Origin of the sequence: Amycolatopsis sp. NPDC004169, from assembly GCF_040610315.1 — a bacterium.
In the GTDB taxonomy this organism is placed as follows: Bacteria; Actinomycetota; Actinomycetes; order Mycobacteriales; family Pseudonocardiaceae; genus Amycolatopsis.
The window spans coordinates 1-45,312 of record NZ_JBEXMD010000061.1 but is presented as its reverse complement, the minus strand read 5'-3'; the positions used below and the strand labels follow the sequence as shown (position 1 = coordinate 45,312).

The following is a 45,312-nucleotide window of genomic DNA, read 5'->3' as shown; positions in this document are numbered from 1 at the left end:
CGGCGGCGGCCGCGGACCGGCGCGGCGCCGGCACCAGGGTGCGCAGCACCGAGGGCACCGGGCCCTGGCCCCGCGCGGTGCCGGCGGGCAGCGCCACCAGCAGTGGCTCGATGGTGGCGACGGCCGCGTCGAACAGCGCCAGGCCCTGTTCGGGGTCGAGCATCGAGGCGGCGCCGGCCGCGGCCCGCCTGCGGTCGGCGGCGCTCAGCGTGCCGGTCATGCCGCTGGAGGCCCACGGTCCCCAGGCGATCGAGGTCGCCAGGAGGCCCTGCTGCCGGCGGTAGGCGGCCAGGGCGTCGAGGAAGGTGTTGGCGGCCGCGTAGTTGCTCTGGCCGCTGCCGCCGAGGATCCCGGCGATCGAGGAGTAGAGCACGAACGCGGCCAGCGGCTGGTCTTCGGTCGCCCGGTGCAGGTTCCACGCGGCATCGGCCTTGGGCGCGAGCACGGTGCCGAGCCGCTTGGGGGTCATCGACTCCAGCACCCCGTCGTCGAGGATGCCCGCGGCGTGCACGACGGCCGTCAGCCGCACTCCGGACACCAGTTCGCGGACGGCTTCGAAGTCACTGACGTCGCACGCGGCGAACGACACCGCCTCACCCAGCTCCGCACGCAGCTCCCCCGCCCCCGGTGCCGCCTCACCACGTCGGCCCACCAGCAGCACGTGCCGCTGCCCCTGAGCCACCAGGTGCCGGGCCAGGTGCGCGGCCAGGCCGCCGGTGCCACCGGTGACCAGCACCGTCGCCTCCCGGTCCCAGACCGGCGGCAGGGTGAACACGGCGTAGTCGTGCCGGGCGAGGGCCGCCGGCGCCTGCCGGAGGTCGAAGAGGGGCGCGCCCACGCGCAGGGCGCCGGCGTCGGTGACGCCCGGCGCCACCGGGGCCAGCGCCGAGGCGGCCACCACCAGGGGTGCGGTGCCGATCTCGCCGGAGACGGTGGTCGTGACCCGGTCGCCGACGGCCACCCCGGAGACCCCGGTCCCGGCTTCGGTCACCACGCCGGCGACCTGGACCGGGCCGGACCGGCCCAGCGCGGCCGCGGTGAGCCGCAGCCGGACGTCCTGCTCCCCCGTCGGCTCCTCGGCCGGGCCGGGCACGGCCCGCAGTTCGCCGTCGGCCCGTTCGACCACCCACGGTCCGGCCGGCGGCACCAGGGACGGCGCCTCGGCGAGCCGGGCCAGGCGGGCCACCCTGGCCACGCCGCCGCGCACCGCCACCTGCGGCTCGTCCGCGAGGAGGCCACCCAGGCCGGGCAGCGCGGCGAGCGACTCGGGCCGGTCGTCGACGTCGAGCAGCACGAACCGGTCCGGGTGCTCGGACTGCGCGGTGCGGACCAGCCCCCAGGCCGCCGAGGCAGCCAGGTCGGCGACCGTCGAGCCGGGCACGGCGACCGCGCCGCGCGTGACCACGACCAGCCGCGTCCCGGCCAGGTCCGGTCGCGAAACCCAGTCCTGGAGGACTTCGAGCACCTGCGCGGTCACCTCGTGCACGGCGGCCGCCCCGCCGCCGCCGACCTGGAACACCGCCCAGTCGGGCCGGGAGACGGCCAGCAGGGCGGCCGTGTCGGCCGTCGGCGCCCCGAGCGCGGCGGCCAGGCCGAAGACGTCACGGCGGAGCACCGACCAGCGCTGCCCGGTGGCCGCCGGAACCGGCTGCTCCGGCCAGCCGAGGTGCAGCAGGCCGTCGCGGGCGCCGGTGGCCGCCGGTGCGGTGGCGGAGCGCAGCAGGAGCGAGCGCACCGAGAGCACCGGGTTCCCTGCCACGTCGGTGGCGGCCAGGGTGACGGTCTCGCCGTCCTGGTGCCAGTGCGCCCGCAGCTGCCGCGCGCCGCTCGCGTGCAGCGTCACGCCGTTCCACGAGAACGGCAGCCGGCCGCCGCTGCGTTCCGGCGACACGTTCGCCTGCAGCGCCGCGTCCAGCAGGGCCGGGTGGATCCCGAACCCCCCGTCCGCGGCGGCGTCCACGGGCAGCTCCACGTCGGCGTAGAGGTCGTCGCCGGCGCGCCAGACCGAGCGCAGGCCCTGGAAGGCCGGGCCGTAGACCAGACCGGTGGCGGCCATCCGGGCGTAGAAGTCGGTGAAGTCGACCGGTTCGGCACCGGCCGGCGGCCACGCCGTGGCCGCCGGGCCGGCGGGCACCGGTTCCGGGGCGAGCACCCCGCCGGCGTGCTCGGTCCACGCCCGGGTGGCGTCCCCGGCCGGGCGGGAGTAGATCCGCACGTCCCGGTGTCCGGCGGTGTCCGCGCGGCCCACCACGACCTGCAGCGACACCGTCTCCGTGCGGCCGAGCACCAGCGGCACGGACAGCGTCAGTTCCTCGACCCGCGCGCAGCCGACCTGGTCGGCGGCCCGGATCGCCAGCTCGAGGAAGCCGGTGCCGGGGAACAGCACGGTGCCGCCGACCTGGTGATCGGCCAGCCACGGGTGGGTGGCCGTCGAGACGCTGCCGGTCAGCAGCACGCCGTGGTCATCGGCCAGGCCGACCGACGCGCTCAGCAGCGGGTGCCCGGCGCCGATCAGCCCCCAGTCGGTCGCGTCGCCGGTGCGGGCGGACGGCGTCGGCCAGAACCGCCGGTGCTGGAACGGGTAGGTCGGCACCGGCACGGTGCGCCCGCCGAGGTCGGCGTAGCACCGGTACAGAGCCACTTCGGCGCCGGCCGCCCAGACCTGGCCCAGCGCGGTGACCGCGGCGGCCTCCTCCGGCGCCTCGCGCAGTGCGGGCACGACGTTGGCCGTGCGGCCGGTGTCGGCCAGGGTCTGGCTCATCATCGACGTCAGCGCGTGCCCGGGGCCGATCTCCAGCAGGGTGCCCACCCCGGCGTCGAGCAGGGCCAGGACGCCGTCGGCGAAGCGCACCGGCTCGCGCACGTGCCGCACCCAGTACTCGACGTCGCGCACCTCGCCGGTCACCGGACGGCCGGTCAGGGTGGAGACGAGGGAGAGGGACGGCTCGTGCAGGTCGATCCCGGCCAGCGCGGACCGGAACTCCGCGAGCATCGGCTCCATCAGCGGCGAGTGGAAGGCGTGGGACACGGCCAGCCGCTTGGTCCGGCGGCCCCACGCCTCGACCTGGCCGGCCACGGCGGTGACGGCCGGCTCGGTCCCGGCGACGACCACCGCGCCCGGTGCGTTCAGCGCCGCGATCGCCACCTGCTCGCCGTGGGCCTCGAGCAGGGGCGCGACCTCGGCCTCGGTGGCCGGCAACGCCACCATCGCCCCGCCGGCGGGCAGCGCCTGCATCAGGCGCGCCCGGGCGGCCACCACCCGGGCGGCGTCGGCCAGGGACAGCACGCCGGCCACGTGCGCGGCCGCGATCTCGCCGATGCTGTGCCCGGCCACCGCGGCCGGTTTCAGGCCCCAGGACTCCCACAGCCGGAACAGGGCGACTTCGACGGCGAACAGCGCCGGTTGCGCCCAGCCGGTCTCGTTCAGCGCGGCCTCGTCCTCGCCCCACAGCACGTCTTCGAGCGAGCCCGGCAGCAGCGGGTCGAGGTGGCCGCAGATCTCGTCCAGGGCTTCGGCGAAGACCGGGAAGGCGGCGGCGAGCTCCCGGCCCATGCCCGGCCGCTGGGCGCCCTGCCCGGAGAACACCACGCCCACGCCCGGGTTCCCGGCCACGCCGGCGGCGACCTCGGGCCGGTCGGTGGTGTCCGGGCTGGCCAGCAGCACGGCCCGGTGGTCCAGCGCGGAGCGGCCGGTCAGCGAGCGGCCGACGTCCACCGGCGAGCCGTCGCACGCCCGCACCCGCTCGATCTGGGCCCGCAGCGCGGCTTCGGACTTGGCCGACACCGGCCAGGGCAGTGCCGTCGCGGTGCGCCGCGGGGCGGCGGGTGCCGCGGCCGGCTCGTCCGCCTGTTCCAGGATGACGTGCGCGTTGGTGCCGCTGACGCCGAAGGAGGACACCCCGGCCCGGCGCGGCCGGCCGGTGTCCGGCCAGCCGACCGCTTCGGTGAGGATTTCGGCCCGGCCGGCGGACCAGTCCACGTGCGAGGACGGCTTGTCCACGTTGAGGGTCTTGGGGGCGATGCCGTGGCGCATGGCCAGCACCATCTTGATCACGCCGGCCGCGCCCGCGGCGGCCTGGGTGTGCCCCAGGTTGGACTTGACCGAGCCCAGCAGCACCGGGGTTTCCCGGTCCCGGCCGTAGGTGGCCAGCAGGGCCTGGGCCTCGATCGGGTCGCCGAGAGTCGTGCCGGTGCCGTGCGCCTCGACCACGTCGACGTCCGATGTGGACAGTCCGGCACTGGCCAGCGCCTGCGTGATGACCCGCTGCTGGGACGGCCCGTTGGGGGCGGTGAAGCCGTTGGACGCGCCGTCGGAGTTGACCGCGGAGCCGCGCAGCACGGCCAGGACGTGGTGCCCGTTGCGCCGCGCGTCGGACAGCTTTTCCAGCACCAGCAGGCCGATGCCCTCGGACCAGCCGGTGCCGTCGGCGGCGTCGGCGAAGGCCTTGCAGCGGCCGTCGGCGGCCAGTGCGCCCTGCCGGGTGAAGCCGGCGAACCTCAGCGCGGTGGACATCACGGTGACGCCACCGGCCAGGGCCAGCGTGCACTCCCCGGACCGCAGCGCCTGCGCGGCCAGGTGCATCGCCACGAGCGCCGAAGAGCAGGCGGTGTCCACGGTGACGGCCGGGCCCTCCAGGCCCAGGGTGTAGTTGACGCGGCCGGCCAGCGCGCTGGCGGCCAGGCCGGTGCCGGCGTGCCCGTCCACGTCCTCGGCCGAGCGCAGCACGAGGTTGCCGTAGTCCTGGCCGTCGGTCCCGGCGAACACCCCGGTCCGGCTGCCCCGCAGGGCCAGCGGGTCGATCCCGGCCCGCTCGAACGCCTCCCACGACAGCTCCAGCAGCAGCCGCTGCTGCGGGTCCATGGCGACGGCCTCGCGCGGGGACACCCCGAAGAACGCGGCGTCGAACCCGCCGACGTCGTGCAGGAACCCGCCCTCCAGGGTGGCGCTCGCCCCGCGGCCCTCGCCGGCCAGCGCGGCCACGTCCCAGCCGCGGTCCTCCGGGAACGGGCCGATCGCGTCCTGCCCGGCCTCGACCAGCCGCCACAGGTCCTCGGGGCTGTCGATGCCGCCGGGGAACCGGCAGGCCAGGCCGACGATGGCGACGGGCTCGTGGCGGCCGGCTTCGGCTTCCTCCAGCCGCCGCCGGGTCTCGTGCAGATCCGCGGTGACCCACTTGAGGTAGTCGACGAGCTTCTTGTCGTCCGGCATCGGGCGTCCTTTCTGCTGCGCGTGCGGTGGGTCAGCGGTTCTTCAGCCGGCCGAGTTCGTTGTCGATGAAGGCGAAGACGTCGTCGGTGCTGGCGGACTCGATGAGTTCGGCCACCCCGTCCCCGGCTCCGGTGTCGTGGTCGCTCGTGCCCCACTGCGCCAGCAGCGCGCGCAGCCGGCCGGCGACGCCGGTGCGGGTCACCTCGTCCGGTGCGCCGGCCGCCATCGCGGCTTCGAGCCGGTCCAGTTCGGCCAGCACCGACGGCCCGCTGTCGAGGCCGGTGCCCTCGGCCAGTTCGGCCAGCAGGTGCGCGGCCAGCGCCCGCGGCGTGGCGTAGTCGAAGACCAGCGTCGCGGACATCCGCAGCCCGGTGGCGGCGGTCAGCCGGTTGCGCAGCTCGACGGCGGTCAGCGAGTTGACGCCGAGTTCCTGGAACTCCCGGTCGGCCTTCACCTCGCCGGGTGACGGCAGGGCCAGCACCGCGGCGGCCTCACCGCGCACGAGGTCGAGCAGCAGGGTGAGCCGGTCGTCCTCGGGCAGCGCGGTCAGCTTCTCCACCAGCCCGGCCTGCGAAGCGGCCGCGCCGGCGGCCGTCCGCCGGGCCGCCCGGACCAGGTTGCGCAGCAGCGGCGGCACGTCGGCCGGCGCCGCGGCCCCGGCCGGGTTCGTCGCGGTGGCGACGATCAGCGGCTCGTCCGCGCCGATGGCGGCGTCGAACATGGCCAGGCCCGGCCCCGCTTCGATTTCGGCCACCCCGCCGGCCTTCGTGCGGTGGCGATCGGCCTCGCTGAGCGTGCTGGTCATGCCGCTGGAGGCCGCCCACGGGCCCCAGGCGATCGAGGTCGCCGGGAGGCCTTGCTGCCGGCGGTAGGCGGCCAAGGCGTCCAGCGTGGTGTTGGCCGCCGCGTAGTTGCCCTGCCCACCGGCCCCGAACACGCCGGCCACCGAGGAGTAGAGCACGAACCCGGCCAGCGGCTGGTCTTCGGTCGCCCGGTGCAGGTTCCACGCGGCATCGGTCTTCGGCGCGAGCACGGTGTCGAGCCGCTTGGGGGTCATCGACTCCAGCACGCCGTCGTCGAGCACCCCGGCGGCGTGCACCACGGCCGTCAGCCGGAGGTCCGAGACCAGGTCACGCACGGCTGCGAAGTCGCTGACGTCGCACGCGGCGAACGACACCGCCCCGCCCAGCTCCGCACGCAGCTCCCCCGCCCCCGGTGCCGCCTCACCACGTCGGCCCACCAGCAGCACGTGCCGCTGCCCCTGGGCCACCAGGTGCCGGGCCAGGTGCGCAGCCAGCCCGCCGGTACCGCCGGTGACCAGCACCGTCGCGTCGCGGTCCCAGACCGGCGGCATGGTCAGCACCAGCTTGCCGATGTGCTTGGCCTGCTGCATGTGGCGGAACGCGCTGCGGGCGCGGCGCACGTCCCAGGCGCGGACCGGCAGCGGCTGGATCGCGTCCTTGGCGAACAGCCGGAGCAGCTCGGCCAGCATTTCGCCCATCCGGTCCGGGCCGGCCTCGGACAGGTCGAACGCCCGGTACCGCACGCCCGGCGGGTTCTCCCGGACGTCGGTCTTGCCCATCTCCAGGAAGCGCCCGCCCGGCTTGAGCAGGCGCAGGGAAGCGTCGATGAATTCACCGGTCAGCGAGTTCAGCACCACGTCCAGGCCGTCGCCGGTCAGCGGCGCGAACGCCGCCTCGAAGTCGGTCGTGCGCGAGGAAGCGATGTGGTCGTCGGGAATTCCCATGGCCCGCAGGGTTTCCTGCTTGGCCGGGCTCGCGGTGGCGAACACCTCCGCACCCAGGTGCTTCGCCAGCTGGACGGCGGCCATGCCGACACCGCCGGTTCCCGCGTGCACCAGCACTTTCTGCCCGGCTCGCAGGTCGGCCAGGTCGGTGAAGGCGTAATAGGCGGTGAGGAACACCAGCGGCACCGAGGCCGCGGTCTCGTCGGTCCAGTCGTCCGGCACGCGGGTGAGGATGCGCTCGTCGAGGGTGAGCGGCGCGGTGCGGATGCTGCCGGGCACGATGCCCATGGCCCGGTCGCCGACGGCCAGCCCGGTCACGTCCGGGCCGACCTCGGTGACCACGCCGACGCCCTCGGCGCCGAGCGGGCCCGCCTGGCCCGGGTACAGGCCCAGTGCGTTGAGCACGTCCCGGAAGTTCATGCCCGCCGCGGTGATCCGCAGCCGGACCTCCCGGCCCCGCAGCGGCCGCGCGGGCTCGTCGACCGGAGCGAGGTACAGGTCGTCCAGGCTGCCGGAGTGCTTGCTGTCCAAGCACCACTCCGTCGACGGCGGTACCAGCGAGGGCGATGTGGCCAGCCGGGCCAGCCGGGCCACCCGCACCACGCCGTCGCGCACCGCGATCTGCGGCTCCTCCCGCAGGAGGGAGGCCGCGAGCCCGGGCAGCACGCCGGCGCTCCCGGCGTCGAGGTCGAGCAGCACGAACCGGTCCGGGTGCTCGGACTGGGCCGTGCGCACCAGCCCCCACACCGCCGCCGCCGCCGGATCGGTCACCTCGTCCACCGCACCCCGCGTCACCACGACCAGCCTGGACTCCGCCAACTCGGGCCGGGACAACCAGTCCTGCAACACACCCAGCACCCGAGCCGCAGCCACGTGCGCCGCGGACGGCCCGGCCGCGACGCCGCCGCCGTCGATTTCGAGCACCGCCCAGTCCGGCACCGAGCCGGACTCGGCCAGCTCGCCGGGGGAACCCGCCGTGGTGGCCGACAGCGCCGAAGCCAGTTCGAAGGGGTCGCCGCCGAGGACCGCCCAACGCTGTCCGGCCGCCGAGCCGGTGGGCTCCACGGTCTCCCACTCCAGGCGCAGCAGGAAATCCCGCACGTCGGCGGCCGGTGCGGCGGCCGCGGCGGTGGTGGCCGAGCGCAGCAGCAGCGACTCGACCGAGATCACCGGGTGGCCGGCCGGGTCGGTGGCGGCCAGCGACACGGCGTCGCCGTCGCGCCGCCAGCGCACCCGCAGCACCGTGGCGCCGTCGGCGTGCAGGCTGACACCGCTCCACGAGAAGGGCAGCAGGCCCTGTCCCGAGCCGGCGTCGAACAGTTCGCCGCTGACCTGGAGGGCGGCGTCCAGCAGGGCCGGGTGCAGGCCGAACCCGGCCGCGCCGGAGACCGCCGGTTCGGGCAGCGCCACTTCGGCGTACAGGTCTTCACCGTCGCGCCAGGCACCACGCAGGCCCTGGAAGACCGGGCCGTACACCAGACCGGATCCGGCCAGGTCGGTGTAGAAGGTGTCGAGGCCGACCGGCTCGGCCCCGGCCGGCGGCCACTGCGCGGGAACCCAGTCCGTGCGGGTCTCCTCGGGGGCGAGCACGCCGGTGGCGTGGTGGGTCCACGTGCCGTCCGAGGCGGCGGGCCGGGAGTGGATGCGCAGGTCGCGGCGGCCGGTTTCGTCTGGGGCCCCGGCCGTCACCCGCACGGCGACGGCCTCGCTCCGGGTCAGCACCATCGGCACGGCCAGGGTCAGCTCCTGCACCTGCCGGCACTCCACGTGGTCCCCCGCCCGCACGGCGAGTTCGAGGAACCCGGTGCCGGGGAACAGGATCGCGGTGCCGACCTGGTGGTCGGCCAGCCACGGGTGGGTGGTGGTGGACAGCCGGCCGGTGAGCACGACGCCTTCGTCGTCGGGCAGGCCGACCGCCGCGCCGAGCAGCGGGTGCCGCGCGGAGACCAGGCCCCAGTCGGCGGCGCTGCCGGTGCGGCCGGTGGCCGTGGGCCAGAACCGCGTCTCCTGGAACGGGTACGTCGGCAGGTCGATCCGGCGGCCGCCCAGCCCGGCGAAGAACCCGGGCCAGTCGACGTCGACGCCGGCGACGAAGGCCGCGCCCAGCGCCGTCACCGCCGAGCGCTCTTCGGGCGCCTCGCGCAGCGCCGGGATCACCACCACCGCGGGGTCGTCGGCGATCTCGTGGACCATCGAGGACAGGCTCGTGCCGGGGCCCAGCTCCACGAACACCGACACGCCGGTGTCCCGCATGGCCGCGACGCCGTCGGCGAACCGCACCGGCTCCCGCACGTGCCGCACCCAGTACTCCGGGTCGCACACCTCGTCGCTCACCAAGGCGCCGGTGAGATTCGAAACCAGGGGAATCCGCGGCTCGGCGAACGTCAGACCCGCCACCACCGACCGGAACTCCGCCAGCATCGGGTCCATCAACGGCGAATGGAACGCATGCGACACCGACAGCCGCTTGACCCGATGTCCCCGCTCCCGCAACACCTCCGCGATCTCCAGCACCACCGGCTCGACCCCGGCCAGCACCACTGACCGCGGCCCGTTCACCGCCGCGATCGACACCTCACCCGCACGACCGGCCAGCAACGGCGACACCACGTCCTCGGCCGCCCCCACCGCCACCATCGCGCCACCGGACGGCAACCCCTGCATCAACCGTGCCCGCGCCGACACCAACGCCGCCGCATCCGGCAACGACAACACCCCGGCCACGTGCGCCGCCGCGATCTCACCCACCGAGTGGCCCGCGACCGAGCCGAACCGCACTCCCCACGACTCCCACAGCCGGAACAGCGCGACCTCGACGGCGAACAACGCGGGCTGCGTGAACCGGGTCTGCTCGAGGTTCTCACCGGACCACATCACCTCGCGCAACCCGGGAATGTCCAGAGTGGACAAAATCTCGGCGAAAGCTTCGGCGAACACCGGGAACCGGGCCGCCAGCTCACGCCCCATCCCGGCCTGTTGCGCGCCCTGGCCGGAGAACACCGCCCCGGCCGAAACTTCACGGGCCTCGCCGGAAGCCACCTGGACACCGGCCAGCAGCACCGCCCGGTGCTCGAACACCGACCGCGTCGTCGCCAGCGAGAACCCGACGTCCACCGGATCGCCGGCGCAGTCCCGCACCCGCGCGACCTGCTCCGCCAACGCCGCTTCGCTCTTGGCCGAAACCACCCACGGCACCACACCGGCCTCGACCGGCCTGGCCTCGGCGACCACCGGCTCGGCCGGCGCCTGCTCCAGGATCACGTGCGCGTTCGTGCCACTGACCCCGAAGGCCGACACGCCGGCCCGACGCGGCCGGTCCACCGACGGCCACGCGGCCGGCTCGGTGAGCAGGGAGACGGCACCGGACTCCCAGTCCACGTGCGTCGAGGGCGCGTCGACGTTGAGGGTCCGCGGGGCGAGGCCGTGGTCGAGCGCCTGCACCATCTTGATCACCCCGGCCACCCCGGCCGCGGCCTGGGTGTGCCCGAGGTTGGACTTGACCGACCCCAGCAGCAGCGGGGTTTCGCGCTCCCGGCCGTAGGTGGCCAGCAGGGCTTGGGCCTCGATCGGGTCGCCCAGCCGCGTGCCCGTGCCGTGTCCTTCGACGACGTCGACGTCCGAGGTGGACAGCCCAGCGGACGCCAGCGCCTGGCGGATCACCCGCTGCTGCGACGGCCCGTTGGGCGCGGTGAAGCCGTTGGACGCGCCGTCGGAGTTGACCGCCGAACCGGCGACGACGGCCAGCACGCGGTGGCCGCGGCGGCGGGCGTCGGACAGCCGCTCCAGCACCAGCACGCCGGCGCCCTCGGACCAGCCGGTGCCGTCCGCGCTGTCGGCGTAGGCCTTGCACCGGCCGTCCTGGGCGAGGCCGCCCTGGCGGCCGAACTCGGCGAAGGGCACCGGGGACGACATCACGGTCACCCCGCCGGCCAGTGCCAGCGAGCAGTCGCCGTTGCGCAGCGCCTGCGCCGCCAGGTGCAGGGCGACCAGGGACGAGGAGCAGGCGGTGTCGATCGACACCGACGGGCCCTCCAGGCCGAAGGTGTAGGACAGCCGGCCGGAGATCACACTGACCGTGGTGCCGGTCATCACGAACCCTTCGGCCGCCGGGTCGCCGAACAGCAGGCCGGCGTAGTCGGCGTCGGAGGCGCCGATGTAGACGCCGGTGGGCGTGCCGGCCAGCGACAGCGGGTCGATGCCGGCCCGCTCGATCGCCTCCCACGCGGTCTTCAGCAGCACCCGCTGCTGCGGGTCCATGGCGATGGCCTCACGCGGCGAGATGCCGAAGAACGCCGGGTCGAACTGGGCGGCGTCGGTGAGGAACCCGCCGACCGGGGACAGCGACACGGTGTTGCCCTCCGGGGTGTACCGGCTCGCGTCCTCCCAGCCGCGGTCGCCGGGGAAGCCGGAGATCACGTCCCGGCCGTCCACGACGAGCTGCCACAGGTCTTCCGGGGTGCGGATCCCGCCCGGGTAGTGGCAGCTCATGCCGACGACGGCGATCCGGTCGTCGTCCGGCGCCGGGCCGGTGGTCACCGCGGGTACGCCGGCGGCGGGGGCGGCCTCGCCAAGAACCTCGGTGAGCAGGAACGTGGCCAGCCGGACCGGGGTCGGGTAGTCGAACACCAGGGTCGCGGGCAGCCGCTGCCCGGTCGCCCCGGCCAGCCGGTTGCGCAGCTCGACCGAGCTGAGCGAGTCGAACCCGAGTTCCCGGAACTCCTGTTTCGCGCCGACGAGGTCCATCGAGGGGTGGCCGAGCACGGCGGCCGCCTCGGCGCGGATGATGCCCAGCAGGTGCTGGTGCCGGTCCGCCTCCCGCATCCCGGCCAGTTCCGCGGCCAGGCCGCCCGGGGCGAGCGGGCCGGCCGCGGCGGCGGTGCGGCGGGCGCCGCGGACCAGGTCGCGCAGGATGGGCGGGACCGCGCCCCCGGCCGCGGCCGGGCCGCCCGCGGTGGCCATCAGCACCGGCTCGCCGGTGCTGATCGCCGTGTCGAACATGGCCAGGCCCGGCCCGGCTTCGATCCCGGTCAGGCCCGCGGCCGCGGTCCGGCGGCGGTCGGTCTCGGAGAGGTCGGCGGTCATGCCGCTGGAGGCGGCCCACGGTCCCCAGGCCACCGAGGTGGCCGGCAGGCCGAGCCGGTGCCGGTAGCCGGCCAGCGCGTCCATGGCCACGTTGGCGGCGGCGTAGCTGCCCTGGCCGGGGCTGCCGACCAGGCCGGCGGCCGAGGAGTACAGCACGAACGCGGCCAGCGGCTGGTCGAGGGTGGCCTGGTGCAGGTGCCAGGCGGCGTCCACCTTGGGCGCCAGCACGGTGTCCAGGCGTTCCGGGGTGATGGATTCGAGCACACCGTCGGCCACCACACCGGCCGCGTGCACGACCGCCGTGATGGTCCGGCCGTCGACCAGCGCCCGCACGGCGACCGGGTCGCTGACGTCGCAGGCCGCGAACGACACCGCGGCACCGAGCTCGGCTCGCAGTTCCGCGGCACCCGGGGCGGTGTCGCCACGGCGGCCCACCAGCAGCACGTGCCGCTGCCCCTGAGCCACCAGGTGCCGGGCCAGGTGCGCGGCCAGGCCGCCGGTGCCACCGGTGACCAGCACCGTCGCCTCCCGGTCCCAGACCGGCGGCAGGGTCAGCACGAGCTTGCCGATGTGCTTGGCCTGCGCCATGAAGCGGAAGGCGTCCCGGCAGCGGCGGATGTCCCAGGCGGTGATCGGCAGCGGTGCCAGCACGCCGCGCGCGAACAGGCCCAGCAGCGCGGTCAGCATTCCGCCGATCCGGTCCGGGCCGGCTTCGCCGAGGTCGAAGGAGCGGTACCGGACGCCCGGCGGGTTCTCCCGGAGATCGGTCTTGCCCATTTCGAGGAAGTGCCCGCCCGGTTTGAGCAGGCGCAGGGAAGCGTCGATGAACTCACCGGTCAGCGAATTCAGCACCACGTCCAGGCCGTCACCGGTCAGCGGCGCGAACGCCGCCTCGAAGTCCGTCGTGCGCGAGGAAGCGATGTGGTCGTCGGGGATGCCCAGCCCGCGCAACGTGTCCTGCTTGGCCGGGCTCGCGGTGGCGAACACCTCCGCACCCAGGTGCCTCGCCAGCTGGATCGCCGCCATGCCGACACCGCCGGCGCCGGCGTGCACCAGCACCTTCTGTCCCGGCCGCAGGTTCGAGAGATCCGTGAACGCGTAGAACGCGGTGAGGAACGCCAGCGGCACCGAAGCGGCGGTCTCGTCGGTCCAGCCGTCCGGGACGCGGTGCACGATCCGCTCGTCGACCACGACCGGGGCCGAGCCGATGCCGCCGGGCGAGATGCCCATGACCCGGTCGCCGACGGTCAGGCCGGTTGCGTCCGGGCCGAGCTCGGTGACCACGCCGGCGACCTCGGAGCCCAGCGGGCCGGCCGGGCCCGGGTACAGCCCGAGCGCGTTGAGCACGTCGCGGAAGTTGATGCCGGTCGCGGTGATCCGTAGCCGGACCTCCCGGTCGCGCAGGGGCCGTGATTCCTCGGTGACCGGGGCCAGGTACAGGTCGTCCAAGCTGCCGGAATGCTTGCTGTCCAGCCGCCACTCCCCCGGCGGCGGCACCAGCGACGGTGCCGTCGCGAGGCGGCCCAGCCGGGCCACCCGCACGACGCCGTCCCGCACGGCCACCTGGGGTTCGTCCGCGAACACCGACGCGGCCAGCCGCGGCAGCAGGGCGGCGCCGCCGGCGTCGAGGTCGAGCAGCACGAACCGGCCGGGGTGCTCGGACTGGGCGCTGCGCACCAGCCCCCACACCGCGGCCGCCGCCGGATCGGTCACCTCGTCCACCGCACCCCGCGTCACCACGACCAGCCTGGACTCCTCCAACTCAGGCCGGGACAACCAGTCCTGCAACACACCCAGCACCCGAGCCGCAGCCACGTGCGCCACGGACGGGCCGGCGGCCACGTCCCCGCCGTCGACCTGGACCAGGGCCCAGTCCGGGACCACCCCGGACTCGGCCAGCTCGCCCGGCGAACCGGCGACCTGTCCGTCCACAACGGACCGCAAGCCGAAGGTGTCCGGGCCGATGACCGCCCAGCCGAGGACGGGGACCTCGGCCGTTTCGGGCCGGGACAGCGGCGGGAAGTGCAGCCGCAGCAACGCGTCCTGCGCGGCGGGCGCGGCCGAGATCCGGCCGGCGGGCGCGCGCAGGACCAGGGACTCGACCGAAAGCACCGGGTTGTCCGCCACGTCGGTGGCCGACAGGGTGAACGAGTCGCCGGCCCGCTGCCAGCGCACCCGCAGCACGCTGGCGCCGGCGGCGTGCAGGCTGACGCCGTTCCAGGAGAACGGCATCAGGTTCTTGCCCGCGTTGGCCGCGAAGAACGAGCTGGCCTGCAGGGCCGCGTCCAGCAGCGCCGGGTGGAGACCGTAGGCGGCCGCGTCCTGGGCCGCCTGCGGGAACTCCACTTCGGCGTACAGGTCTTCGCCCTGCTGCCACAGCGCACGCAGCCCCTCGAAGGACGGTCCGTAGACCAGGCCGCCGGCCGCCATCCGGGTGTAGAAGTCGTCGATGGCCACGGGCTCCGCGCCGGCCGGGGGCCACTGCGCGGGCGCCCAGCCGCCGCGCGTCTCCGCGGGGGCGAGCACACCGGTGGCGTGGTGGGTCCACGTGCCGTCCGAGGCGGCGGGCCGCGAGTGGATCCGCAGGTCGCGACGGCCGTCCGGGTCGGGCGCGCCCACCACGACCTGGACGTCGGCCGCTTCGCCCGCGCCGAACACCATCGGCACGGCCAAGGTGAGCTCCTGCACCTGCCGGCAGCCGACCTGGTCGGCCGCGCGGACGGCCAGTTCCAGGAAGCCGGTGCCCGGGAACACCACGGCGTCACCGAGGACGTGGTCGCCGATCCAGGGGTGGGTGGCCACCGAGAGCCGGCCGGTCAGTACCGCGCCCTGGTCGTCGGCCAGCGGTACGGCCGCGCCGAGCAGCGGGTGCCCGGCGGGCACCAGGCCCCAGTCGGCCACCTTGCCGGCGCGGGTGGTGCTCTTCGGCCAGAACCGCGTCTCCTGGAACGGGTACGTCGGCAGGTCGATCCGGCGGCCACCCAGCCCGGCGAAGAACGCCGGCCAGTCGACGCCGGCTCCGGCCACGAAAGCCGCGCCCAGCGCCGAAACCACCGATCGTTCCTCCGCCGTGTCCCGCAACACCGGAATGACCGCGGAATCGTCGACAATCTGGTGCACCATCGAGGCCAGCGCGGATCCCGGACCCACCTCCACGAACACCGAGGCACCGGCATCACGCATCGCCGCGATCCCGGCCGCGAACCGCACGGGTTCACGCACGTGCCGGACCCAGTACTCCGGGTCACGCACCTCATCCGTCACCAACGCCCCGGTCAGGTTCGAGACCAGCGGAATCGTCGGTTCGGCGAGCTGCACACCCGCCATGACCGACCGGAACTCCGCCAGCATCGGCTCCATCAACGGCGAATGGAACGCATGCGACACTGACAGCCGCTTGACCCGATGTCCCTGCTCCCGCAAGACCTCCGCAATCTGCAGCACCACCGGCTCAACACCCGCCAGCACCACCGACTGCGGCCCGTTGACCGCCGCGATCGACACCGCGTCGTCGTGACCGGCCAGCAACGGCGACACCACATCCTCGCCGGCACCCACCGCCACCATCGCGCCACCGGACGGCAACGCCTGCATCAACCGGCCACGCGCGGCAACCAGCGCACACGCGTCCGGGAGCGAAAACACTCCGGACACGTACGCCGCCGCGATCTCCCCCACCGAATGCCCGGCCACGAAAGCCGCCTTGACGCCCCACGACTCGAACAGGCGGAACAACGCCACCTCGACCGCGAACAGCGCGGGCTGTGTGAACCGGGTCTGCTCCAGGTTCTGCCCGGACCACATGGCCTCGCGCTGGCCGTCGACGGCCAGCTCGGCCAGCACTTCGTCCAGGGCCTTGGCGAACACCGGGAAGCGAGCCGACAGCTCCCGGCCCATGCCCGCGCGCTGCGCACCCTGGCCCGAAAACACCATCCCCACCGACGCGTCGGTGGCCGCACCGGAGGCGATCACGTCGCCACCGGACAGCAGTACCGCCCGGTGCTCGAACACCGACCGCGTCGTCGCCAGCGAAAACCCGATGTCGGCCGGAGAACCGTCCCAAGCGCGAATCCGGGCCACCTGCTCGGCCAGAGCCGCCTCGGTCTTGGCCGACACCGGCCAGGGCACCACGCCGGGATCACTCGCCGGGGATTCGGCCACCACCGGCTCGGCCGGTGCTTCCTCCAGGATCACGTGCGCGTTCGTGCCACTGGCCCCGAACGACGACACCGCAGCCCGGCGCGGCCGGTCCACCGACGGCCACGCGGCCGGTTCGGTGAGCAGCTCCAGCGCCCCGGAAGACCAGTCGACGTGCGACGACGGCTCGGTCACGTGCAGCGTCCGCGGGACAACGCCGTGGCGCATCGCGAGCACCATCTTCATGACGCCGGCGACGCCGGACGCGGCCTGGGTGTGCCCGATGTTGGACTTGACCGAACCCAGCAGCAGCGGGTGTTCCCGCTCGGTCCGGCCGTAGGTCGCCAGCAGCGAACGGGCCTCGATGGGGTCACCCAGCTTGGTGCCGGTGCCGTGCGCCTCCAGGACGTCGACCTCGTCCGGGCCGAGCCCGGCGGCGGCCAGCGCCGCGCGGATCACCTTCTGCTGGGCGCCGCCGCTGGGCGCGGTCAGGCCGTTGGAGGTGCCGTCCTGGTTGACGGCCAGGCCGCGCACCACGGCCAGCACCGGGTGCCCGAGCCGCCGGGCGTCGGACAGCCGCTCGACCAGCAGCATCCCGGCGCCCTCGGCCCAGCCGGTGCCGTCGGCGCTGTCGGAGAACGCCTTGCAGCGGCCGTCCGGGGACAGGGCGCCCTGCGCGGAGAACTCGGTGAACCCGGCCGGGGTGGACATCACCATGACGCCACCGGCGAGCGCGATCGAGCACTCGCCCGCCCGCAGGGCCTGCACGGCCAGGTGCAGGGAGACCAGCGAGGACGAGCACCCGGTGTCCACGGACATGGTCGGGCCCTGCAGGCCGAAGGTGTAGGCCAGCCGGCCGGAGAGCAGGCTGGCCGACTGCGCGGTCTGCCAGTCGACGTGCCCGTGGGGCATCCGGTAGTCGCCGCTGCCGCCGCCGACGAACACGCCGGTGTCGCTGCCGCGCAGGGAAAGCGGGTCGATGCCCGCCCGTTCCACGGCTTCCCAGGCGACGGTCAGCACCAGCCGCTGCTGCGGGTCCATCACCATCGCCTCGTTGGGCGAGATGCGGAAGAACCCGGGGTCGAAGTCGGCCACGTTCGCCAGGAAGCCGCCCTGGCGGGTGACGCTTTCGCCGGTGCCGTCGGGGCCGCCGTGGTACAGCGCATCCAGGTCCCAGCCGCGGTCCGCGGGCATCTCGCCGATGGCGTCGCCGCCCGACTCGACCAGCCGCCACAGGTCCTCCGGCGAGCGCACCCCGCCGGGGTAGCGGCAGGCCATGCCCACGATGGCGATGGGCTCCCTGGCCGCCGCCTGCAGCTGCCGGTTCTGCCGGCGCAGCCGATCGGTCTCCTTCATCGCCGCGCGCAGTGCTTCGACGACCTTGTCGCCGGATGCCGCCATGGTGATCTCCTTCAGTCGCGCGTCAGGTCGCCGGACCGGCCGTTCAACGCGGCCTGCACCAGGTCGTCGAGATCCATCTCGTCGATGGCGCCGTCGTCGTCGGGTTCCGGCACGTCGTGGCGGTGGTCGGGCCCGGGGTGGCCGTCGGCCAGCCGCAGCAGCGGTTCCAGCACCCCGATGTCCTGGAGGCGCTGCAACGGCACCGAATTCAGCAGCGCCCGCAGCTGTGCTTCGTCGGCGTCGCCGACACCCGTGTCCGGCAGCAGCTCGCTCAGCACGTGCTCGGCGAGCGCGGCCGAGGTCGGGTGGTCGAAGGCCAGGGTGACCGGGAGGTCCAGCCCGGTCGTGCCGCTCAGCCGGGTGCGCAGGTCCATCGCGGTCAGCGAGTCGAACCCGAGGTCCTTGAAGGGCCGGTCGGCCTCGATCCGCTGGGTTCCGGCGTGGCCCAGCACCACCGCGACCTCGCCGCGCACCAGGCCCAGCACGTGACCGAGGCGGTCCCCGGCCGGCAGGTCCAGCAGGGTGCGCCGCAGTTCCCCGGCCACCTCGGCCGGGTCCACGCGGTCGCGCCCGGCCGCGTCCAGCGCGGCCCGGGCCTCCGGGACGCCGGTCAGCAGGCGGCTGGGCCGCTTCGCCGTGAACGCCGGGGCGAACTGCTCCCAGGTCACGTCGGCCAGCACGGTTTCCGCCGCGGCGGCGCCGATCGCCCGGCCCAGCGCGGCCGGCACGAGCTCCGGGTCCATCGGCGGCAGGCCGCTGAGCCGCAGGTGGTTGGCCAGCTCCGGCTCGGCGTCGGTCCACGCGGCCAGCGCCACGGCCAGGCCACCGCGCCGCCGGGCCAGCGCCGCCAGGTAGGCGTCGACGGCCGCCTGGTCACCGCGGCCGAGCACCCCCCAGGCGCCGGCGACGGACCCGATCGCCACGAACAAGGGGGCACGGTCATCCCGCACCGGCGCGCCTCGGCCGCCGGACGGGAGCTCACCAGGCGCCTCGGCGGCGCGCCGGAGCCCGCTCTCAGCCCACCCGGCCAGCCGGGCGTCCAGCTCGGCGAGGTCGCGGACCGCCTCGGCCACGTCGGCCGCCGCCGGAGGCGCCACCAGCACCGCGCTCAGGTCCTCGGGCAGCTCCACCGGAGCGGCCGGGTCCCAGGTCAAGACCCGTTCGGCGCCGTTTTCGGTGAGCCAGCCGGCCAGGCCGGCCACGGCCGCGGTGACCAGCACGGTCCCGCTGGGCCGCCACGGCCCGGCGGCCGGGCCGGTGGCCCGGGTCAGCCGGCGGGCCAGCAGCTGCCCGTCGCGCAGGGCCAGCTGGTCCTCGCCCGTGACCAGGGCGGCGGGCAAGGCCGCCAGTGTCCCGGCGTCCAGGGTGGCCGGCAGGTCGAGCAGGCCGCCCCAGCGGTCCGGGTGCTCCAGCGCGGCGACGCGGCCACGGCCCCACAGCGCGGCCTGGCCCGGTGCGGGCGCATCGTCGTGCACGGCCACGGCCTGCCGGGTGACGCACCACACCGATGCGTCCACTTCGGACAGTTCAGCCGGCCATCCCTCGGCCACAGTCAGCGGATCGCCGGTGACGCCCAGCAGGGACAGCACCCCGGCATACCCTTCGCCCGCTCCGTCCAGTGTGGACACCACGGTGGCGCCGGGGAGCGCGGCGGCCACGGCACCGATCCAGGGGTCGGCCGCCCAGCCCTCCGGGGCCAGCACCAGCCAGCGTCCGGCCGGTTCGGCCGTGGGCCGCACCGGCACCCAGTCCACCTGGTAGCGCCACCGGCCGGTCGCGGTCAGCTCGTGCCGGTCGCGCCGCCACTTCGCCAGCGCCGGCAGCACCGGGCCCAGCGACTCGCCGTCCAGGTCCAGGGTGGCGGCCAGCGAAGCCACGTCGGCGGTGTCCACCGCGGTCCAGAACTCGGCGTCCAGCGGGTCGGCGGCGGCCGGGCCGGTGGTCGTCTCCGGCCAGTAGCGCTCGCGCTGGAACGGGTAGGTCGGCAGGTCGGCCAGCGGCGTCCCGGCGAAGTAGGCGGCCCAGTCCACCGCCACCCCGCACACGTGCAGCCGGGCCAGGGCCGCGGCCAGCGCGTGCTCCTCGCCGGTGGCGCGCAGCGTCGGCAGGGCCACCGGTTCCGGGCTCAGGCCGGCGAAGCAGTGCCCGGCCATGGCCGAGCAGGTGCCGTCCGGGCCGATCTCCACGAAGGTCCGCACGCCCGCCTCGGCCAGGGTCCGCACGCCGTCGGCGAAGCGCACCGCCTCCCGCGCGTGCCGCACCCAGTACTCCGGCGTCCGCAGCTCCTCGGCCGCCAGGGCTCCGGTCACCGTGGACACCAGCGGGATCCGCGGCTCGTGGTAGGTCAGGTTCCCCGCCACCGTCGCGAATTCGGCCAGCATCGGGTCCATCAGGGATGAGTGGAACGCGTGGCTGACCCGCAGCCGGCGGACCTGGTGACCCTCGGCCTCCAGCCGGCCGGCCGCCGCGAGCACCGCGTCCTCGGCCCCGGCCAGCACGACCGACTCGGGCCCGTTGACCGCCGCGACGGCGACGTCCTCGCCGAGGTACCCGGCCACGTCGGCCTCGGTGCCGCGCACCGAAACCATGGCCCCGCCGGCGGGCAGCGCCTGCATCAGCGCACCCCGGGCGGCCACCAGCGCGCAGGCGTCGGGCAGCGACAGCACCCCGGCCACGTGCGCCGCGGCGATCTCGCCGATCGAGTGCCCGGCCAGGTAGTCCGGCGTCACGCCCCACGACTCCAGCAACCGGAACAGCGCCACTTCGATCGCGAACAAGGCCGGCTGCGTGTGCCCGGTCTCGTGGATCGCTTCGGCGACGTCCGGGTCCTCGGTCCACATGATCTTGCGCAGGGCCGGGTCGAAGTGCCCCAGCACCTCGTCCAGCGCGTCGGCGAACACCGGGTGGCGCTCGTACAGCTCGCGGCCCATGCCGGTCCGCTGGCTGCCCTGCCCGGCGAACAGGAACGCCGTCCGCCCGGTCCCGGCCGGGCCGGTGGCCAGCTCGACCACGCCGTCTTCGGTGGCCAGCAACGCGGCCCGGTGACCGAACGCGGCGCGGCCGGTGGCGAGGGTCCGGCCGGCTGCCGCGCGGCCGACGCCGGACAGCGCGCGCAGCGCCGCCACCTGCTCGCGCAGGGCCTCGGGCGTGCTGGCGGAAACCGGCCACGGCACCACGGCCGCGTCCTCGGCGGTGGCCACCCCGGATGCCGGGGCTTGTTCGATGATCACGTGGGCGTTGGTGCCGCTGACCCCGAAGGCCGAGACACCGGCCCGGCGGGGCCGCCCGGTGTCCGGCCAGTCGCGGGGCTGCTGCACCAGCTCCACCGAACCGTCCCAGGACACGTGCGGGGAGGGCGAGGCGGCGTGCAGGGTGGCCGGCAGCACGCCGTGCCGCATGGCCAGCACCATCTTGATCACCCCGGCCACGCCGGCCGCGCCCTGGGTGTGCCCCAGGTTCGACTTGACCGAGCCCAGCAGCAGCGGGTGCTCCCGATCCCGGCCGTAGCCGGCCATCAGGGCGTGCGCCTCGACCGGGTCGCCCAGCGCGGTGCCGGTGCCGTGCGCCTCGACCGCGTCGACCTCGGCCGGCCGCAGCCCGGCGTCGGCCAGCGCGGCCCGGATGACCCGCTGCTGCGCGGGGCCGTTGGGGGCGGTCAGGCCGTTGGACGCGCCGTCGGAGTTGACCGCGGTACCGCGGACCACCGCCCACACCGTGTGGCCGTTGCGCTGGGCGTCGGACAGGCGTTCCAGCACCAGGATGCCCGCGCCTTCGGACCACGCCGTGCCGTCGGCGCCGTCGCCGAACGCCTTGCAGCGGCCGTCGGCGGCCAGGCCGCCCTGGCGGCTGAACTCCACGAACGAGCCCGGGCCGGACATCACCGAGACGCCACCGGCGAGGGCCAGCGAGCACTCGCCGGCGCGCAGCGCGCGGCCGGCCCAGTGCAGGGCGACCAGGGAGGCCGAACAGGCGGTGTCCACGGTGACCGCCGGGCCTTCCAGGCCCAGGGTGTAGGACAGCCGGCCGGACATCACGCTGGCCGTGTTGCCGGTGGCCACGTGGCCGCCCAGGTCCTCGGTGGCCCGGCGCAGCACGGACACGTAGTCCTGGCCGTTGGTGCCGACGAACACGCCGGTGTCGCTGCCCCGCAACCCGGACGGGTCGATGCCGGAGCGCTCCAGCGCCTCCCACGACGTCTCCAGCAGCAACCGCTGCTGCGGGTCCATGGCCAGCGCCTCCCGCGGCGAGATGCCGAAGAAGTCGGCGTCGAACCCCGCGACGTCCGGCAGGAAGCCGCCCCGGCCGGTGGCCGAGCGCCGGTCCAGCTCGGGCAGGTCCCAGCCGCGGTCGGCGGGGAAGGGCACGATGCCTTCGCCGCCGTCGGCCAGCAGCCGCCACAGGTCTTCGGGCGAAGAGACGCCGCCGGGGAGGCGGCAGCCCATGCCGACGATGACGATCGGGTCGTCGGCGTCCGCACGCGGCCCGGTGACCACCGGGGTGGTCCCGGCCCGGCCGCCGGACAGCTCGGCGTGCAGGTGCTCGGCGAGGTCCCGCGGGGTCGGGTAGTCGTAGACGAGCGAGGCGGGCAGGGTCAGCCCGGTCGCCGCGGCCAGGCTGTTGCGCAGCTCGAGGGTGGTCAGCGAATCGAACCCGAGGTCGCGGAAGGCCCGGTCGGCCTCCACCCCGGCCGGGTCGCTGTGCCCGAGCACGGCCGCGATCCGGACCCGCAGCAGGTCCAGCAGCCCGGCGGGGTCCGCCGGGACGTCCGGGGCCGCCGCGAGGCCGGCGGACGGCGTCGCCGACGCCCGCACCTCGGGCAGGTCGGCCAGCAGCGGCGCCGGGCGCAGCGCGGTGATCGCGGGCGCGAACCGGCCCCAGTCCACGTCGGCGACGACCAGCTCGGTGTCCCCGTGCTCGAGGGCCTGACGCAACGCGGCCAGGGCCGGTTCCGGGCGCAGCGGCCGGAAGCCGCCCCGCCGGACCCGGTGCTCCACCGTTTCGGCCTCGGCCACCATGCCCGACCCGGCCCACGGGCCCCAGGCGATCGAGGTGGCGGGCAGGCCGTCGGCCCGCCGCTGCCGCGCCAGCGCGTCCAGGTAGGCGTTGGCCGCCGCGTAGTTGGCCTGGCCGGCGGCGCCGATCGCGCCGCTGGTCGAGGAGTACAGGACGAACGCGTCCAGCTCGAGCCCCGCGGTCTGCTCGTGCAGCACCCGGGCCGCGGTCGCCTTGGCCCGCAGCACGTCGGCGAACATCTCGGGGGTGAGCGAGGCCAGCACGCCGTCCCGCAGCACGCCGGCGGTGTGGAAGACGGCGGTGACCGGGTGCTCGGCCAGCAGCGCGGCGACCGCGCCGGGGTCGGCGACGTCGCAGGCCACGACGACGGCCCGCTCCCCCAGCTCCGCGGCCAGTTCGGCGGCACCGGGCGCGGCCGGGCCACGACGGCTCGCCAGCACGACCCGGTCGGCTCCGGCGTCGAGCAGCCAGCGGGCCAGGTACCCGCCGAGGCCGCCGGTGCCGCCGGTGACCAGCACGGTGCCGCGCGGGGTGTAGGCGCGGGCCTCGCCGGTGGCCGGAGCGTGCTCCAGGCGGCGGCCGAACACCCCGGCGGCCCGGACGGCCACCTGGTCTTCGGCGTGGCCGCCGGCCAGCACGGACCGCAGCCGGCGCACGGTGGTGTGGTCGAATTCGGCGGGCAGGTCGAGCAAGCCGCCCCAGCGCTCCGGGTGCTCCAGGGCCGCGACCCGGCCCAGCCCCCACAGGGCGGCCTGCGCGGGGTCCGGTCGCTCGGTGCGGTGCATCGCGACCGCGCCGCGGGTGACGCTCCACAGCCGCGCCCGGCCGAGGTCCCGCAGCGCGTTCGTGGTGCGGACCAGGAGGCTGCCGTCCGGGGCGTCGGCGAGGGCCAGCAGCGAGAGCACGCTGTCGGCCTCGACACCGCTCAGGTCGGTGTCGTCCCCGGCCACCGCGGTGGCGGCGCCGGGCAGGACGTCCTCGACCCAGTCCGGCCGGTCCAGCCCGGCGGGCAGCAGCACCAGCCACCGGCCCGACGGCGTGCCCGAGAGCCCGCCGACCGGCGTGAACACCGGGCGGTAGCGCAGGTTGTCGAGGGTCGACCGCTCGGCCCGGCGGCGGTGCCAGGTGCTCAGCGCCGGCACCATCGCGGCCACGGTCTCCCGGTCGAGGCCGAGCCCTTCGGCCAGCGTCCCGGTGTCGGCGTTGCCGACCGCGGTCCAGAACTCGTCGTCCGCGGTGCCTGCCGAGGGGCCGGCCGGCGCGGCGACGGGCCAGAACCGCTCGTGCTGGAACGGGTAGGTGGGCAGCTCGACCGTGCGCGTGCCGCCGTCGAAGACCGCCGCCCAATCCAGCCGGCCGCCGTGAGCGTGCACCCCGGCCACCCCGGACAGCAGGGTGGCCACCTCGGGCCGGTCGGCGCGCTGCAGCGGCAGCGAGACCGCGTCGGCGACGATGTCCCGCACCGCGGCGGTCAGCACCGCGGCCGGGCCGACCTCGACGAAGATCCGCACGTCCCGGTCGGCCAGCGCGCGCACGCCGTCGGCGAAGCGCACTGCCTCCCGCACGTGCCGCACCCAGTACTCCGGCGTCCGCAGCTCTTCGGTCGCCACGGCTCCGGTCACCGTGGACACCAGCGGGATCCGCGGCTCGTCGTAGGTCAGGCCACGGGCCACCTCGGCGAACTCGGCCAGCATCGGATCCATCAACGGCGAATGGAACGCATGACTGGTACGCAACCGCTTGGTGCGCCGGTCCAGCTTCGCGGCGACAGCGAGCACGGCCGCCTCGGCACCGGAGACGACCACCGACCGCGGCCCGTTGACCGCGGCGATCGACACGCCATCGGTCAGCAGCGGGGTGACCTCGTCCTCGGCGGCCTCCACGGCCACCATCGCGCCGCCGGGTGGCAACCCCTGCATCAGCGCGCCGCGGGCGGTGACCAGCGCACACGCATCCGTCAGCGACAGCACCCCGGACACGTGCGCCGCCGCGATCTCCCCGATCGAATGCCCCGCCACGTAGTCCGGCGTCACCCCCCACGACTCCAGCAACCGGAACAACGCCACCTCGAAGGCGAACAACGCCGGCTGGGTGTAGCGGGTCTCGTCGAGGGCAGCGGCCTCGCCGGCCCACAGCACGTCCCGCAGGGGCAGGTCGAAGCAGGCCAGCACCGCATCCAGGGCGTCGGCGAACACCGGGTGGCGCTCGTACAGCTCCCGGCCCATGCCGGCCCGCTGCGCGCCCTGGCCGGTGAACAGGAACGCCGTGCGGCCGCGGGTCACGGTGCCCCGCACCACGCCGCCGTCCGGCCGGTCCCCGGCCAGCGCGGCCAGGCCGCGCCGCAGTTCGCCGTGGTCCTCGGCCAGCAGCACGGCACGGTGTTCGAAGGCCGACCGGGTGGTGGCCAGCGAGTACCCGAGCACGGCCGGGGACACGCCGTCGTCCAGGGTGTCCAGCAGGGCCGCGGCCTGGGCGCGCAGCGCTGCTTCCGTCCGGCCGGACAGGGGCACCGGCACCAGGCCGGGCTCCGGCTCGGGAGCCGCGTCGGCGGGGCGTTCCGGGGCCTGTTCGAGGATGGTGTGCACGTTGGTGCCGCTCAGCCCGAAGGACGAAACGCCGGCCCGGCGCGGCCGCCCGTTGTCCGGCCACGGCACGTTTTCGGCGGGCAGCTCGATCGAGCCGGTGCTCCAGTCGACGTGGGTGGAGGGCTCGTCCACGTGCAGCGTCCTGGGCACCAGCCCGTGCCGCAGCGCCTGCACCACCTTGATCACCCCGGCCACGCCGGAGGCCATCTGGGTGTGGCCGATGTTGGACTTCACCGAACCGAGCAGCAGCGGCCGTTCCCGGTCCCGGCCGTAGGTGGCCAGCAGGGCCTGGGCCTCGATCGGGTCGCCCAGCGCGGTGCCGGTGCCGTGCCCCTCGATCACGTCCACTTCGGACGCGGTGAGCCGCGCGTTGGCCAGCGCCTGCCGGATCACCCGCTGCTGGGACGGGCCGCTGGGCGCGGTCATGCCATTGGACGCGCCGTCCTGGTTGGTGGCCGAACCCCGGACCACGGCCAGGATGCGGTGCCCGTTGCGCTGGGCGTCGGACAGCTTTTCCAGCAGCACCAGGCCGACGCCTTCACCGAGGGTCATGCCGTCGGCGCGGTCGGAGTAGGCCTTGCAGCGGCCGTCCGCGGCCAGCGCGCGCTGGCGCGAGAAGCCGACGAACGCGCCCGGCGTCGCCATCACGCTCACCCCGCCGGCCAGCGCGAGGCTGCTCTCCCCCGACCGCAGCGACTGCGCGGCGAGGTGGATGGCGACCAGCGACGACGAGCAGGCGGTGTCGAGGGTGACCGCCGGGCCCTCCAGCCCGAACAGGTAGGAGAGCCGGCCGGACAGGATGCTGCCCAGCGAACCGGTGATCATGTGGCCGTCGGCGTTGTCCACCGCGCCGGACACGGCCGCGGTGTAGTCCTGGTAGCTGGCCCCGATGAAGGTGCCGGTGCCGCTGCCCCGCAGCGTGTGCGGGTCGATCCCGGCCCGCTCGAACGCCTCCCACGCCGTCTCCAGCAGCAAGCGCTGCTGCGGGTCCATGGACAGGGCCTCGCGCGGCGAGATGCCGAAGAACCCCGGGTCGAATTCGGCCGCCTCGTGCAGGAAGCCGCCCTGCACCGAGTAGGTCTTGCCGCCGGCGTCCGGGTCCGGGTCGTAGATCGCGTCGGTCGGCCAGTTGCGGTCGGCCGGGAAGCCGGAGATGGCGTCCACGCCGCCCACGACCAGGTCCCACAACCGCTCGGGGGTATCCGCGCCGCCCGGGTAGCGGCAGGCCATCCCGATGATGGCGACGGGCTCGCCGGTGTCCACGCCGGCCACGGCCGGGGCCTGCTCGACGGCGTCCGAGCCCGTGATCGTGGCGGCCAGGAACCCGGCCAGCTGCCGCGGCGTCGGGTGGTCGAACACCATGGTGGCGGGCAGGGTCAGGCCGGTGCCGCCGGAGATCCGGTTGCGCAGGTCGACCGCGGTGACCGAGTCGAAGCCGACGTCGCGGAAGGCGCGGTCCTCGGGCAGCGCGTCGGCCGACGCGTGGCCCAGCACCGCGGCGGCCTCGGCCCGGACCAGTTCCAGCAGCAGGTGGGCGCGCTCGGCCTCGGGCAGGGTGCGCAGCCGGGCGGCGAACTCACCGCCCGCGCCGGTGGCGGCCGTGGCGGCGGCCTCGGTCAGCCGCCGCACCTCGGGCAGTTCGTCGAACAGCGGCGTCGGCCGGACGGCCGTGTAGACCGGGTAGTACCGCTCCCAGTCCAGGTCGGCCACGGCCAGTGCGGTCTCGTCGTCGTCGAGAGCCCGGCGCAGCCCTTCCAGGGCCAGCTCCGGCGCCATGAACACCAGGCCGCTGCGCACGATCTGCTCCGGGTCGACCCGGCCGAGCTCGCGGTCGTCGGCCCAGATGCCCCACGACAGCGCGGTGGCCCGCAGGCCCCGGGCCCGCCGGTGGGCCGCGAGTGCGTGCAGGTACGCGTTGCCGGCCACGTAGGCGGCGTGCGCGCCGGTGCCCCACAGGCCGGCGGTCGAGGAGTACAGCACGAACGAATCGAGCTCGTCGGTGTCGAGCAGCTCGTCCAGGTTGCGCGCGCCCACCACCTTCGCGTGCACGGTCCGCGAAAACGCGGCCAGGTCGGTCTCGGCCAGCGTGTGCAGCTCGATCACGGCGGCGGTGTGCACGACGTTCCGCACGGTCCGGCGTTCGGCCCGCAACCGCGCCAGCAGGGCGGCCAGCGCCGCCTTGTCGGTGACGTCGCAGGCCACCGCCTCGACGGTCTCGCCCAGTTCCGCCAGCAGCTGCTGGGCCTTCGGGGCGTCGGCGCCGGTGCGGCTGGTCAGCACGATGTGCTCGGCGCCTTGGCCGGCCAGCCAGCGGGCCAGGTGCGGGGCCAGGGTGCCGGTGCCGCCGGTGATCAGAGTGGTGCCGCGCGGGGTCCAGGTCCGCGCCGGCGCGCGGTCGCCGGCCGGGGCCCGCACCACGCGGCGGCCGAACACGCCGGCGGCGCGGATGGCCAGCTGGTCCTCGCCGGTGGCGCCGGACAGGACGGCCGCCAGCCGGTCGCCGCCGCGGCGGTCCAGCTCGGCGGGCAGGTCGAGCACGCCGCCCCAGCGCTCCGGGTGCTCCACCGCGGCGGTCCAGCCGAGGCCGAGGACCTGGGCCTGGAGCGGATGGGTGACGGTGTCGGCTTCGCCGGTGGCCACCGCACCGCGGGTCAGCAGCCACAGCGGGGCGTCGATCCCGGCCGTGCCCAGTGCCTGCACGAGCTGCACGCTCAGGGCCAGGCCGCGGGTCAGCGCGGGGTGCTCGCCGTGCGGCTCTTCGGCGGTGGCCAGGGTGGAGACGATGCCGCTCAGCTCGGGCAGCTCGGGCAGCTCGCCGTCGAACACCAGCCGCCGCACCTCGGCCCCGTGGCCGGTGAGCACCGCTGCCAGTTCGTCGTCCCCGCCGTCTTCGGCGCTCGCGGTGACCAGCAGCCAGGTGCCGGACAGCGCGGCCACGGGGGTGGCCCCGAGCGGCGTCCAGCCGACCCGGTAGCGCCAGCCGTCCACGGTGGCGCGGTCCTGGCGCTGCTTGCGCCAGGACGACAGCCCGGGCAGCACGGCGGCCAGCGAGTCCCGGTCCACCGCGAGGCCGGCGCTGAGCGTGTCGACGTCGGCCTGCTCGACCGCGTCCCAGAACTCCTGGTCGGCCGGGTCGGCCGTGACCGTCGCGCCGGCGTTGAGCGGCAGCCAGTAGTGCTCGTGCTGGAAGGCGTAGGTGGGCAGGTCGACGGTGGCCGTACCGCCCGCGAACTCGGCGGCCAGGTCCACCGGCACGCCCCGCACGAAGGCCTCGGCGAAGGAGGTGAGCACGCGGGTCCAGCTGTCGTTGTCCCGGCGCAGCGTGCCCACGACGACGGCCCGCTCCCCCGCGTCGTCCACGGTCTCCTGGACGCCGAAGGTCAGCACGGGGTGGGCGCTGGTCTCGATGAACACCTGGTGGCCCTGAGCGAGCAGGGCCCGCACGGCCAGCTCGAACCCCACGGTCTGCCGCAGGTTCCGGTACCAGTATTCGGCGTCGAGCGGCTGCTCGCCCAGCCAGTCGCCGGTGAGGGTGGAGAAGAACGGCACCTCGGGCGTCCGCGGGGCCAGTCCGGCCAGTGCGTCCAGCAGCTCCTCGTGCAGCTCCTCGACCTGGGCCGAGTGCGAGGCGTAGTCCACGTCGATGCGGCGGGCCCGGACGTTGCCGGCGGTGAGCTCGGCGAACAGCTCGTCGACGGCGTCCGCGGTGCCCGACACGACGACCGAGCGCGGGCCGTTCAGCGCGGCGACCGACACCGCGCCGCCGAACCGGGCGATCCGTTCGGTGACCTCGGCGGCCGGCAGCGGCACCGACATCATGGCGCCCTTACCGGCCAGGCGGCGGGCGATGGCCTGGCTGCGCAGGGCCACGACCCGGCAGCCGTCGGCCAGCGACAGGGCCCCGGCCACCACGGAAGCGGCGATCTCGCCCTGGGAGTGCCCGAGCACGGCCGCCGGGCGGACGCCCCGGGACTCCCAGAGCGCGGCGAGGGAAACCATCACCGCGAACGACGCCGGCTGGATGACCTCCACCCGGTCCAGGTCCGCACCGCTGCGCAGCACGTCCAGCAGGGAGAAGTCGACGAAGGGGGCCAGCGCGGCGGCACACTCGGCCATCCGCTCGGCGAACACCGGCGAGACGTCGAGCAGCCGCGCGCCCATCCCGGCCCACTGCGAACCCTGGCCGGGGAAGACGAACACCACCTTGCCGTCCACGTCGGCCACGCCCTCGACCACGCCGCCGCGGACCCCGCGGGAGTAGGCGTTCAGGTGCTCGGCCAGCTCGGTACCGGCGCCGACGACCACCGCGCGGTGCTCCAGGCGGGCTCGCGAGGCGAGCAGCGAGCGGCCGACCGCGGCCGGGTCGAGCCCGGCCAGCGGCAGCAGCTTCTCGGCCTGCCCGCGCAGGGCGGCCGGGCTGCGGGCGGAGAGCACCCAGGGCACGGGCCGGTCCGGCGTCGGCTCGAGCGCGGCGCCGGCCGGCGGCTCCGCCGGTGCCGGGGCCTGCTCCAGCACGGTGTGCGCGTTGGTGCCGCTGACGCCGAACGACGACACGGCGCAGCGGCGCGGGCGCCCGTCGGTGGTCCAGTCGACCGGCTCGGTCAGCGGCACCACGGTGCCGTCGCTCCAGTCGATGTGCGGCGAGGGGTCTTCGGCGTAGAGGGTTCTCGGCAGTACGCCTTCGCGCAGCGCCATCACCATCTTGATCACGCTGGCCACGCCGGCCGCGGACTGGCTGTGCCCGATGTTGGACTTGATCGAACCCAGCCACAGCGGGTGCCCGGTCTCGCGGTCCCGGCCGTAGGTGGCCTGCAGGGCCTGCACCTCGATCGGGTCGCCCAGCGGGGTGCCGGTGCCGTGCGCCTCCACCACGTCGATCTCGGTGGACGCGAGGTGCGCGTTGGCCAGCGCCTGGCGGATCACCCGCTGCTGCGACGGGCCGTTCGGCGCGGTCAGGCCGTTGGACGCGCCGTCCTGGTTGATGGCGCTGCCCCGCACCACGGCCAGCACGGGGTGCCCGTTGGCCCGGGCGTCGGACAGCCGCTCGACCAGCAGGATGCCGACGCCCTCGGCCAGCGCCATGCCGTCGGCGGACGCGGAGAACGCCTTGGACCGGCCGTCCGCGGCCAGGCCGCGCTGGCGGGAGAAGGCGACGAAGGGACCGGGGTTGGTCATCACGGTCGCCCCGCCCGCGATGGCCATCGTGGTTTCGCCGTTGCGCAGCGATTGGCAGGCCAGGTGCAGGGCGACCAGCGAGGACGAGCACGCGGTGTCCACGGTGACCGCCGGGCCCTCCAGGCCGAACACGTAGGCCAGCCGGCCGGAGAGCACGCTCGGGATCTGGCCGGTGACGGCGTGGCCTTCGAGTTCGGCGTTGCCCCGGCCGCCGTACTCCTGGTAGCTGGAGCCGATGTAGGTGCCGGTGCCGCTGCCGCGCAGGGTGTGCGGGTCGATGCCGGCCCGCTCGAACGCCTCCCAGGTCGTCTCCAGCAGCAGCCGCTGCTGCGGGTCCATGGACAGGGCTTCCCGCGGGGAGATGCCGAAGAAGCCCGGGTCGAAGTCGCCGGCGTCGTGCAGGAACCCGCCCTGGGTGGTGACGGTGCCGCCGCCGCGGTCGGGGTCCGGGTCGAAGGTGACGGCGCCTTCCCAGCCGCGGTCGACGGGGAACCCGCTGATCGCGTCGACGCCGCCGAGCACCAGCTCCCACAGCTGCTCCGGGCTGTGCACGCCGCCGGGGAACCGGCAGCTCATCCCGATGATGGCGATCGGCTCGTCGGTCCCGGCCGCGGCGGCCACCGGGGCGGCCGCGGCGACCTCGTCCAGCAGCTGCTCGCGCAGGTACCCGGCCAGGGCGCGCGGGGTCGGGTAGTCGAACACCAGCGTGCTGGGCAGGGCGCAGCCGGTGAGCTTGACCAGCCGCTTGCGCAGCTCGACCGCGGTCAGCGAGTCGAACCCGAGGTCCTGGAACGCGCGGCGCTCGGAGACCGCATCGGCCGAGCCGTGCCCGAGCACCGCCGCCGCCTCGCCGCGGACCAGCTCGGCCAGCCGCCGCTCCTGGTCCTCGGGTGACTTCCCGGCGAGTTCGGCCGTCAACGCGGAGTTCCCGGCACCCGGCGCGGTGAGCGCCCGCGCCTCCGGCAGGCCGGTCAGCAGGGCGCTGGGCCGGGCCGCGGTGAACACCGGGACGTAGGTCGCCCAGTCCGCGTCGACGACGGTCACCGTCACGTCGTGCTGCACGATCGCGCGGCCCAGCTCGGCCAGGGCGGCGCGCACCGGCAGGAAAGCCAGGCCCCGGCGGGCCAGGGTGCCGGTTCCGGCGTCCTGCGCGGCCATCCCGGACCCGGCCCACGGGCCCCAGGCGATGGAGGTGGCGGTCCGGCCGCGGGCGTGCCGCTGCCGGGCGAGGGCGTCGAGGGCGGCGTTGGCCGCGCTGTACCCGGTCTGGCCGCCGCTGCCGATCACCCCGGCGATCGAGCCGAACAGCACGAACAGGTCGAGCTCGCGGTCGCCGAGCAGGTGGTCGAGGTTCGCCGCGCCGTCGGCCTTGGCCGTCACCGTGGCGGCCAGCTCGGCCAGGCCCACCTCGGCCAGCGGCGCCCGGTCGGCGACGCCGGCGGTGTGCACCACGCCGGTCAGCGGGGTGTCCTCGGGGATGCCGTCCAGGACCGCGCGCAGCGCGTCGAGGTCGGCGACGTCGCAGGCGACGATGTCGACGGCGAGGCCGTGGTCCGCGCCGAGCTCGGTCAGTTCGGCCTGCAGTTCGGCCGCGCCGGGCGCGTCGGGGCCGCGGCGGCTGGTCAGCACGAGCCGCCGGGCGCCGCTGCGCGCGAGCCAGCGGGCCACCTCGCCGCCCAGGCCGCCGGTGCCGCCGGTGACCAGCACGGTGCCACGGGCGGTGAACTCGCCGGCCGGGGCGTGGCCGGTGCCGGGGTGGTGCACCAGCCGCCGGCCGGACACCGTCCGGCCGCGGACCGCAAGCTGGTCTTCGCCGCCCGGCGCGGACAGCACGGCGGCGACCGAGCGGGCGTCGTCGGCGTCGAGCGCGGCGGGCACGTCGATCAGGCCGCCCCAGGTCTGCGGGTGCTCCAGCGCCGCGGTGCGCCCGAGGCCCCAGAGCATCGCCTGCTCCGGGTCGGTTTCCGCGTCCCTGGTGACAATCCACAGTGGACACTCGACGGTCCGGGCCAGCGTGACGCCGAGCGCGAAGCCCAGCGGCAGCCCGGTGGTGTGGTCTCCGGAGCCGAGGACGGCGAGCACGCCGTCGCACGGCCCGATCCGCCCGGCCGGTCCGGCGCTGTCCACATCGGACTCGGTCAGCCGGACCGTGCGCACCTGCGCGCCCCGCTCGGCGAGTGCGGCGGCCAGCTCCGGTTCGTCGCCGGTGGTGGCCAGCACCCAGGTGCCGGACAGGGTGGCGGGCTCGATCGACAGCGGTGCCCAGTCCACCCGGTAGCGCCAGCCGTCGAGGCGGGCGCGGTCGGCGCCGTGCTGCCGCCAGTTCGCCAGCGCCGGCAGCACCGAGTCCAGGGCCGCGCGCTGGTCCTCGCCCAGCCCGACGACCTCGGCCAGTTCCCCGGCGTCGCCCCGCTCCACCGCGGCCCACCACCGCTCGTCGGCCGGGTCGGCCGCGGTCCGGGCGGTGGCCTGCGGCCAGAAGGATTCGTACTGGAAGGCGTAGGTGGGCAGGTCGACCCAGCGGGCGTCGCGGCCGGCGAAGAAGGCGCGCCAGTCGAGGTCGACGCCCGCGGTGTGCAGGGCGCCGAGCGCGCCGAGCAGCGCGGTCTCCTCGTCGCGGTCCGCCCGCAGCACGGGCACGCAGGCGACCTCGTCGGCCGGCCCGGCCAGGATGTCCTGCACCATGGCCGAGAGCACGCCGTCCGGGCCGAGTTCGGCGAAGGTGGTCACGCCGTGGCCGGCCATGGCGCGGACCGCGTCGGCGAAGCGCACGGTGGCGCGGACGTGCCGCACCCAGTGCTCCGGGTCGCCGAGCTGCTCGGCGGTGGCGGGCTCGCCGGTCAGAGCGGACACGACCGGGATGCGCGGCGGGTGGAAGGTCAGGGTTCCCGCCACGGCCCGGAAATCGGCCAGCATGGCGGCCATCCGGGGCGAGTGGAAAGCGTGCGAGACGCGCAGGCGTTTGGTGCGGCGGCCCTGGGCGGCGAAGGTGGCCGCGGCGGCCAGCACCGCGTCCTCGTCGCCGGCCAGCACCACCGAGTCCGGTCCGTTCACGGCCGCGACGTCCACGGTTTCACCGTCGACCGCGGCGGCCACCTCGTCTTCGGTGGCCTGCACCGCGACCATCGCGCCGCCGGACGGCAGCGCCTGCATCAGGCGGGCCCGCGCGCCGATCAGCGTCGCCGCGTCGGCCAGCGAAAGCACCCCGGCCACGTGCGCGGCGGCGATCTCGCCGATCGAATGGCCGGCCAGCCGGTCCGGCTCGACCCCCCAGGACTCCAGGAGCCGGAACAGCGACACCTCCAGCGCGAACAGCGCGGGCTGCGCCCAGCCGGTCGTGTCGAGCAGCTCGGCCTCGGCCGAGCCGGGCGCCGCGAACAGCACTTCGGCCAGCGGCCGGTCGAGTTGCGGGGCCAGCGCTTCGGCCACCGCGTCGAACGCGGCCGCGAACGCGGGGTACTGCCGGTAGAGCTCGTGGCCCATCCCCGGTCGCTGGCTGCCCTGGCCGGCGAAGAGCAGCGCCAGCCGGCCGCCGGCCGGCTCGCCGGTCACGAGGGCGGGATCGGGCCGGTCGGCGGACAGCGCGGTCAGCGCCCGCACCCGGCTCTCGGTGTCCTCGGCCAGCACGGCGGCCCGGTGCTCGAACCGGGAGCGGGTGGTGGCCAGCGAGAACGCCACGTCGGTGGGGTCGAGCGTGGGATCGGCGGCGAGCCGGGCCGCCAGCCGCGCGGCCTGGTCGCGCAGCGCGCCACCGGAGCGGGCGGAAAGCAGCCAGGGCGCGCGCACCGGCGGGCCGGGCTCGGCCGGCACCACGACGGCCGGCTGCTCGAGGATGACGTGGGCGTTGGTGCCGCTGAACCCGAAGGAGGAGACCGCCGCCCGGCCCGGCCGGCCGGCCGCGGGCCACTCGGCCGGCTCGCGCAGCAGGTCCACCGCACCGGCGGTCCAGTCCACATGGGACGACGGCGTGTCGGCGTGCAGGGTGCGCGGGACGACGCCGTGCTGCATCGCCTGCACCATCTTGATGACGCCGGCGACGCCGGCCGCGGCCTGAGTGTGCCCGAGGTTGGACTTCACCGACCCCAGCAGCACCGGGGTTTCCCGGTCCCGGCCGTAGGTCGCCAGCACTGCCTGCGCTTCGATCGGGTCGCCCAGTGCCGTGCCCGTGCCGTGCCCTTCGACGACGTCGACGTCCGATGTGGACAGTCCGGCGGACGCCAGCGCCTGCCGGATCACCCGCTGCTGCGACGGCCCGTTCGGCGCGGTCAGGCCGTTGGACGCGCCGTCGGAGTTGACCGCCGAGCCGGCGACGACGGCGAGCACGTGGTGGCCGTTGCGGATCGCGTCGGACTGCCGTTCCAGCACCAGCACGCCGACGCCCTCGGACCAGGCCACGCCGTCGGCCGCGTCGGAGTAGGCCTTGCAGCGCCCGTCCGGGGACAGCCCGCGCTGGCGGGCGAACTCGATGAACGCCCCGGGCGACGCCATCACCGTGACGCCGCCGGCCAGGGCCAGGTCGCAGTCGCCGGCGCGCAGGGCCTGCATGGCCCAGTGCAGCGCGACGAGCGACGACGAGCACGCGGTGTCGACGGTGACGGCCGGGCCCTCCAGCCCGAGGGTGTAGGCCACCCGGCCGGAGACGACGCTGGTGGAGCTGCCGGTGCCGCGGTAGCCCTCGAACTCGGCGTCCGACAGGACCGCGCTGTAGTCGCCGTACATCACCCCGGCGAACACGCCGGTGCGGCTGCCGCGCAGCGTGAGCGGGTCCACGCCGGCCCGCTCGATGGCCGACCAGGACGTCTCCAGCAGGAGCCGCTGCTGCGAGTCGGTGGCCAGGGCCTCCCGCGGGCTCATCCCGAAGAACGCCGGGTCGAACTCGCCCGCGTCGTGCAGGAACCCGCCGCTGCGGGTGTAGCAGGTGCCCGGGTGGTCCGGGTCCGGGTGGTAGAGGGCGTCGAGGTCCCAGCCCCGGTTGACCGGGAACCCGGAGATCACGTCGACGCCTTCGGTGACCACCCGCCAGAGGTCCTCCGGCGAGCGCACCCCGCCCGGGTAGCGGCAGTCCATGCCGACGATGACGATCGGGTCGTCGGCGAGGTCGCGGGCGCCGGCGGGCCCGGTCTCCGGCGTGTCCGCGCCGAGCAGTTCCTCCAGCAGGTACGCCGCCAGCGCGGTCACCGTCGGGTGGTCGAAGATCAGCGTGGCCGGCGTGCGCAACCCGGTCGCGGCGCTGAGCTGGTTGCGCAGTTCGACCGCGGTCAGCGAGTCGAACCCGAGTTCGGAGAACGGGCGGTCCGGGTCGACGGCGGCGGCGTCGGCGTGCCCGAGCACCCCGGCGACCCGGGCGCGGACCAGTTCCAGCACGGCCTCCCGGCTCCGCTTCGCGTCCAGCCCGGCCACCAGCGCCGCGCCGGCGGCCGCGGTGCGGCGGACCGGACCGCGGACCAGGCCGCGCAGCACCGGGGAGACCTCGCCCGCGCGCAGCACCGGCAGGTCCAGCCGGACCGGCGCCACGACCGGGGCGGCCACCCGCTCGGCCGCGTCGAACAGGGCCAGTCCCCGCGCCACGGGCAGCGGCGGCACGCCGGTGCGCTGCAACCGCCGGTGGGCGCTCTCGGCGGCCATCCCGGCCTCGGCCCAGGGCCCCCAGGCCAGCGACAGCGCCGGCCGGCCGGTGGCCCGCCGGTGGGCGGCCAGCGCGTCCAGGAACGCGTTGCCCGCCGCGTAGTTGGCCTGCCCGGCCGCCCCGGTCAGCCCGGCGACCGAAGAGAACAGCACGAACTTCGCCACGTCGCCGGTGAGCTCGTGCAGGTTCCAGGCGGCGTCCACCTTGGGCCGCAGCACCGCCGACAGCCGCTGCGGTGTCAGCGAGCCGACCATCCCGTCGTCCAGCACGCCGGCGGTGTGCACCACGGCGGTGACCGGGTGCTCGGCCGGTACCCCGGCCAGCGCTTCGGCCAGTGCGGCCCGGTCGGCCGCGTCGCACGCCACCGCGGTGACGTCGGCCCCGGCCTCGGCCAGCTCGGAGAGGAGCTCGGCCGCGCCGGGGGCGCCCGCGCCTCGGCGGGACAGCAGGAGCAGCCGCCGCACGCCGCGCTCGGTCACCAGGTGCCGGGCCAGCACCGCGCCCAGGCCGCCGGTCCCGCCGGTGATCACCACGGTGCCGGACTCCGGCCAGGCGACGTCCTCGGTGGTGACGTCGGGTTCCGCGGTGGCGCGGGCCAGCCGGGCGGCCAGCAGCCCGCCGTCGCGGACGGCCAGCTGCGGCTCCCCGGTGGCCAGGGCCGCCGGGATCAGCGCGGCGGACTCCACGCCGGTGTCGAGGTCGAGCAGGACGAACCGGCCCGGGTGCTCCGCCTGCGCGGCGCGGACCAGGCCCCACACGGCCGCCCCGGCCAGATCGGCGGGCTCGGGGCCGACCGCGCCCCGGGTCACGAAGGCCAGCCGGCCCGGCGTGCCGTCGGACAGCCAGTTCTGCAGGTCGGCCAGCACCTCGGCGGTCAGCGTGTGCACCGCCTCGGGGCCGGCTCGCCCGGCGACCGGGCGCAGCACCACGGCCGGCGCGGTGTCGGTGGTCCGGAAGTCCAGCCCGAACGGGTCGTCGCCGAGCACGGCGATCGAGCCGGCGTTCCCGGCCGCTCCGGCCGGGACGGCCGTCCAGTCCAGCCGGTAGAGGTCGCGGCCGGTGGCCGCGGTGCCGGCGGCGTCCGGCGCGCGCACGGCCAGCGAACCCACCGAGAGCACCGGTGCCCCGGCCGGGTCGGTCAGCTCCAGGGCGGCCACGCCCTCGCGGACCGGCCGGAGCCGGACCCGCACGGTGGTGGCCCCGGTGGCGTGCAGGCGGACGTCGCTCCAGGCGAACGGCAGGCCGCCCCGGGTACCGCCGAGGTCCGCGAGCGGCAGCGCGTGCAGCGCCGCGTCCAGCAGCGCCGGGTGGATGCCGAACGCGGCGGCGTCCCCGGTCACCGCCTCCGGCAGGGTCACCTCGGCGAACACGTCCGTGCCGTGGCGCCAGGCGGCCCGCAGGCCGCGGAAGGCCGGCCCGTAGCCGAAGCCGTCGCCGGCCAGCCGTTCGTACAGGTCTTCGGTGCCGATCGGTTCGGCGTCCGCCGGCCACTCGACGGGTTCGGGCGCCGCGGCCGGGCCGCTGCCGAGCAGACCGGTGGCGTGCTCGGTCCACGGGTGGTCGTCGGCGTCGTCCGGGCGGCCGTAGACGGTCAGCGCGCGCTGCCCGTCGGCGTCCGGCGCGCCGACCCACACCTGCACCTGCACGCCGCCCTGCTCGGGCAGCACGACGGGCGTGGCCAGGGTCAGCTCGGCCACGTGCTCGCAGCCGACCTCGTCGCCGGCCCGGACGGCCAGCTCCAGCAGGGCGGTCGCGGGCAGCAGCGAGCTGCCGCGCACCACGTGGTCGGCCAGCCAGGGCTGGGTATGCGCGGACAGCCTGCCGGTCAGCAGCTGGCCGTCCGCGCCGGCCAGCACGACCGCGGCGGACAGCAGCGGGTGCCCGGTCGGCCCCAGCCCGGCCGCCCGCAGGTCGCCGGCCGTGCGGGCGACGGCCTTGGGCCAGAACCGCTTGCGCTGGAAGGGGTAGGTGGGCAGGTCGACCGGCCGGGCGTCGGCGCCTTCGAAGTAACTCTCCCAGCGGACCGGCACGCCCGCGGCGTGCAGCCCGCCGACCGCCGTGGTGAGGGTGGCCTGCTCGTCGCGGCCCGGCCGCAGCGCCGCGAACACCGCGGCGTCGGCCACGGACTCGCGCACCAGCGCGCTGAGCGAGCCGTCGGGACCGAGTTCCAGGAAGGTGCGCACGCCGTGCTCGTCCAGCCAGGCGGCGGTGTCGGCGAACCGCACCGGACGGCGGACGTGCTCGACCCAGTAGTCCGGTGACCTCAGTTCCGCGACCGTGGCCGGCTCGCCGGTCAGGTTCGACACCAGGGGCAGCAGCGGTTCACGGGCGTCCAGCCCGGCGACGACCGCGCGGAACTCCGCCAGCATCGGCGCCATCCGCGGCGAGTGGAACGCGTGCGAGACCCGGAGCCGCTTCGACTTCTCGAAGTGGCCGGCGACTTCCAGCACCGCCTCCTCGTCACCGGAGAGCACCACCGACTCGGGGCCGTTCACGGCGGCCAGCGCGACTTCGTCTTCGCGCCCGGCCAGCAGGGGCAGCACGTCGGCCTCGGCCGCCCGGACCGCGACCATCGCGCCGCCGGCCGGCAGCGCCTGCATCAACCGGCCGCGCGCGGCGACCAGCGTGACCGCGTCGGCCAGCGAGAACACCCCGGCCACGTGCGCGGCGGCCAGCTCGCCGATCGAGTGGCCGGCCAGGAAGTCCGGGCGCACGCCCCAGGATTCGGCCAGCCGGTACAGCGCGACCTCGATGGCGAACAGCGCCGGCTGCGCGTACTCGGTCCGGTCCAGCAGCTCCGCGTCCTCGCCCCAGACGACCTCGCGCAGCGGGCGGTCCAGGTGGGTGTCGAACTCGGCGCAGACCGCGTCGAACGCCTCGGCGAAGGCACCGAACCGGCCGTGCAGCTCCCGGCCGGCGGCCAGCCGTTGCGCCCCCTGCCCGGTGAACAGGACGGCCAGCTTCGGCCGGCCGCGGGCCGCGCCGTGCACCACCCCGGCCACCCCGGCCACGTCGTCGCGCACGGCCGACAACCCGGTGGCCGCGGTCTCGTGGTCCCCGGCCACCACGACCGCCCGGTGCTCGAACCCGGTCCGGGTGGTCGCCAGCGAGTAGGCGAGGTCGCGCAGCTCGGGGGCGCCCCCGGACAGCACCGGCAGCAGCCGCCCGGCCTGCTCCCGCAGCGCCTCCCGGGTCCGCGCGGACAGCACCAGGGGCACCACCCCGGTGTCCCGCGGTGACCGTGGCGCGGGCTCCTCGGCCGGGGCCTGCTCGAGGATCGTGTGGGCGTTGGTCCCGCTCAGGCCGAAGGAGGACACCGCGGCCCGGCGCGGCTCCCCGGTCTCCGGCCACGGCGTGCGCTCGGTCAGCAGCCGGACGGCGCCACTGCTCCAGTCCACATGGGACGAAGGACGGTCGACGTGCAGCGTCCGGGGCAGCACGCCGTGCTGCATCGCCAGCACCATCTTGATGACGCCGGCGACGCCGGCCGCGGCCTGGGTGTGGCCGAGGTTGGACTTCACCGAGCCCAGCAGCAGCGGCCGCGCGGCCGGGCGGGTGCGGCCGTAGACGGCCAGCAGGGCCTGCGCTTCCACCGGGTCGCCGAGCGTGGTGCCGGTGCCGTGCGCCTCGACCACGTCCACCTGGTCGGCGGCCAGCCGGGCGCTGGCCAGCGCCTGCTCGATCACCCGCTCCTGCGAGGGGCCGTTGGGGGCGGTCAGCCCGTTGGACGCGCCGTCGGAGTTCACCGCGGAGCCCCGCACGACGGCCAGGACCCGGTGCCCGTTGCGCCGCGCGTCGGACAGCTTTTCCAGCACCAGCAGGCCGACACCCTCGGCCCAGCCGGTTCCGTCGGCGGAGTCGGCGAAGGACCGGCAGTAGCCGTCCGCGGCCAGGCCGCCCTGCTTGCTGAACTCCAGGAAGGTCAGCGGGCTGGGCATCACCGTGACGCCGCCGGCGACGGCCAGGGAGCACTCCCCGCCGCGCAGCGCCTGGGCCGCCAGGTGCAGGGCGACGAGCGAAGACGAGCACGCGGTGTCCACCGTGACCGCCGGGCCGACCGTGCCGAAGCAGTAGGCCAGCCGGCCGGAGATGACGCTGGTGGTGTTGCCGGTGAGCTGGAAGCCTTCGACGTTGTCGCTCGGGCCGACCCGGTAGTCCTGCGGCATCGCGCCGACGAAGACCCCGGTCGGGGTGCCCTTGAGGGCGGCCGGATCGATGCGGGCCCGCTCGAAGGCGTCCCACGCGGTCTCCAGCAGCACCCGCTGCTGCGGGTCCATGGCCAGTGCCTCACGCGGCGAGATGCCGAAGAAGTCGGCGTCGAACCGGCTCGCGTCGGGCAGGAAGCCGCCGGAGAGCGTCGCCGAGGAGTCGAGCTCGTCGAGCTGCCAGCCGCGGTCGCCGGGGAAGGTGGTGATGCCGTCGCGGCCGTCCGCGACCATCCGCCACAGGTCCTCCGGGCCGGCGACGCCGCCGGGGAACCGGCAGCCCATCCCGATGATGGCCACCGGCTCGGAGCTCGCTTCCTCCAGCTCCTGCACCCGCCGGCGGGTGCGCTGCAGATCCGCGCCGGCTCGTTTCAGGTAGTTCCGGAGCTGTTCCTCGTTGCTACTGCCACCGGTCCTGTCAACACCCATGTCAGCTCAACCCATCCGTCGCGGCGAACGCCATGGGAGGAGTCTCACTCGACCGTGGATCGGTAAATCCCTAGTAGTGCCAGCACAAGGCCGGAAACGCGAAGAGCACGAACCCCGCGGGGTTCGTGCTCTTCGCCGAAAAACCGGTGGAAGCGCTACCAGCCGGCCGACACCAGGAGATCGCCGAAGTCGCGCTCGCGCTCGGCTTGGCGCAGGTCCGATTCCACCATCATCTGCATCAGCTCGGTGAAGTCCACTTCGGGCGCCCAGCCGAGTTCGGTGCGGGCGCGGGTGTTGTCCGCGCACAGCGTCTCCACCTCCGCCGGGCGCACCAGCGCCGGGTCGATCACGACGTGATCGCGCCAATCCAGGCCGACGCACTCGAAGGCGATCCGCACCGCGTCCCGGACCGAGTGCATCTTCCCCGTGCCCACCACGTAGTCGCCGGCGACGGGCTGCTGCAGCATCAGGTGCATGGCACGCACGTAGTCACCGGCGTAGCCCCAGTCGCGCACCGCGTCCAGGTTGCCGAGGTGGAGCTTGTCCTGGAGGCCGAGCTTGATCTGCGCCACCGCCAGGGTGATCTTGCGGGTCACGAACTCCGCCCCGCGCCGGGGTGATTCGTGGTTGAACAGCATCCCGGAGACCCCGTACATCCCGAAGGACTCCCGGTAGTTGCGGGTGATGAAGTGCCCGTAGGCCTTGGCGACCCCGTACGGGCTGCGCGGGTGGAACGTGGTCGTCTCGCGCTGCGGCGTCTCGGCCACCTTGCCGAACATCTCCGAGGAGGAGGCCTGGTAGAACCGGATCTGGTTGTCCACGGTCGGGGTGCGCGAGCCGCTCAGCCCGCTGACCACCCTGATGGCCTCCAGCATGCGCAGCACGCCCATGCCGTTGACCTCGGTGACGAGTTCCGACTGCTGCCAGGACATCGGCACGAACGAGATGGCCCCGAGGTTGTACACCTCGTGCGGCTGCGCGGCGTCGACCGCGGAGACCAGGCTGGCCTGGTCCATCAGGTCACCGTCCACAAAGGTCACATCACCGAGCAGCCTGCTCACCCTCGACTTCCGCGGGTTCGCCTGGCCGCGGATGAGCCCCCAGACCTGGTATCCCTGCTCCAGCAGGTGTTCGGCCAGGTAGGAGCCATCCTGCCCGGTTATCCCGGTGATCAGTGCGCGCTTGGTCATGCGCCGCACCCCTTTCTTCGCGACGAGCCGGACAGCGGGCTTCGGATCTCCTGCCCGGTCCGACCGTCGCAACCGGCCGGACCAGTGTCAATCGAACTCGAAGCGGTACTGGGAAAATCCCGAGAGTTGCCGGGCCGATCCCTCGATCGGCGTTGCGGAGCAACGGTTTCGCGGACGCCTCAACCGGTTTCCTGGGGCACCAGGGCCGCACCGAGCCGGTCGAGCAGGGCGTCCACCCGCTCGGCCATCCCGGGACCGTCCCACCAGGACAGCGTCAGGTCGGTCCGCCCGTCGCCTTCGGTGGCGACGACGGACAACGCGGCACCGGGCTCCATCGGGCACAGCGCGTACCCGGCCGCCGCGGTGAAGTCATCGGTGTGGAACCACCCGGGCCGCACCGGACCCAGGTGGTACACCTCGGCCAGCAGGCTGTGCCGGTCGTCGCGCCGCGCGCCGCGGTCGACCCGCCGGACGATGTGCCGCAGCAGCGGCAGGGGTGCCTTGAGGACCTCCGCGCCCGGCGCGTCGACCCGGCAGGTCCGGTCCGCGAGCGCGGCGGCCAGCTGCCGGTCCACGTCCGGCCAGGCGTCCCCGGCCCGCAGGTCCAGCGAGACGGCCAGGGAGAGGTTGCCCGTCGACCGGATCCCCGGGTGGCCGGGGCGCACGTCGACCACGAAGCCGACCGGGGCGACGGCGTGCCCGGACAGCTCCACCAGCGCCGCGGCCAGCCGCGCCTCGAGCGCCGGGACGGTGCCCTCGATCGTGCGCCGCCGCCAGAGCTGCCGCCGCAGGTCGGCCCCGGGCGGAACGCCGAGCAGGGCGGGCACCCCGGACCCGGATTCGGACCCGGATTCGGATCCGGATTCGTCCGCTTTCCGGTGGAGGGGATCGTCGAGGTCTTCGAAGGTGGCGGCCGACGTGGCGCCGACCGGTTCTTCGCCGCGCAGGACCCGGAACACGTCACGGGCCCACCACAGCAGCCCGCGCGCGTCCATCACGGCGTGCCCGGCCCGGAACACCACCGTCGGCTGCGGCCCCGGGAACAGCACCACCTCGCACGTGCGGCCCGCGCGCCCGGGCAGCGGTGTGCGCAGCTCGGGCGCCTCGGCCGGAACGCCGGGCGCCACCGTCACCGCCGGCGTGACGCCGCTGTCCACCCAGGTGCGGCCGCGGCGGACGAGCCGGGCGCCCGGGCAGGCCCGTGACGCGATCGCCACCGCGCGGCGCAGGTCTGCGGGGTCGATGTGCCCGGCGCCCTCGACGCACAGGTTCAGCGCCGCCGACACCCGGCGCGGGAACCCCAGGAACCACCACTCGATCGGATCGATCCGGCGGGTGAAACCGGTGCCGGCGTTCGTAGGCACGCTCATGTCACTGCCCCGCCCGGGCCTGCACGGCCAGTTCGGCCACGTGCTCGACGGTCGTCCGGCGGATGATCTCGGGCAGGCGGCTGACGAACGCGCGCTCGCCCTCCGGGCCGGTCGCGTGCCGGGCGACCTGCGCGACCATGGTGATCAGCGACAGCGAGTCGCCGCCGAGCCGGTGGAAGTCGCTGGCGCCGTGCAAGCGGTCGACTTCGACGCCGAGCACCTGCGACCAGATCCGCGCCACGGTGTCCTCCATGCCTTCGAGCGCCCCGCCGGCCACCGGCTCCGCGTCCCCGAACGGATCGGGCAGCGACGCGGCCGCGATCTTGCCGTTCATCGAGCGCGGGAACTCCGCGACCGGCACGATCGCGGCCGGCACCATGTAACCGGGCAGCCGGTCGGCCAGGTAGCCGGTGAGCTCGCCGACGTCGACCGGGCCGTTCGCGGCGGTGACGTACCCGCACAACGTCTTGTCGCGGTGGCCCGGCCGGGTGCGCGCGACGACCACGGCGCCGGACACGGCCGGGTGCGTTTCCATGGTCCGGGCGATCTCGGCGGGCTCGATGCGGTGGCCGAGCACCTTGAGCTGGTCGTCGATCCGCCCGCAGAACTCCAGGCCGCCGCCGGGCAGCCGGCGCACGACGTCGCCCGTGCGGTAGACGCGGCTGCCGTCGGCGAGCCGGACGAACCGCTCGCGCGTCAGGTCGGGACGGCCCCGGTAGCCCCGGGCGAGCTGGCTGCCGCCGATGTACAGCTCGCCGGGCTCGCCGGGGGCGACGTAGCCGCGGCCGGGGTCGAGCACGTGGTAGGTCACACCGGCGTACGGCAGGCCGATCGGCACGGCCGCGCCCTCGTCGCGGTCGGCGTCGAAGTCGTGGTGGCCGACGCCGATGGTGGCCTCGGCCGGTCCGTACATGTTGGTGATCAGGCAGTCGGGCCCGAACACCTCCCTGGCCCGCAGGGCCACCCCGCGGGTGAACTGCTCGCCGATGACCAGCAGCCTGCGCACCGAGCCCGGCCGCAGCTGCAGGCGGGTGATGAGGTCGAGGTGCGACGGGGTGAGGGACAGCGTCGTCGCCCCGGCGTCGAGGATCTCCTGCAGGCCGAGGTGGCTGATCTCGTCGCGCAGCAGCTGCAGCGTGCCGCCGACGGTGAGCGGCAGGATCAGGGAGAGCTGGGCGAGGTCGAAGGACAGCGAACAGAGCAGGGGCAGCCGGGTGTCCGGGCCGATGCCGTGTTCCTTCGCCGCACAGGTCGCGTACGCCGCGATGCTGCGGTGTTCGATTTCGACGCCCTTGGGCCGGCCGGTCGAACCCGAGGTGTAGACGACGTAGGCGAGGTCGCCGGGCGCCGGGGCGGCCGGCTCCAGGTCGGCGTCGCGCGGGAGGTCGTCGAGCACGAGCCCGGCGCAGCCGTGCGGGCGGTGGTCGCGCCGGTCGTGCGGGCGGGTGGCCAGGCAGGCCACGGCCTGCGCGTCGGCCAGGAGGGTCCGGATGCGGGTGTCCGGGTGCTTGGGGTCCATGGGCAGGTAGGCGGCGCCGGCCAGCAGGGTGCCCCACGCGCCGGCGACGGCGTCCACGGTCTTGTCGGCGAGCAGCCCGACCACGTCCTCGCGGCCGACTCCGAGCTCGCGCAGGGACTTCGCGACCCCGCGCACCCGCCGGGCCAGCTCGGCGTAGGTGACCTCACCGTCCGACGCACTCACCGCGATGGCGTCCGGACGGCGGCGGACCTGGTCCAGGAACCGGTCCACGATGCCGGGTCCCGGGTCCGGCAGCGCCGCGGACGTCAGCCGGCCCTGCCGGCGGTGGGCGGCCGGGGCGAGCGCCTCGCCGACGGTGTCGAGCAGCGCGTCCACCCGGTCGGACATGCCGGGGCCGTCCCACCAGGCCACCGTGAGGTCGGTGCGGCCGTCGCCCTCGGTCGCCACGACGGACACCGGCGTGGCCGGCTCCATCGGCGACACCATGTACGTGCCGGCGGCCTCGAACGTGCCGGTGTGGAACCAGTCCGCGGGCACCCGGCCGAGGTTGTTCACGTTGGCCGTGGCGCTGAACCGGTCCTCCCGGCGGGGCGGGGCCGAGCCGCCCCGCGCGGACGAACCACCGCACCGCCCCGCGGCGGCCGGGACTGGGGGGGGTGCGGG

The 45,312-nt window shown here is 75.4% G+C and carries 6 protein-coding genes; all 6 read right to left on the bottom strand.

What is annotated here, in order from left to right; all coding sequences use genetic code 11:
• Positions 1–5,209 (bottom strand): SDR family NAD(P)-dependent oxidoreductase (locus tag ABZX11_RS44335; protein WP_354924701.1); only part of this gene is annotated, 5,209 nt, incomplete at its 3' end.
• Between the two features lie 31 nt (positions 5,210–5,240).
• Positions 5,241–17,576 carry an SDR family NAD(P)-dependent oxidoreductase gene (locus ABZX11_RS44330; protein ID WP_354924699.1) on the bottom strand — a complete coding sequence of 4,112 codons (12,336 nt, stop codon included), beginning with the start codon at positions 17,574–17,576 and terminating at the stop codon, positions 5,241–5,243.
• An 11-nt stretch (positions 17,577–17,587) separates the two neighbouring features.
• Positions 17,588–40,609, bottom strand: coding sequence for a type I polyketide synthase (locus tag ABZX11_RS44325; protein WP_354924697.1), 23,022 nt, complete (start codon positions 40,607–40,609; stop codon positions 17,588–17,590).
• 155 nt (positions 40,610–40,764) lie between these two features.
• Positions 40,765–41,799, bottom strand: a complete 1,035-nt coding sequence (locus tag ABZX11_RS44320) for a GDP-mannose 4,6-dehydratase (protein WP_354924695.1) — start codon at positions 41,797–41,799, stop codon at positions 40,765–40,767.
• A gap of 179 nt (positions 41,800–41,978) precedes the next feature.
• On the bottom strand, positions 41,979–43,169 hold the full coding sequence (locus tag ABZX11_RS44315; RefSeq protein ID WP_354924693.1) for a hypothetical protein: 1,191 nt from the start codon (positions 43,167–43,169) through the stop codon (positions 41,979–41,981).
• Between the two features lies 1 nt (position 43,170).
• The coding region (locus ABZX11_RS44310) for a non-ribosomal peptide synthetase (RefSeq protein WP_354924691.1) at positions 43,171–45,312 on the bottom strand (2,142 nt) is incomplete at its 5' end.

Coding starts and splice junctions, on each gene's coding strand:
- ABZX11_RS44330 (WP_354924699.1), bottom strand. CDS start 17,576: ATGGCGGCATCCGGCGACAAGGTCGTCGAAGCACTGCGCGCGGCGATG.
- ABZX11_RS44325 (WP_354924697.1), bottom strand. CDS start 40,609: ATGGGTGTTGACAGGACCGGTGGCAGTAGCAACGAGGAACAGCTCCGG.
- ABZX11_RS44320 (WP_354924695.1), bottom strand. CDS start 41,799: ATGACCAAGCGCGCACTGATCACCGGGATAACCGGGCAGGATGGCTCC.
- ABZX11_RS44315 (WP_354924693.1), bottom strand. CDS start 43,169: ATGAGCGTGCCTACGAACGCCGGCACCGGTTTCACCCGCCGGATCGAT.